The following is a 57,671-nucleotide window of genomic DNA, read 5'->3' as shown; positions in this document are numbered from 1 at the left end:
CTGAGTATAGTCTCCCTGCATCAGATAAAACTTGCTAAGCGCCAATAAGCCCGCGATATTCTTCTGATTGGCAAGCGCCTGTAACTGGATTTCTGTCGCCTGATTTGAGACAACCTGTGTGTACCATTTTAATATGTCAAAATCGAGGTCATAGATTTTAGACTTGACTTGAGGCAACTGATTGGCACGTAACCGCGCCTCACTCATACGTTCTGTAGTAAGTGGATGGGTAAGCCAGAAATCAGGCAAAAAACTGACTCGACTGGTTGCCCGATGCATGGTTTCAAAATAATCAGCCATGCTTTGCGGATTGTAGCCTGCCGCGTACATAAACTGCATGCCGATACGGTCAGCCTCACGTTCCTGATTCCGACTATAGCTGAGTTGCTTGTCCATTAAGGCAGCCTGCGTTCCAAGCATGACAGCAGAGCCTACATCACTATCTGACTGTGAGGCAATCGCGGCCCCGACAATAATACCAGCCAAGGCCAATAGACCCTGTCCCTTAAATGCCTCTTGCGAACGGCTATAATGTCGTTGTGCGACGTGTGCAATCTCGTGCGCCATCACCCCTGCAATCTCATCAAGATTTTTTGCTGAGGTAATGAGTCCCGTATTGAGTGCAAACAAGCCACCTGGTACAGCAAACGCATTGATCTGGGGGTCTTTGATAATGACCAATCCAATCGGTTGCCCTAGTTGGGTTTGACTTAAAATACCTGAGAATACCTGTAGAAACTGATCTTCCAGCCATGCATCCTGAATGGTGGGCATCTGGCGATGCACTTCACGATATACCTTTTCACCAATGAGCTTTTCTTTTTGTTGATCAAGCAAACCAATACCGCTTCCAATGTCAGGCACTTCTGTTTGACCCATATTTTGCGTAGGCAAAAAAATCTGGGTATGGCTGAGTTGGGTGGTGGCAAAAAGGCCACATGCGAGCAATAAAGATCTCAAGTGGTTTCTCTAAGGTATGAATAAAAAAATTACTATAGCATTGAAAATAGGAGAAATTTGCAACGAAGTGTTATAAAAGGCAGGAAAATCCCACCTTAGTTTATATTTTTGAAATCAACCAAATTATTTATTATTCGCATAGCGTTGGTCAACGCTAAATTTTTCAGGATGCTTTGCATTGATTTCAGCATAAAATGCCATGATTTCAGCCATATCCTGTTCATAGTTTCCTGTTGGGTAGATCATTTTTCCAACCCCTGTTTTTTTCTTGGCATAGTCCATATAGGCTAAAGCAATCGGTACGCCTGCCGTCATGGCGACATGATAAAAACCAGTTTTCCACTGCTCCTGTTTTGCCCGTGTTCCTTCTGGCGTCACCAGCATTACCAATTTAGGATGCGTTTTAAACAGGTCACTCATCAGTTGGACCATGCTTGGACGTTCCTGTCCCGCTTGCTTCACACTACGGTCGATCCCAATACCGCCCATTGCACGGACAAAAGGCCCAAATGGCAGTTTCATGTAACTGTCTTTAATGGTCAGACGTACATTGACACCCAATGCTTTCAATGCCAGACGCGCATATAAAGCATCCCAGTTACTGGTATGCGGGGCGGCAATCATGACACACTGATCCACATTCAGGTCCCAGTGATTATCCAGTTCCCACCCCATTAAATTTAAACTTTTCTCAGCCAATTTCTCAAACACAAGCAAACACCCCAAAGACAAATTACAAAGGGCGCAAGTGTAGCAATATTCACCAGTTTAAAAAGATGGCGTAGATGAATAATTCAGCAATCAAGTTGTAAGCATTTATTCGAATTTTGGATTAACCAAATAACGTGGGACACGGTCTTCCAAGGCATCCACCAGATTCTGGTAGGCCAGATTGACCATTTTCTTTCGGGTTTCAATTGTAGCAGAACCAATATGCGGTGCAGTTACCACATTTGGAAGTTCGAATAATGGAGAGCTTTGTAATGGTTCCTTGGCATATACATCCAAACCCGCAGCAAAGATTTTATTTTTCTGCAATGCATCAATAAGCGCACTTTCATCAACCACCGAACCACGCGCAATATTGATGAATACAGCATGTTTCTGCATCAGATCAAACTGCACCTCCCCAATCAGTGCCTTTGATTCATGATTTAAGTCAACCGCAACCACAATAAAGTCAGACTGCTGTAGAAGCTGGTCTAAATTACGATATTGCGCATTGAATGCCTGAGCCACTTCAATTTTTTCACGACGGTTATGGTACAGGATATTCATATTGAAACCATAAAAACCACGTCGGGCAATCGCCGCACCAATATGACCCAGACCAATAATTCCCAGCGTTTTACCGAACACATCCACACCAAATTGTTCAGTCGAAACGGTGCGTTTCCATTGCCCCTGTTTGGTCCATGTATCCAGTTGTGGAATCTTACGTGCTGCACTCAAAAGTAAACTAAAAGCTAAATCGGCGGTGGTTTCAGTGAGCACATGTGGGGTATTTGCCAGCCAGATTTTTCGCTGATTCAGATAATCCACATCATAATTGTCATAGCCAACGGAAACGGTCGAAATAATCTTGAGCTTTTGTGCAGGAGCCAAATTGCTTTCATTGAGTAAACGTCCTGCACCAATCATGGCATCGGCATCAACCACTTCAGTACGGATTTGCTCATTGATCTCACCGAGTTTTGGGTTGAGCACCACCACCTGATAATTTTGCTTTAACTGTGCTAAAACATCTTGGTCTATTTGGCTAAATACGACAACTTTCTTCATTGTTGGAATTCCGCTCTTTTATTGCATCAGTTGCCACAGTCGTCTTTTTAACAAAGGCTGGGCAATCATTTCTTCTAAACTTGCTAAATAGAGGAGATTGGAGTGCTGGATAAAATCGAGATGACCTAGACATAGAATCTTTTTATTCATGGCAGTCGCATCCAGAAAACCCTGAATATAGGAGGGCAAGCCACGGCTTTCCTGAAAATCAGCCAATGGAAAAGGCCATTTTAACTCGGCATACTGCCCCAGTTTCGCTTTCTGGATATTTTGCCAGAGTTGTTGCTGTGCTTCATTGAATTGACTGCTTTCCACCAAGATTGCACAGCTTTCCAGAATATACATTTGCAACTCAAAGCTTTGAACCTGTGTTGTCACAATAACCTGCTCTTTGTCAGGCATCATCTCAACAGCTTTGGGTTTTACAATGATTTCAACATTATCCTGCGGTTCAACCATCGTGATCGGATGAACTGGTTCATGCTTTATTTGCAGCTCAGGCTTGTTTTGTGCTGGCGTTTCGAATTGTATTGGCAAGGACTGAATCTGTTCAGCCTCTTGATCTCGCCATAAGCTCGGCGCGGTATTTTTTTCGCATACGACTTCTCGAGGAATCCAAACATCTATTCCCAAAGTTGCCAATATGTTTCGCTGCCGCCCGATCATCTTCGCTATTTATTCCTTTCATCTATCAGGATGTGTAATGTTAAAAGTATTTATAACATAACGTTCAATTCCTCATAGTCTAGCATAAACCACTCCACCCTAAATGGCTTGCTTTTGTGCAATCACATTAATCCCTCTATTTTACCTCTCCCTAGCCCTCTCCTAATAGGAGAGGGAATATCATAAATATAGTAAGGTCTCTCCCCTTTAGGAGAGAGACCTTATAAGTGAATACGAATCAGCATACATACTTTATAAGACACAACAAGAAACCCTTAAAAAGTTTCTTACTGCTTAGGCTATTTAATGGGGATAAAACGCTAAGGTGCTGGATTCGGATGGGATAAATGAATCTGCTCAATTGCCTGAATAATTTCATCATCCAGTTGCACATCAATACTGTCAATGTTGGTTTTGAGTTGCTCCAGATTGGTTGCACCAATAATATTACTGGTTACAAAGCGTCGGCTATTCACATAGGCCAGCGCCAGTTGTGCAGGGTCTATTCCGTGCTGCCTTGCCAGTTCCACATAACGCTGGATGGCATTTTCAGCCGCCTGACCTTTATAACGGGCAAAACGTTCCCATAAGGTTAAACGTGCGCCAGCAGGCTGTGCACCATTTAAATACTTCCCTGTCAGGGCACCAAATGCCAAAGGAGAATAGGCCAGCAAACCAACCTGCTCCCGAATCGAAACTTCCGCATTACCAATTTCAAAACTACGGTTTAATAAGTTGTATGGGTTTTGGATTGAAACCACACGCGGTAGACCCAGATTTTCAGAATACTTTAAAAACTGGCTAACACCCCACGGCGTTTCATTAGAGAGGCCAATATGACGAATTTTCCCCGCTTTTACCAAATCAGCCAAAACCGTTAAAGTTTCCTGAATGGGAACCGTGTCTTCACTTTCAACATGACTATACCCTAACTCACCAAAATGGTTGGTGCTACGGTCTGGCCAATGCAGTTGATACACATCAACATAGTCGGTCTGGAGTCTTTGCAGACTCTCATGCAATGCCGCCTCAATATTGGCACGGTCCAGCTTGGTTTGTCCCGAACGGAAATGGCTCGCCTGAATTAATTTTCGTGATGGACCAACCACTTTGGTTGCAATCAACACCTGATCGCGTTTTTTCGACTGCTTTAACCAAGATCCTATGTATTTTTCCGTTAAGCCCTGAGTGTCTAGTTTAGGTGGTACTGGATACATTTCTGCGGTATCAATCAGATTCACACCACGCTCTACAGCATAGTCAAGTTGGGCGTGCGCTTCCTGCTCCGAGTTTTGCTCGCCCCATGTCATTGTTCCCAGCGCAATCACACTGACATCTATATCAGTTTGACCTAATTTTCTATATTGCATATTTCACTCAAATCATTATTTTCAGTTCAATGGTGACAAGTTGCCACCATTTTTCAAGGCTAGAAATGTTTTGGTTAATCCTAACTTGCCTTATGTTGTTCAGCAGCCTGTCGAGCCAACACATATTGATTTTCTGGACGTGCCAGTCCTAAATTTTCACGCAAAGTTGTACCCTCATATTGGGTACGGAACAAACCACGACGTTGTAATTCAGGTATAACCAATTCCACAAAATCATTCAAACCTGCTGGCGTACTTGGTGGCAAAATGTTAAAGCCATCCGCTGCCTCATTTTCAAACCATTCCTGTAACTGATCAACAATCTGTTCAGGCGTACCAATCAACTGCCAGTGCCCACGAGCACCTGCCACCCATTCATACAGTTGACGGATACTAAAGTTATTTTTCTTGGCAATATCGGCAATGAGGGCTGGTCGGCTCACCATGCCCTGCCCCTCGCTTAATTCAGGAAATGGGCCATCCAGATCATATCCCGAGAAATCAAAGCCACCACTTAAGCCACTCAATAATGCCAAGCCTGCTTCTGGATGGATTAAATCAGTCAACTGCTGATATTTCGCCCGTGCCTTTTCCTCAGTCCGTCCTACAAATGCGGAAACCCCAGGTAAAATTAGAAGCTCATCAGGTGATCGCCCATATTTCGCCAAACGGCTTTTCACATCACGATAAAATTCCTGTGCATCTTCCAGTTTTTGATTGGCGGTAAAAATCACTTCGGCATAACGGGCTGCCAAATCACGACCTGGCCCAGATTGTCCTGCCTGAACAATCACAGGATAGCCTTGTGGTGTACGAGGTACATTCAAAGCACCCTTGACTGAATAATATTTACCTTTATGGTTCGGGTTATGCACTTTCTCAGCATCATAAAACACACCCGATGCTTTATCGTGAATGAACGCATCATCCTCCCAGCTATCCCACAGCTTTTTAATCAGCTCGACATATTCCTGTGCACGTTCATAACGTTCTGCATGTGGAATTTGTTGCTCATAGCCAAAATTGGCAGCGGCTGCTTCCGAGGCAGAAGTCACCACATTCCAGCCTGCCCGACCATGACTCAAATGATCCAGTGAGGCAAACTTGCGTGCCAGCAAATAAGGCTCTTCATAGGTGGTGGAAGCTGTTGCAATAAACCCAATATGCTTGGTCACGGTAGATAATGCGGCAAATAAAGTTACAGGTTCAAATCCAGCAACCTTGTCGCTCAACCCAGTTTTTTCAGCCTGTCCAAAATTCACTGCCAAACCATCCGCCAGAAAATAGGCATCAAACAGCCCTTTTTCAGCAAGCTGGACTTGTTCTTTAATAAAGTCGAAATCTACCGCTTTTGAGGGTTGGGATTCTGGATGACGCCATGCTGCCACATGCTGTCCAGTTGCGGGAATAAAAGCGCCTAATCGAATTTTTCTACTCATGTCTTGCTCCAAATTTGTTGTTAAAAACGCAATCAAAGATTCACTTTTAACATTACAAATTAGATGCCACATATTTTTATATTTTAAATCAATAATTTATATAAATTAAAAATTCTCTATGCTTTTCACTCAACAGAATCTTGTTGAGTCTATGCTGCAAAATCAGCAGTTTTACAAATTATAGGTAAATTGAAGTTCATCAAGTGCAAAAATACGGTAACAACCTGTATTTTATTGAATAAACCCTTTTATGTTATTTGAATATATTTATATCCAATCAGTTACAAAATAAAAAACCGAGTTAATCGCTTAACTCGGTTGACTACCCATTCTTGAATAGGTGTTATTTCTTCTCGACCTTGAAACTATCCTTTAAGTCAAGAATACGGTTAAACACAGGTTTTGCAGGAACATGATCATACTGGTCTGCCACAAAATAGCCTTCACGTTCAAACTGGAAACGGTCTTCTGGTTTGGCCTGTGCCAAGGCAGGTTCAATCACTGCCTGAACCACCTTTAAAGATTCAGGATTTAAATGTGCCAGAAAATCATCATCGGCATCAGGTGCAGCTTCTGTAAATAAACGCTCATAGACACGTACTTCGGCTGGAATACCTTTTGTTGCCGATACCCAGTGAATCACACCCTTAACCTTACGTCCCTCAGGATTCTTGCCTAAAGTTTCAGGGTCAATTGAGCACTTCAATTCAACCACTTCACCATTGGCATCCTTAATGACCTCATCACATTTAATTACATAGGCATGACGTAAACGCACTTCACCCTCTGGAATTAAACGTTTGAAACCTTTTGGTGGCACTTCTTCAAAGTCTTTACGGTCAATATAGATTTCACGTGTTAATGGAATCACACGCTCGCCCATATCCACATTCGGATGACGTGCATGGGTTAAATCGAGTTCTTCTGGCAAATTGGTGAGCGTCACTTTTAAAGGATTCAACACTGCCATACCACGTGCTGCGGTGTTTTCCAGAGATTGGCGAATACAGAACTCCAGCATAGCCACATCCACAATACCATCGGTTTTCGACACACCAACACGCTTACAGAAATCACGCAAGCCCTCTGGGGTAAAACCACGACGGCGCATCCCCACCACGGTTGGCATACGCGGATCATCCCAACCATGAACATGATTTCCCTCGACCAGCTTACGCAGCTTGCGTTTAGAGGTGATGGTATAGTCAATGTTTAAACGCGATGATTCGTATTGGCGTGGCACAGCCTGAGAGTGGACTTTCTCAACCACCCAGTCATAGAACGGACGATGGTCCTGAAACTCCAGGGTACAGAGTGAATGGGTAATACCCTCAATTGCATCAGACAATGGATGAGCATAGTCATACATTGGATACATTTTCCACTTGTCACCTGTCTGGTGATGTTCTGAGTGCAACACGCGATAAAGGATTGGATCACGCATGTGTACATTCGGGCTTGCCATATCAATTTTGGCACGTAAAACCGCTTTACCCTCGCCCAATTCACCATTACGCATCTGTTCAAAACGAGACAGGTTTTCTTCCACAGTCACATCACGGTATGGCGAGTTTTTACCTGGCTCCACAAAGCTACCACGGTTCAACTTGATTTCTTCAGGTGTCTGCAAATCCACATAGGCATCGCCCTGTTCAATCAATTGAACAGCCCATGCATAAAGCTGGTCAAAATAACCAGAAGCATAGCGAGGTTCGCCATTCCAGTGAAAGCCCAGCCATTTCACATCGTTGGCAATCCCATCGACATATTCCTGCTCTTCAGCATCTGGGTTGGTATCGTCAAAACGCAGGTTACATACGCCGTCAAACTCTTCGGCAATTCCAAAATTCAGGCAAATCGCCTTTACATGGCCGATATGCAGATAACCATTTGGTTCAGGTGGAAAACGTGTCACCACTTTCTGGGTGCGGCCATCTTTTAAATCATCGGTAATCACCTGACGTACAAAGTCCAAGCCTGCCTGTTGTTCTTGCTGCGCAGCATCGACAGAGGCATGAGTATTCGGTGTCGGGGTCTTTGGCAGTTCTGAAACAACATCATTTGGCTTCATAGGGTGTAAATCACTTCTTACGGTTAAAAAAATAGAACATAAAAACGCAATCTTTGCTTTTTATCAAAGATTTTAACGTTTTTTACTTGCCTTGTAGTTTACAGTTTGCTTATGCTTCTCTCAACCAAAAACCCATGGTCACAAGCCCATGTTTAGGAGATTAATGTAATGAGTTTTCCTCAAGTCGAATTAAATACCAATAAAGGTCGTATTGTTCTTGAGCTTAACGCTGAAAAAGCGCCAAAAACGGTTGAAAATTTCTTAGAATATGTACGTGACGGTTTCTATGACGGTGTGATTTTCCACCGTGTAATTGATGGTTTTATGATCCAGGGCGGTGGCATGGACGAGAACTTCAAGGAAAAGGCAACCCGTGACTCAATCGAAAATGAAGCGGACAACGGCTTAAGCAACGATGAAGGCACCATCGCAATGGCACGTACCCAGGCGCCTCACTCTGCATCTGCCCAATTCTTCATCAACGTTAAAAACAACTCTTTCCTGAACCACACAGCGCCAACTGCTCAAGGCTGGGGTTATGCAGTATTTGGTAAGGTTGTTGAAGGTATGGATGTTGTGAGCGCAATTAAAGGCGTGCGTACAGGTAATCGTGGTTATCACGCAGATGTTCCTTTAGAGAACGTTGTGATTGAATCTGCTAAAATTATTTCTGAATAATTTGATCCAACAGGATTCTTTGTGACCCATCTGTTTATATCAGATTTGCATTTGTCACCTGATCACCCTCGACTGGTTCGGGGGTTTTTAGACTTACTAAAACAATATCAATATAAAAACACCCAGCTCTACATTTTAGGTGACTGGTTTAACGCATGGATTGGGGATGACTACACCGCCCCTTGGCTGGATGAAATCGTTCAGGCTTTAAAAGAGTTCAATCATGCAGGCAATCAGGTTTATTTTCAGGTCGGTAATCGTGATTTTGTTTTAGGAAAAAATTTCCTCAAGCAATTTAATGGAATCCTGCTCCCTGATGTCTATACGCTGGAAATTAACCATCAAAAATTCCGTCTGGAGCATGGCGATGCCCTATGTACTGATGACGTTGCCTATCAACGCTTTAGAAGCGTAATCCGCAATCCAGTTCTGCTGGGTGTATTGAAACGGACCCCATTAAGCTTTAGACAGAAACTTGCCAATGGTTTCCGTAAAAAGAGCAGTGAAACCAAACAGCTCAAAAACTATGACATCATGGATGTGAATGCCCAGGCTGTAGATTCAGTGATAGAACAGGTGGATTTTTTAATTCACGGTCATACCCACCGTCCAGAAATTCATTTGTTGGGCAATAAACAGCGTATTGTTTTGGGTGACTGGCGAGCAGATTGTGCATGGATTCTAGAAATTAACGAACAAGAAAATAGCAGCCTGGATTTTAAAAAGTGGACCTATTGATCTTTATTCCATTCGACTTTTATCTATATCCAAATCACATTTAGACACTTTTCCTACCTGATAGATCCAGTAAAATAAACTGATTTTTTTATTTGGTTGATAATAGATGGATTCCCTACACACCGCAAAAACACGTTACACCACCAAGGCATACGATGCGAGTAAAAAGATTCCAAAAGAACAGTTTGAAAAATTATTAGAAATTTTACGTTTCAGCCCCTCTTCCGTAAATATTCAACCCTGGCATTTTCTGATCGCAGAAACAGATGAGGCAAAACAACGCATTGCAGCAGGTTTAACAGGTGGCTATGCCTATAATGCCGCAAAAGTGCTCAATTCTTCACATACCCTGGTTTTCTGTACACGCACCGATATTTCCAATGAATATCTTGAGCAGTTACTTGAACAGGACCATAACAGTGGCCGCTTTAAGGATGAGGCAGCAAAACAGGGACAACGAGATACCCGTTCGGGTTATGTTGAATTTTACCGTAATGAACTCAAGAATCTTGCAGCATGGATGGAAAACCAGACTTATATTGCACTTGGACAACTGTTATTCGCCGCAGGCCTTGAACATATTGATGCCACACCAATGGAAGGCTTTGACAGAAATATTATTAACCATGAATTTGGTTTGGCTGAAAAAGGCTTGAAAGCCTCCGTGATTGTAGCTTTGGGCTATCGTAGTGAAAATGATTTCAATGCGAAGCTACCCAAATCACGCCTTGCGGATGATGTGATTTTTACCCGTTTATAATTATCATAATGATTGTGGTTGTTTGTAAGGGCAGATTAACTATCTGCCCGAATTAAAGTGTGTTCTGATGGAATGAAACCATTAGCCGCTACAACATCATCGCTTTTGCCAAACACAATACAGCCAGTACTCCACAGACCAGGCCAATCCATGTATAGGCTTTAAGCCGTTCCCGAAACAGCAACACCCCACTGATTACCCCAAAAATCACCACAAGAATGTTCATACCCGCAAACACAATTGCTGGTGTGTCTTTCAGCATCATGTGTGCCTTAACATACAGAGCAATATTGGCAAAATTGATTGCACCCAGAATAAGACCTGCAAAAATATTCTTGGGCTGCCAATTCGGCTGGGTGATGGAGAGATAGGCAATTGATAAAACAAATGCCAGAATAAAGGTGAGATTTAATGTGACTGCAAACTGTAGGCCCAGACTACTGCTATATTTAAGTAAGATATCAACCGCAGCATAGCCTGCCCAGACACAAAATAGAAACAGGGCAGATTTTAGATTTAGGCCTTGTGTGGCTTTCTCCGCCGCCTGCCCAAGGATAATTGCCAAAATTGCCGCCACACCCAAAGTAACACCTATCAACTTTAACTGGCTAAACTGCTCACCAAATATAAAATAGGCAGCCAATAAAGAAAGGATCACTGCCAAACGCTGGGCAATCTCAGTTTTCACAATACCCGCAAACTGCAATGACTTGGCTAAACATAGAAAAATACTGGGTAACAACACTGCTAAAATTAAAATCAGCCACCACGGCGTATGCTGCCATGAAACATGAGTAATATCCGTTTTAAACCAATAGGCGCATAACACGCTGGCACTTAAATAGTTCCACGCAATCATTTGCCAAATATCAAAACCTTTTTCTTTCAGATATTTCAGCAAGATTGACACAATGACGCTGCAACAGGCAGCCGCAACAATAATTTCCATGAGATGTATTCTAGCTTTTTAGACACAAAAAAATGCCAGTCTGAAATAAGACTGGCATTTTTTAAAGAACATCAATCAATTAACGATTATTTTCGTCTTCTTGACCATCTTCAAATTTAGTTTCGCCGTCGAAGCCGCCTTGACCACCGAAGCCGCCCTGATGACCGAAGCCACCTTGACCACCGAAGCCACCTTGACCACCGAAGCCACCTTGACCACCGAAGCCGCCCTGACCACCGAAGCCGCCCTGACCACCGAAGCCGCCACCTTGACCACCGAAGCCGCCACCTTGACCACCGAAGCCACCACCTGTAGCCTGACCACCACCAAAGCCGCCAGCAGCACCTTGTGCAGGGAAACCACCAGTGCCTTGAGCACCAGCTGGACGTGGGTTGCGTGCAGGAACAACAGTAGAAATCGCATGCTTATAAACCATTTGGCTTACTGTGTTTTTAAGTAAAACCACATATTGATCAAAAGATTCGATATGCCCCTGCAATTTAATACCGTTCACAAGGAAAATAGAAACTGGAATACGTTCTTTACGGAGAGAATTTAAGAACGGATCTTGTAAAGTTTGACCTTTAGACATTTTTAACTCCAAAAAATTTTAAATCAGCGCAAAAAAACTATCTTTATTTTTTAACTAAAAATTATAAAAAGACAGCCTGCGAATTTTGCTTTATCCAAAGAAGTTTCGCAAGTCTTCTTTCGCCTGCTTTATCGTCACGTAAGTTTTAAAATCGTGTAATTCTTGCAAAGAACGTAACCAAGTGTATTGACGTTTGGCAAGTTGCCGTGTCGCAAATAGCGCTTTGTTCTCCATTTCAACCCTATTTTTGAGACTCAAGTCACTTTTCAATAAAAAATCTAAAGCTTGACGATACCCTACAGACCGCATAGATGGTAAATTATCATTTAAATCGTATTTTTTAATTAATTCCTCTACTTCATTTAAAAAACCAATATTCCACATCTTGCTCAATCTTTGCTCAATGCGTTGATGTAATTCTAACCGATCTGGCATGAGGGCGTAGTTATAAAAAGTGTAACGATATGGTTGATTTTTAGGTTGTTCTGCCTGTAGTTTTGTTATTGGTTCACCCGTAATTCGGTACACTTCCAATGCCCGAATAATGCGTTGCCGATCTGAAACCTTAAACTTTTGACCTGCGATGGGATCAACAGCAACCAGTTCATCATAAACCGCCTGCCAGCTTTCCTGTTCAGCCTTGGCAATAATGGCATCACGAATTGCCTGATCCGCATTGGGCAGGTTATCGGCAAGTCCTTCAAGCAGGGACTTGAAATACAGCATGGTCCCACCCACCAGAATCGGTGTCTTGCCCCGTACATGCATATCATCAATCAAAGGGCAAACATCCTCAACAAACTGGGCTGCCGAGTACACTTCCAGCGGTGTAATAATATCAATCAAATGATGTGGATATTGTTGCTGCTCTTCTTTAGTCGGTTTTGCCGTCCCAATATCCATATCCTTATAAACCAGCGCCGAATCGACAGAAATCAGTTCAAAATTTCCACGCTCATACAGTTCACATGCCAAAGCGGTTTTACCACTTGCGGTAGGTCCCATTAAATTAATCACGGGCAATTGATTTGACATGAAACCCTACTCTCCTCGAGCAAATAATTTATCTAGTTGATGCAGTGGAAATGCCCGCCAAGTGGGGCGACCGTGGTTACATTGGCTGGCAAACTCGGTTTGCTCCATTTGGCGCAACAAAGCATTCATCTCCGACAGACTGAGTTGACGATGGGCACGAACCGCACCATGACAGGCCATTCCAGCCAACAGTTCATCACGTTTTTGCAATAAACCTCTCGCCTCATCATTCGGGTCAAGGTCATTCAATAATTCTGGAATTAAATTACCAAAATCTGCCTTATGCAGAATGGCAGGCACACCACGTACGATCACTTGTTCATCACCATATTGATCAATTTCCAGTCCCAACCGTTGCAGTTGAGGTTGCAGGTCCTCAATACGTGTGGCCTGCATACGGGTAATCGAAACCACCTTTGGAATCAGTAGTTGCTGTGACATCCAGAATTCAGGCTTATCCCACGCCGCTTTCATCTGCTCTAGCAAAATCCGTTCATGCGCAGCATGCATATCAACAATGATTAAACCCTCGGTATTTTGCGCCAGAATATAAATGCCATGAAGTTGTGCAATCGCAATACCCAGTGGAAATTCATCTACCATTGCTAATGTTTGATCCTGCTCAGAATCAACCTCTTCACGCAAAGGTGCCAGATAACTTTTTAAGGCATTGTTGATTGGCGTGGAACCACTGTAACGTGGCTGTGACACATTGTATTGAACCGCTTGTGGACGACTTTGATTAAACTCTGTCAGCAAATCTGTTGATACTTCTGCTTGCTGGTTTCGCTGTGGTTCAGGTTCAACTTCTGCGCGATGTAAATGAAACTGTTCCTGATATTTTGGTTGGGGCTGATAACTTGAACTATTTGTTGCAGCCGCCGCATCCACTTTCATGGCTTGGGCTAAATCAGCAGTTGCTGTCTGGAATTGTGACAAGATGGCTTTCGCATAGTGACGTACAAATTCATGCACTTCACGTTGATTCAGGAAACGGATTTCATGCTTGGTTGGATGGACATTGACATCAATATTTTCAGGATCAACCTCTAAAAACAGCAAATAAGAGGAATGTTGGTGACCATGCAAAATCCCCTCATACGCCATACGCAGCGCATGGGAAATGGTTTTGTCCTTAACGATACGACCATTCACATAGACATACTGCAAATCAGCCTGTGCCCGTGCATCAGATGGATGGCCCAGCCAGCCTGACAACCGCATATTGATACTTTCAGCATCCATCCAGTAGGCATTTTGAATAAACTGTTGGCCCAACAACTGCTGAACACGTTGATAACGCAACTCACCACTATCAGCAATCGGCAGGTTCAAGCGAATATTATCGTTATGCTCAAGCACAAAACGGATGTCAAAATGCGTTAACGCCAAACGGCGTACAATCTCCTCAATATGACCAAATTCTGTACTTGGTTTTTTCAGGAATTTACGGCGCGCAGGAACATTAAAGAATAAATCCTGAACGCGAATATGCGTGCCTTTTTGTGCCGCCACCGCCTGAACCTGTTGATGGTCAAAAGCCGTACCATTGACCTCAACCTGATAACCCACACCCTGTTCATCCTGACAGCTGGTTAAGGTCAAACGGGATACCGCTGCGATTGAGGCCAATGCCTCTCCCCGAAATCCCAGACTCACTATTGCATGTAAGTCTTCTGAGGTTCTAATTTTACTGGTGGCATGACGCATGACTGCCAAAGATAAATCGTCTGGATGAATACCATGACCATTGTCAATGATTTCAATCAGCGTTGAACCACCTTGGGCAACCCGAATGATCAATTCAGTTGCACCCGCATCAATCGAGTTTTCCAAGAGTTCCTTGATCACTGATGATGGACGTTCAATCACCTCACCCGCTGCAATCTGGTTGGCTAAGGCAGCATCAAGGGTATGAATACGACGGGTTACATCATGCGACATTCAATTGTTCCTGCAAAGTATTCGCTAGCTCTTGTGAATTTACGCTTAACGTCACAAAACGCGTCAGTTCATCATCAGATTTCTGAATATCAATTACCACATCCGCTTGAGGAATCTCATCACCACCTTTGGATGGCCATTCAAACAGGAATAAGGCATCAGGTGTTTCCAGATAATCACGGATTCCCATCAGTTCCAGTTCATAGGGATCATCTAAACGGTATAAATCGAAGTGAAAAATTTCCTTTCCTTGAATGCTATACGGTTCAACCAGGGTATAAGTCGGACTTTTAACAGAACCCTGATGCCCTAAACTTTGTAGGAAGTAACGTGTGAATGTGGTTTTCCCTGCCCCCAGATCACCAATTAAATAAATAATGCCTGAATGCACATGCTGGGAAAGCACTTGTGCAAAATATTGGGTGTCCTGTTCATGATTTAGGGTAAATTTCACTGAATACGACATGGCAAATAAAACAAAACTGGAATGATGGCTATGATAACATTGCACAGCTTCAAAGCCTAATCCATAGCAATACGTTGGTTCTTTTTTACAACATTAAAGAGAAGACATGACTCTACAAAATCGGGTTGATCCTTGGGGAAAATTGAACACGCATCCCTCAAAAAGTGCGACTTTAATGGGGAATCGTGGTGGTAAGCTGCATAATTCAGACAAGCAAATCATTAAGCAATTTTCCACTCAATCATGGATCAACTGCTTAACCATATTCGGTAATGTCAAAAGAGAGGTTTTTGGACAGTCTTATTCTGAACTGTTCTTTTTAGATGAAGCCACCGCCTTGGCGGCAGGTCACCGTCCTTGTGGAGAATGTCAGAACCAACGCTATAAACAGTTTAAAAATGCATGGATTCATGCAAACGACACTGGTATTTCACTACCTGTAAAAAAGATGGATAAAAAAATTCATCAAGACCGCCTAACAGCGGATAAAAATAAGAAAACATTTCAAGCTAAAATTTCTGATTTACCAATTGGCACTTTCTTTGAGCATGACTCAAAAGCAATCGTGATCTTTAAAGACAATCATTATTTGGTTTGGTCTTTTGATGGCTATCAACAAGAAATTAAATTACCAAATGACCTGATTGTGACCGTACTCACGCCAGAATCTTTTGTTAAAGCATTTGATGAGGGATTTATACCTCGTTTCCACCATTCAGCCTCACTCAAATAATATGAATATTATTGAAAGTTTTACTCCACCTCTCATCAATGGTGTCAGTGCCAGCAAAGTCTTTTTACCCAATGACCTCACTGTAAACACAGTTTTTGAATATCTTTGCCAGCATTTCCCCCATATTCAGCCGCAAGAATGGCAACAGCGTTTTGCAGACCAACTGATTTACGCTGCTGATGGTTCAGTCCTGACGCTGGAAAGTCCCTATACAATAAATACCCATATTTTTTATTATCGTTTTCTGGCGCATGAAATTCATGTGCCTTTTCAGCATGAAATTTTATTTGAAAATGAAGATTTACTGGTGGTGGATAAACCTCACTTCCTGACCATGACACCAACTGGACAATACGTTCAGGAAACTTTACTGGTTCGCCTGAAAAGACAAACAGGCAATCAAGACCTAACCCCAATTCATCGACTGGATCGGGAAACGGCAGGCGTGGTTTTATTCAGCAAAAAACCTGAATCGCGCGGAATCTACCAACAACTTTTTGCCGAACGGAAAGTTCAGAAAGTCTATCATGCTATTGCAGCCTATCATCCCGAACTCAAATTTCCACAGAGTATTCAACTGCATCTAGAAAAGGGCAATCCTTTTTACACCATGCAAATTAATCCAGAAAAACCGAGCAATACAGAAACACACATAGAGTTGCTGGAACATACACAGCAGAAAGCCAAATATCTGCTTAGGCCCAAAACAGGCAAACAACACCAACTCCGTGTACACCTCAATTATCTGGGTATCCCAATCCTACACGACCCTTTTTATCCAACTGTTCAGCATAAGGCGGATGATGATTTTAGCTGCCCATTACAATTACTGGCCAAGCAGATTCAGTTTGTTGATCCCATTTCCCAGCAGGAAATGCATTTTATTTCTAATTTTGAACTCACACTGTAAACACAACGTAATGACAAAAAATCACTATTTTCACTTCAAAAATATTGAAATTAGCCTGTGATCGTTTAAAATACATGACGATAACTAAAAATATTTGGTCATATCTTTCATGCGAAAAACAGAAGTTTATCAGGTTCGACTTGATTCTCAGGAAAAGAAACAGGCGTTTGCCGTTTTTAAGCAGCTCGGTATCTCCCCTGCTCAGGCTGTACGACTTTTCTTTAAACAGGTGGTACTGACCAAATCCATTCCCTTTGCGATTGAAAACCAGAATATCAATATGGAACAGTTGCTTAAACTGCGTAAGTCAAAAGCCAACCATTCTGCCGAAAATCCTGCTTCCAATCATATTGAAGATGACCACGAAGACCTGTTTGAAGAACTCAACGCACTTTTAGGCGAAAGTGACAAAACTTAACAATGTTGCATTTATACACAAGTTTTTATTTTTTAAGCTGAATTTTTTTCGCTATCCTGTGATTCCAAATAGAACGATAAGCTTAAGGATAGGTCAGGATGATTGTTAAGCGAGCCACAAAAGAAGATCTTCATCAACTTGCTGTCCTATTTGACGAATACCGTCAGTTCTATGGCGCATCATCAAATATTGAACAATCCTATCAATTTCTCAAACATCGTTTCGACAATAAAGACAGTGTCATTTTTATCCATGTTAAGGATGATGTATTTACAGGCTTTGTTATGCTTTATCTCGCCTTTTCCTCTGTTGCCTGTGAAACCTACTATATTTTAGATGATGTTTATGTGACGCCATCTTTCCGCAAACAAGGTTCAGCGAAACAATTGATTGATACCGCCATTCTTTTCGCTCGCCATGAAAATGCCCAGCGTATCAGCCTAGAAACACAAAAGAACAATTACCAGTCCCACCGTCTTTATGAACAGATGGGCTTTATTCGGGACGATGAGTTCAAGACTTTCCACTGTTTTTTAAAATAATCATTAATCCAGCCTAATATTCTTACTCAACTGTTTTTGCGAAGCCGTTAAGTATATCCACTCACCCTCCGTTAAATCAGGTAGTTCAAGCAGCCCAATTTGATGACGATGCAATGCTTCAACCTTGTTGCCTACAGCGGCAAGCATACGCTTAACCTGATGATATACACCCTGATGAACCGTCATGGAAAGCTGGTTCGCAGAAATCAACTGTACATCTGTTGCAGCGAAAATCCCTTTTTCATTACGAAGTTCGACACCCTGCTCCAAAGCCTGAATTTGTTCAGGAGTCACTGGTTCGGCTGTGGTGACGTGATAAATCTTGGGTACATGCTTTCTAGGATGCGTCAGTGACTGTAGATACTGGCCATCATCCGTTAATAATAGCAATCCTGTCGTATTCTGATCTAAGCGCCCCACACATTGCACACCGCGATGAATCAAGATTTCAGGCAATAGGCTAAATACGCTTTGGTGATGTGTCGCCTGATGCGAACATTCATAATCCTGTGGCTTATTCAAGGCAATATAGACATTTTCCCTATATTGGTATGGTTCACCAAAAATAATGAAATTAAGATCATCTGTATTAAAGTTCTGTTTGGGATTATCACAAACCTGATTTTCAATAAGGACAGAACCATTCCTAATCAACTGCTGGCAATATTTACGTGAACCAAAGCCTTGAGATTGCAAAATTTTTTCCAGCAGCATAAAAGCATCCTAAGCGAAATCACTTTATTGTACTCGATTAAGCTGTTCACCGCTGTTCGCTGAACATTCATTCTTTATTTTTATAATTTATTCATATTCCCTCCATCTGCAATACAACATATACAAAACCCTCATTAAAACATCGTACACATGGGGAGCTGCTCCACATTTTCACTCAAATGTCCTGCTAAATTGGTCTCAAGTAAAAAAATGCTGTCCCAAAACAAAGGACAAGGAGTTTCCCTATGAAATCGAATATCTGGTTATGTAGCGTTATCCTGGCAACCACGTCAATGGTGTCTGTTGCGCATGCAGACAACGCAACACGTGTTGCAGCAACCTCTGCCCTTGGTAGTGTGGTGGGTACCGCGATTGGTCAACAGCTTGGCGGACAGACAGGTGCCATGATTGGTTCTGCACTTGGTGGCGCAGGTGGGGCGGCAGCATCCAGCAATAAGCGTGACCGTACTGAAGCCGCAATTGGTGGTGGTCTAGGTGGTGCTGGTGGTTATACCGTAGGCCGTAACATGGGTGGAACCAATGGCGGTTATATCGGTGCTGCACTAGGTGCGGCTGGTGGTGCTGCACTGGGTCAAAAAGTGGGTCAGGATCGTGCCGAAGAGGAACGCTATGACCGTCGTTATGACAACCGCCGTTCGTACAATGACCGCCGCTACTACAACTCACGCTATAACTATCGTCATGACAATGGCAAACACCGTGGCTGGTACAAACATCGTTAATAAATTTTATCCTTACCCCTTTGGCACTTTCGAGTGCCTTTTTTTATTTATACATTTTCATCTACAAATATAGAAACATTAAATCCAATAAAAACGATATACAAAACCAAACCTATATCGTATTATTTCGATATATAGTTTTGAGAATCAGCAATGAAAGTATTAAAAGATATAAAGTTCTCCATTCTAGAGTTGGCGCCTGTTAGAGAGGATAAAAATATTGAGTTTTCTCTACGCCACGCACTTGAATTGGCTCAGCATGCTGAAAAGCTGGGATATGAACGTTTTTGGCTAGCTGAGCATCACAACATGGATGGCATCGCCAGTTCGGCAACTGCCGTTCTATTAGGATTTATTGCCGCCCACACCCAGAAGATCCACCTAGGTTCAGGTGGTGTCATGCTTCCAAACCATGCACCTTTGGTAGTGGCTGAGCAATTTGGAACATTAGCTACACTCTACCCAAACCGTTTTGAGCTTGGCTTAGGCCGTGCCCCTGGAACTGATCCACTGACCATGCGGGCCTTACGTCGTGGCCGTCAGGAAACTGAAGATCAGTTCCCGCAGGATGTGCTGGAAATTCTGCAATATTTTAAAGACCCACAACCCAACCAGAAAATCATTGCCACTCCAGGCCAAGGCACCCATGTACCCGTTTGGTTGTTAGGTTCAAGCCTGTTTAGCGCACAGCTTGCCGCAAAGTTGGGACTTCCCTACTCCTTTGCCTCACATTTTGCGCCAAGAATGTTGGGACAGGCTATCCAGATTTATCGGGATAATTTCCAGCCATCTGAATATTTGGATCAACCTTATATTTCAATGGGCATACCCACCGTTGTTGCCGCTACAGATGAAGAGGCACAATATTTAGCCACCAGTTCTTATCAGCGTATTTTAAACCTGATTCGGGGGCACAGTCTAAAACTCAAACCGCCAATTGAATCAACACAAGGTCTGGCAAGCAGCGCTGAGCAACTCGCCATTCAGAATTTCTATGCAATGGCTCAAATTGGCTCGCAGGAAACTGTCAAAGCGGGGTTGGAAAAAATTGCCGCGCAATATGATGTGGATGAGTTTATTTTCACCTGTGATATTTACGACACACATAAACGCCTGGAAAACTTTAGCTTGCTCATGGAGCTAAAAAACCAGTAGACAAGCTTATTTTAAAATAAGCATTGCCCCGTTCCGCAATGCTTATTTCACCACACCCATGTATTGATAGGAGGTAGTCTTCTTGCTGTAACGTAAATACTTGCCTTGCGGTTTATAGTTTTTATCCAGCAACATAATATCAATATTATTCAAGCTTTTGTCTGTACGGATGTAATCAGGTGCCTCATCCGAGCTTTCATGGTTTTTACAGTCAAAATCAACCTGAATGGCATCAAGCTGCGCCTTTTTGGTTTGGAAAACCTTGAACGTCTGAACTGCACCTGTTTGTGTTGGCTTAAAGGCATTCATTGCATAGGCTCCCATACAACTGCTGGCTTTATAATAATTTTCCACAAAATAAACAGGTTGTTGAGATAACTGGGTTTGTTTAACATCCAGAATAAAACCCGTGTCAATTGGGGTTAAAACCGTTTTGCCTGCCTTTTGAGTCTGCACATAGGAAGAAAATTCTCCCATTGTGCCACCACTGCCAATATCGAATGTATAAAACTTTAAACTTTTGTCAGGGGAAAAATGAATGCGTAAATTATAATGGTCCTGAAAAGCAGGAAAGGAATAATTAAAACTGGATGGATCTTGCTTAATCTTGTTCACCACAGCCGATTCAATCTCCTGATTGACTTCATAAAAAGCTTTCTGGTCGTATTGCTTTACCAGTTGCTTCTCAAATTGGGCCAGTGTCTCAGCATAAGTTTGTGTCACGAAAATAAATGGCAATAACAAAACAAGTTTTTTCATTATGATGTTCCCAATTTTATTTCTTCAAAATAAAAAAGCGTAGCCCATCACCCACGCTTCTCATTTGAATATCATATTTAGCCAATACGACGTTTTAAACCTGTCATTTGTAAAATACGGGTTGAGATTTCCTCAATCGACATTTCAGTGACATTTAAATATTTAATGCCTTCTGAAATATAAATTCCCTCAATTGCCCGCAGTTCCATCTGGCACTGGCTAAAACTTGCATAGCGGCTATTGGCCTTACGTTCATTACGAATCGCAACCAGACGTTCTGCATCAATCATCAGACCAAACAGCTTGTTTTTATGCTCTTTTAGAACTTTTGGTAAACGGTTGTCGTCCAGGTCTTCTTCAGTAAGCGGGTAGTTTGCCACGCGGATACCAAACTGTAATGACAGGTAGATCGAGGTTGGCGTTTTACCCGAACGTGACACGCCAATCAGGATAATATCGGCTTTATCGTAGTGACGTGTTCGGGCACCATCATCATTGTCCAGCGCAAAATGCACCGCATCAATACGTGCCTTATAATATTCAGAGTCAGTCACCGCATGGGTCTGCCCAACCAATGTGGTTGGCGGTGTTCCCAACTCTTCTGAAAGTTTACTGATCAAACCCTCAAACACATCCAAATTAACGGCTTTGGCAGTATTGATAATATCGCGTACCAATGGGTCAACCAAAGTGTCAAAAACCAGTGGCAGGGAACCATCACGGGACTGGCATGCATTGATCTCTGCAACCGCGACCATAGCAGCTTCTTCAGTGGCAATATAAGGCATGATATGAATGTCAAAATCCACGTTTGGAAATTGCGCAAGTAGTGAATGTCCAAGGGTTTCTGCGGTAATTGCCGTACCATCTGATATAAAAAATACGCTCCGTTTAATTTGTTTACTTTCGGGCATCAAAATTCTCCTTAAACATTTGTCTTAGTGCACTATAATCTTTATAGTAAACTCATCTAACATGACTGTCGCTTAGTAAACACTATATCTAGGCACTTTCGTATAATTTCATACCAATGATAGTCATTCATACTGCAAAAAAAGTGGAGTAAATACTTTGGAAGCGCGCGTAATCGGTCTGGAAAAATTAGGGAAACACGATGTCGAACTCGTAGGTGGGAAAAACTCATCTCTGGGTGAAATGATCAGTCATTTATCCAATGCTGGTGTATCGGTACCAGGTGGTTTTGCAACAACTGCGGCTGCCTATCGTGAGTTCCTGGATCAAAGCGGCTTAAATGCTCGAATTCAGGCTGAACTGGTTCAACTGAATGTTGATGATGTGCTTGCACTTGCTGAAACAGGTGCAAAAATCCGTAAATGGATTGTTGATACTCCACTGACTGCCGCATTAGAACAAGAAATTCGTGAAGCATTTGCAGCACTTTCAAACGGTAATCCAGACATTGCCGTGGCGGTACGCTCTTCTGCAACCGCTGAAGATTTACCAGATGCCTCATTTGCAGGCCAACAGGAAACATTCCTCAATATTCGCGGTATTGACAACATCCTGATTGCAATTAAGGAAGTTTTTGCTTCCCTTTATAATGACCGTGCCATTGCTTACCGTGTCCACCAAGGTTTCGAACACAGTGTGGTTGCCCTTTCTGCGGGTGTGCAACGCATGGTTCGCTCTGAAACTGGTGCTGCGGGTGTGATGTTTACCCTTGACACAGAATCGGGTTTCCGTGACGTGGTGTTTATTACCGCATCTTATGGCTTGGGTGAAATGGTGGTGCAAGGTGCCGTCAACCCTGACGAATTCTATCTGTCAAAACCACTTTTAAAGGGTGGTAAACACGCTGTCCTACGCCGCAACCTAGGTTCCAAGCACCAGAAAATGATTTATGGTGAAGAAGGTGCCGCAGGTAAATCTGTTGTTGTGGTTGATGTTGAAAAGCCAGAACGTCAGCAGTTTGCATTGAACGACCATGAACTGCATGAACTTGCAAAACAGGCAATGATCATTGAAGAACATTATGGTTCACCAATGGACATCGAATGGGCGAAAGATGGCGATGATGGTCAAATCTATATCGTTCAGGCACGCCCAGAAACAGTGAAGAGTCGCCAGAATGTCGGCACAATGGAACGCTACCTGCTTAAGCAAAAAGGTACTGTGCTTTGTGAAGGCCGTTCAATTGGTCAGCGCATTGGTTCTGGCAAGGTCCGTGTTGTGACCTCAATTAAAGAGATGGACAAGGTTCAGGATGGAGACGTACTTGTATCCGACATGACCGATCCAGATTGGGAACCAGTCATGAAACGTGCGGCTGCGATTGTCACCAATCGTGGTGGTCGTACCTGTCACGCGGCAATCATTGCGCGTGAGCTGGGTGTTCCTGCAATTGTGGGCTGTGGCAATGCCACTGAACTGTTAACGGATGGTCAGGAAGTGACTGTTTCCTGTGCCGAAGGTGATACGGGCTTCATCTATGAGGGTGCGCTGGACTTTGAGGTTCAACGTAACTCGATCAACTCGATGCCGAAGCTTCCGTTCAAGATCATGATGAACGTGGGTAATCCTGACCGTGCGTTTGACTTTGCCCAGATTCCAAATGAAGGGATTGGCCTTGCACGTCTAGAGTTCATCATCAACCGTATGATCGGTGTGCATCCAAAAGCTTTGTTGAACATTGAGAGCCTGCCACGTGAAACGCGTGCCGCTGTAATGACACGTACTGCGGGTTATTCTTCCCCAATCGAATTCTATGTTGAAAAACTGGTTGAAGGCATTTCAACGCTGGCAGCCGCATTTGCTGAAAAACCTGTGATTGTGCGTATGTCTGACTTCAAGTCAAATGAATACGCAAACCTGATTGGTGGTAAGTTATACGAGCCAGAAGAAGAAAACCCAATGCTGGGCTTCCGTGGTGCCAGCCGTTACGTTTCTGACAACTTCCGTGACTGTTTCGAGCTTGAATGCCGTGCGCTGAAAAAAGTCCGTGATGAAATGGGTCTCACCAATATTCAAATCATGATTCCTTTCGTTCGTACGGTTTCCGAAGCAAAACGTGTGATCGAACTGCTTGCGCAAAATGGCCTGAAACGTGGTGAGAATGGTTTGAAAATCATCATGATGTGTGAATTGCCAACCAATGCATTATTGGCTGAGCAATTCCTTGAGCACTTTGATGGCTTCTCTATCGGTTCAAATGACTTAACACAACTTACACTGGGTCTGGACCGTGACTCTGGTATCGTATCTCACTTGTTTGATGAGCGTGATCCAGCGGTTAAGGCGCTTCTTTCCATGGCAATTCATGCCTGCCGCAAAGCTGGCAAATATGTGGGTATTTGTGGTCAGGGCCCATCTGACCACCCTGATCTGGCTAAATGGCTCATGGAACAGGGTATTGAATCTGTGTCACTGAATCCTGATTCAGTGCTTGATACCTGGTTCTTCCTTGCTGAAGAACAAATCAAGAAAGCCTAGTCTTTTTTTAGAAAAAGACCCTCTTTCGCAGGGTCTTTTTTATCTTTAGTCATTGAGATTTTAAAATTATGCAAATTTACTTGGCTCGTAACAACCAACAAGCTGGACCTTATAGTTTAGAACAAGTGAACCAAATGCTTGCCAGTCAACAAGTTCTACTCACAGATTTGGCCTGGCATGAGGGTATGGCAGAATGGAAAACGCTTGGTGAACTTACACAAGGTAAACTGGTATACGAACCTGTAGGTTACGCTCCCTTTAGTGCCCAGATTAAAACTGAGACTCATCCCAACTCAGCATTTAATATCAAAGTCGAACAAAAGACATCTCAGTTGGCCCCGATCCATTCACGTTTTTTTGCAAAATTGATTGATGTATTTTTGTGGTTTCCCGCAACATTCCTCCTCACTGCTTTTTTTACACCCGAACAGGCACAAAAGTTTACCCAGTTGAATGAACAACTGTTTCGACTGATGGCAGACCGCTCATCAGACATTGCCCTAGCCCAGAAAGTCCAGACTGAAATTCTTGCGATTATTCCCACCCATGCCTGGATGACCATGTGTGTCTATATCATTGCCATGCTTATGGTACAGGCTTTCCTGATTGGAAAATCAGGTCAAAGCATTGGCAAGAAATTGCTAAAAATCAAGATTGTGGATGCTGAAACGTCTGCTCCTGTCAGCTCAGTAAGGGCATTCTGGCTCAGAAGTATGGTTTTTGTTATTTTAAACATGATCATTGTGCCGCTGATTTCCGTGATTGAATCGCTGTTTGCCTTGGGGAAAAATCGTCAGGCATTACATGACAAATTGGCAAAGACCAAGGTGGTTCAGAAATAAGCCTCATCAATTATTTGCATAAAGCTGTATATTAAATACATTTTATACAGCCTTTCAATATAGCATGTTGATATATAAAAAAAAGATAGGGCTTTAATCCAATCCCTACAAAATAAATCGGGTTTTAAAACAAGTATTTCAGGCTACTTTATCAGTAGCTTAGTTTTTCAATATGAGGCATAATGCCCTACAACGTAGCGGTGTCGCATGATTGCTAAGCAATTCACCATTATTTCTTATCAATCATGCGACACTTTAATCGCTATCCCATAATTTATTTAGGGAATGGGACTCTTCACCGAGGTTGTAAAATGAGACAAACGATTTTAGCTGTATTGTCTTTATCAACGATGGCTGCGCTCTTGACAGGGTGTGGCGGTGATATGGTACTTCTAAACAATAAAGGTCCAGTTGGTCAAGGTCAAAGTAGCCTGATGATGACTGCGATCTATTTAATGCTGTTGGTGGTGATTCCGTCAATCGTGATGGCATTATGGTTTAGTTGGAAATATCGCGCATCGAATAAAGATGCAGACTATAAACCTACTTGGGCACACTCTACGACAATTGAGATCGTTGTTTGGGGTGTACCTGTCATTATTATTGGTATTTTAGCTTGGTTAACTTGGTGGGGTTCCCACAAGTACGACCCTTACCGTCCGTTAGATTCAGACAAAGCACCATTAACTATTCAAGCCATCGCTGAACAGTTTAAATGGATCTTTATCTATCCTGAGCAAGAGATTGCAACGGTAAACGAAGTACGCTTCCCAGAAAAAACACCTATTAGCTTCAAGATCACCTCTAACTTCACAATGAACTCATTCTTCATTCCACAGTTAGGCGGCCAAATCTATGCTATGGCGGGTATGCAGACTCACCTTCACTTATTGGCAGATGAACCTGGTGTATTCCGTGGTTTCTCAGCAAACTATTCAGGTTACGGTTTCTCTCAAATGCGCTTCAAGGCACATAGTGTGACTGAGCCAGAATTTGCACAATGGGTGGAAGCAGTTAAAGCTGGCAATGGTACAAGCATTAACCCTGAAGCTGTGCAGAAAGGTACCCTTGACCAGGCTGAGCTAGCAACGCTTAAAGATGGTGATCGCTCTAAACACCAGATCGAACACTTGGTTAACCGTGCCAAGGCTGCTGGTGATGAAGAAGCACTTGCCAAGGCTGAAGCGATGAAACCGTTCCCGACCAAGCCTCACCCTGTGACCTATTACTCTTCAGTTGAGCCAAAATTGTTTGAAACAATCATCAACCACTATATGAGTAACTATCACGGTGCTGACCACTCTGCTGGACATGCGACAGCAGAAACTCATGGCGCGGCAGAACACGCTGCTCAAGGGGAATAAGACATGGATATGATTTTTGGTAAACTTGGTTGGGACTCTATCCCAACAGAGCCAATCGTACTTGTCACCATGGTCTTTATGGCACTTGGTGGAATTGCAGTGCTTGGCGGTATCACCTATTTCAAAAAATGGGGATATTTGTGGAATGAATGGTTTACCTCTGTAGACCATAAAAAAATTGGTATCATGTATATCCTCGTATCTGTGGTCATGCTTTTGCGTGGTTTCGCCGATGCGATCATGATGCGTCTACAGCTTTTCCTCGCCAAAGGCGGCGGTGAAGGCTACCTGCATCCAGACCACTACGACCAGATCTTCACCGCGCACGGTGTGATCATGATCTTCTTTGTGGGGATGGGTCTTGTTGTGGGTATGATGAACATCTCTGTACCGTTGCAGATTGGTGCACGTGACGTTGCATTCCCATTGTTGAACTCTTTAAGCTTCTGGCTATTTGCTGGTGCTGCTGGTTTGATGATGGCATCACTGGTAATTGGTGAGTTTGCCGCGACTGGATGGATGGCTTACCCTCCTCTGTCTGGCATTCAGTACTCTCCTGGTGTTGGTGTTGACTACTATATCTGGGCACTTCAGATTTCTGGTCTTGGTACGCTATTAACGGGTGTTAACTTCTTTGTTACCATCATCAAGATGCGTACCCCTGGCATGAAACTGATGGACATGCCAATCTTTACCTGGACTTCACTTTGTACGGCAGTACTGATCATTGCATCATTCCCTGTATTAACAGGTACACTTGCAATGTTGACACTAGACCGTTACTTCGGCTTCCATTTCTTCACCAATGAGCTTGGCGGTAGCCCAATGCTTTACGTGAACCTGATCTGGACATGGGGTCACCCAGAAGTATACATCCTGGTATTACCAGCATTTGGTCTATACTCTGAAATCGTGGCGACGTTCTCTCGTAAAGCGTTGTTCGGTTACAAGTCTATGGTGTATGCAACAATTGCGATTACTGTTCTTGCATTTGTTGTATGGCTTCACCACTTCTTCACCATGGGTGCTGGTGCGAACGTGAATGCGTTCTTCGGTATCATGACCATGATTATTGCGATTCCTACAGGTGTGAAAATCTTCTCCTGGTTATTCACCATGTATAAAGGTCGCATTAGTTTCACCACACCAATGTTATGGACAATTGGCTTCCTTGTAACATTTGGTATCGGTGGTTTGACTGGTGTACTTATGGCTGTTCCACCTGCGGACTTCCTTGTACACAACTCACTCTTCTTGATCGCTCACTTCCATAACGTGATTATCGGTGGTGTGGTGTTCGGTATGTTTGCTGGCATCATCTTCTACTGGCCAAAAATGTTTGGCTGGAAGCTCAATGAAGCATGGGGTAAAGCTGCGTTCTGGTTCTGGTTCTTCGGTTTCTATTTTGCATTCATGCCACTTTATATCCTTGGTTTCATGGGTATGACGCGTCGTTTGAATACATATGACAACCCAGAATGGGACCCATATTTGGCAATCGCATTGTTCGGTGCAGTTCTTGTTGCAATCGGTATTGCATGTTTCCTTATGCAAATCATCGTTGGCTTCCTACAACGCAAGGATAACATGGACTATACAGGCGATCCTTGGGATAGCCGTACAGTTGAATGGGCAACGTCTTCCCCTGCTCCATTCTATAACTTTGCGCATCTTCCAGCAGGTGACGGTGTTGACCGTTTCTGGACTGACAAAGAAAATGGTGTAGCATACGCTCGCAACACGAAATATGAAGACATCCACATGCCAACAAACCGTGCTGCTGGTGTCATCATTGCAATGTTCATTACTGTTATGGGCTTTGCACTGATCTGGCATATTTGGTGGCTGGTCGTTGTTTCATTCCTTGCTGCTGTCATCAGCCTGATCGTAAGCTCATTCACCAAGAATGTTGACTACTACGTTCCTGCCGCTGAAGTAGAGCGTATTGAGAATGAACGCTATGCGTTACTTGAAAAACACTTGAAGAAGGACTAAGGAAATGGCTGAAGTACTTCATCACGACAACCACGGTCATGACGATCATCATGAACATGATGATACCGACTTAACGGTCTTCGGTTTCTGGACATACCTGATGAGTGACTTGATTCTTTTCGGATCACTCTTCATTGCGTTCGCCGTACTAAGCAGTCATGTTCCACCTGGCACACCAAGTGCGAAAGATCTTTTTGGTGAGTCTTTAGGTTTTGTATTAACCGAGACTTTTGCCCTCTTGATTTCTTCTGTGACTTTTGGTTTTGCAGTGCTTGCATCATATAAAAAGAATGTCAATCAGGTGATTACCTGGTTATTCATTACTTTCCTTTTTGGTGCATCGTTTATCGGTATGGAAATCTATGAGTTCCATCACCTTGTACATGAAGGTCATGGTCCAACGCACAGTGCATTCCTATCTGCATTCTTCACTTTGGTTGGCACACACGGTATCCACGTAACCTCTGGTTTAGTGTGGATGTTGGTATTGATGTACCAGATCAAGAAGAATGGTTTGACTCTGCCGAATACACGTCGTCTGGCTTGTCTAAGCTTGTTCTGGCACTTCCTTGACATCGTTTGGATCTGTGTATTCAGCGTCGTTTACTTACTGGGAGTTCTCTAATGAGTAGTCATGACCATAATGCTGCTGGTGCATCACACGGTAACTTTAAGCAATACACGGTTGGATTTATCCTATCTGTCATCCTTACCATCATCCCATTCGGAATGGTGATGGCAGGTGGTTTCGGTCGTGGCATTTTAGTTACTGTGATTGCAATCACTGCTGTTGCTCAGGTTATTGTACAGCTTGTGTATTTCCTACACATGAATACCTCATCTGAACAACGCTGGAACCTGATTGCATTTATCTATACGATTCTTTGTATTGCGGTACTTTTAGTCGGTTCTGTGTGGGTAATGAACTACCTACACTACAACATGATGATCTAAACTGGTCGTCATGTTTAAAAAGTATTTATTCCTGACTAAGCCAGGAATTCTCTTCGGTAATTTTATTACCACCTTGGGCGGCTTTTTCCTAGCCGCCCAAGGCTCCATAGACTGCCTCTTATTATTACTTACACTGATTGGAACGACTTTTGTGGTTGCGTCTGGTTGTGTTGTAAATAATGTAATTGATCAAGACATCGATCAAAAAATGCAACGCACCATGAACCGTGCACTTGTTAAAAAGACCATCTCCCCGACCATTGCACTGCTTTATGCATTTGTGTTGGGTATGATTGGCTTTGGCATGCTTTGGTTTTATGTCAATGCGTATGCGTTTTTATTCGCTGTGATTGGTTTTGTCGTCTATGTCGGTTTCTATAGCTTGTGGACCAAACGTACCACAATCCATCAAACCGTCATTGGTAGTATTTCTGGAGCGAGTCCACCTGTCATTGGTTATACGGCTGTAAGTCACCATTTCGATATGGCGGCCCTACTGATTTTTGTAGCCTATGCCTTATGGCAAATGCCACATTCATGGGGAATTGCAATCTATCGTTTTGATGATTATAAAAATGCAGGAGTGCCGATCTTACCTGTAGCTCGCTCTATCCATAGAACGAAAATAGAATCACTGATTTATGTGGTTTTATTTACCCTGGCCATGAATGCGCTATATGTTTATGGATACACCAATGTTGTTTTTCTGGTGATCTGTAACCTGCTTTGTGCCTACTGGTTCTACATTGGTATTTTAGGATTCAAGGCTCAGAATGATCAGCTTTGGGCAAAACGCTTTTTCTTATTCTCCGTGATTCTCATCACTGTCATCAGTCTGAGCTTTAGCTTTACCTTTAAAAGCCCTGCACCATTCCTCCCTATTTTTTAAAAAGATAGAGAACGCTCTATCTTTTTATTCTCTTTCCTGCTTGTTATCATTTCCCACCATAAAAATATTTAATTCCTTATCATTCAAATGAAACTGCACAATATTTTATCCATTAAGCCAATTTTTTATTCCAGTTTACTCATCATCTGTGGTTATGGCTCAAACATATATGCAGGTGTTGAGAATATCTGCGAACCCAACCTTGCAATGGATGATCGTAGCCTGAGTAGTTGTAGCAATCTGCCTGTCCTGGTTCCACTCAATGATAGTCAAACCAATATGGTGTTGCTGCTCAGTGATCTGGGACTGGCGACAATCAAGCCCATGACAGCAGATGGCAATTTATGGGATGCAAGCTACGGTACGGTGCCTTTTGATGCAGCAAATATTTCCGCTTTGACTGAAAACAGGATTTTAAATCAGCGAGAAAAATTGTCGCAAAAAGATGAAATCATTTTTGATGAACGTTGCTACAGTTTTAATTCTGGCAATGCTGCTTTTATTAGTCAGGTTAAAATCAATAAGAATATTCCAGCAAATGAAAAACAATTGCTGATCAATGAACGTCAAAAAATGAATCAATGTGGTGATAAAATTGCATTGATTGCCGTTGATCCAAATTGGTCAGTCACAACACGTCAATACGCCTCTTACTTAAACGCCAGTATCCTGTTTTATAATGCGAACTATACTGCCGCAACCAAAATTTATACGGTGTTAAGCGCTGTTGAGGACACATGGGTAAAAGAAACTGCACTGTATATGTTGATTCGTACCAGCCTCAATTCAGCTTATGCAACAGGTGTGGATCAGTATGGTGATGTGTATCTGGACAATATCAACCAAAATCTACTAAAACAATTTTTAGATCATATCACGGTTTATTTAAAAGCCTATCCAAATGGGCAATATATCGCGAGCGCACGCGGCCTTATGCGTCGGGGACTATGGCTTTCAAAACGTCAGGATTTACTGGTCAATGAAATCATTTGGCAAATCCAGAATCCTAAATCAAAATTTTATAATCTGGAGATGAGTCAATTACCTGCCGAAATTGACCGTCGGGTATTTAACAGCCAATATTTCAATGTTAAAAATTTAACAGATCCATTTTTTCTGACGACTTATGACTTGATGTATATGCGAATGCCTGCATCTGACCCTTATCGTCCCATAACATGGGCACAACTGACAGCTCAAAAAGAATTTTTTAAGGCCCAGCCTGAGTTATTCCAATATTTACAGGCAGCTCATTTGGTGTTTGTCCAAAATAAGCCACAGGAAGCCTTGAGCTATTTACCTAAGGACAATATCAAAACCAGCAATTATTTGCAGCTAAGCCAAAGCTTTTTAAAAGGACAAATTTTAGAGAAAACTGGACAGAAACAGGCGGCCGAACAATATTGGAACCAACAGTGTGCCCAAGCAAGAGATAGTTTTCAAAAAGGCCTGTTTGAAACGGCTTTATCCAATCATCTCGCTGCCAAACAGGACTATTCAGCTTTTATCGGTAAAAAAGCCAAAATCAGCCAGTTAAATTTGCAACGAAATTTTATTACCCAAGTGGCAAATGCAGACAGTTTACAAAAAATCATCCAGTCGAATGACAGTACCCTTGATCAAAAACAGGCAGCCACCTATACCCTGTTAAGCAAAAGTTTAGTTCATCAAAATTTTGACTTATTTAAACAAAGCTTTGCTTTTTTACCTAAAAATGCAGATCAATATCAAGGTTATAGTAGTAAAGATGAACAATTAAAAAATAAGCCTGATTTCTCCAATTTTATCTGGAATGGCGCAACTATTACCTCGCAGTTTAAATGTGCAAATTTACAAACTTTAGTCAGCCAATTGTCACAAGCTCCTCAAGACCCTTTATTGAATGTCTGTTTAGGTGAATATTTCCGTAGTGAACAAGGTTATTCACTACAACAGTTGGCTTATGCTGAACAGCAAAAATCCAGTTTTTCGGGAAAAATATTTGCCCGTGGTCAGGTGTATAAAGACATTCTAAAATCATCCAGTAAAGATGATTTACACGCCTATGCCTTATATCGTTCAATTCAGTGTTATGCACCCAGTGGAATCAATGATTGTGGTGATGCAGAAGTGGGTAAGCCAGTTCGTAAACAATGGTATGACCAGATCAAAAGAGACTATCCAAATAGTACTTGGGCAAAATCACTTAAATATTATTGGTAACTTTTAGCCATGAAGTTGCTTAAAACGGTTTTCTGTATTTTTCTGGTTTTTAGCCTGAATGCCTGCCAACCGACACAATCAGCAACTTCAAAAGTTGATGCCAATGATTTTGCTTCTTTCTGGATTTGGGGTGATATTCAGACAGCCCCTTATCTGGTTCATGCACAGGAATTGTATATTTTACAGGGTGAAATCCATTATTCCAAAACAAAACAGACTTTAACTTTCACACCGCAAGGTGTATCCATACTGAAGTTACCCCATCAAAAAATATGGCTGGTTTTCCGAACCCATCATTTGGCGTGGAATGAACAAAATTACCAAACCATTCTCAATCGATTGGAACATTGGAGAAATCAGGGCAATCAGGTTCAAGGCATTCAAATTGATTTTGATAGTAAAACCAACAGTTTGAAAGACTATGCCATTTTTCTGCAAAAACTCAGGCAGAAATTACCCCAACAATATCGGCTCAGTATTACAGGCTTACTGGACTGGACCAATTTTAAAGACCAGAACACCTTAACCCTTTTTAGGCAAAATATTGATGAACTGGTGATCCAGACTTATCAGGGCACGGCCACAATCCCGAATTATCCTGAATATTTAAAACGTATCTCTGCCCTGCGCTTGCCCTATAAAGTTGGGCTGGTACAACATGGAACATGGTTCGGGAATAGTACAAAACAAAAAGATCCCTATTTTAAAGGCTATGTGGTGTTTTTACTTCGATCAAAAGCGTGAATTTGCTTGCGATTTAAGCCAAACATGACTAGAATTGTCGCTTCGCAATTTGCGACATAACTAAATTAGTTATGACTCCTTGCTTCTGGCTTTATACAAGTTAGGGGCTGCTTAAACCGTAAGGAGCTGACAATGCGTCACTACGAAATCGTACTATTGGTACACCCAGACCAAAGCGATCAAGTTGTAGGTATGGTTGAACGCTATATCTCTCAGATCAAAGAAGCTGAAGGTCAAATTCACCGTTTAGAAGATTGGGGCCGTCGCCAATTGGCTTACCCAATTAACAAGATTCATAAAGCACACTACATTCTTATGAATGTTGAATGTGGTCAAACGACTCTTGATGAACTCGAAGAATTGTTCCGTTATAACGACGCGATCATTCGCAACATCATCATCCGTCGTGAACACGCAATCACTGAAGAATCTCTACTTGCGAAAAGTGCTGAAGAAAAACGTGCCCGTAAGGCGCAACGTGAAGAAGCACAACACGCAGTTCAAGAAGCTGAATAAGGAGAACATCAATGGCACGTTTTTACCGTCGTCGCAAGTTCTGCCGCTTTACAGCTGAGAAAGTTGCGTACATCGACTACAAAGATATCGACACTTTAAAACAGTACATCACTGAAAACGGCAAGATTGTTCCTAGCCGTATTACAGGTACTAAAGCTCGTTATCAACGTCAATTAGCGTTAGCGATTAAACAAGCGCGCTATTTAGCGTTGATTCCTTACACTGACAATCATAAGTGAGGTTGAGCCGTGGATATTATCTTATTACAACGCATTAAGAACCTTGGTAAATTAGGCGACAAAGTATCAGTTAAAGCTGGTTATGGTCGTAACTTCCTGATCCCTCAAGGTAAAGCTGTAGCTGCAACTGAAGCAAACACTGCTGCTTTTGAAGCTCGTCGTGCTGAACTTGAAAAACAGGAAGCTGCTATTTTGGCTGCTGCAAATGCACGTGCTGACCAATTGAACGAAGTGAATATCGTGATCACTGCGAAAGCTGGTGATGAAGGTAAACTGTTCGGTTCGATCGGTACTCGTGACATCGCTGATGCCTTGACCAATGCTGGTCTTGCTGTAGACCGTGCAGAAGTTCGTTTACCAAACGGTGCGCTTCGTCACACTGGTGAATTCAACATCGCAATTCAATTGCACCATGATGTTGTTGCTGAAGTTCTCGTTACTATCGTATCTGAGTAATTTTTGCAAAGAAAAGGGCATGTTTTTACATGCCCTTTTTTACGTCTAAAGTTTGCCAAAACCATCAAGCTGTATTTTCACCACTTACACAATTTTCTTCCAATTAAACGCTCCTGTCTGCATCCATTTGGATTAAGATAGTCACTCTTTTACGGTTTCATCTTTTTATTGGGTCTTGTTATGTCACAGGCAAATGCCAGTTTTGCAAAAAATACTCCAAAGACAGAGAGTAACGTGAATGACTCAGGTCAATTAAAAGAATTTAGAACGCCACCGCATAATCTTGCGATTGAACAGGCGGTATTGGCAGCATTAATGACGGTTGCCGAGTCATTTGAACAGGTCGGTGACCTGCTTAAGGAAAATGATTTTTACGCTACACGCCATAAATATATTTACCGTGCCATTGAAAAACTGGCACAGGAAAACTCCCCTTATGATGCCGTCTTGGTCAATGACTGGCTACTCAAACAGAACCTGCTGGATGCGATTGGTGGTGAAGAGTATTTGATGCAATTGATGGCGGATTCTCCATCAAGCTTCTATAACCTTGAAATCTATGCCAGTAAAATTAAGGAATTTTCAACCTTACGCAGTATGATCAAGGTCAGCAGCGACATTTTACAAAATGCCTATGACACCAAAGGTCGCCCTGTCAGTGAAATTCTGGATCTAGCTGAAACCAATATTTTCTCTTTGGCAGAACAGCATAACAACAATAAAAAGGATTCAGGCCCGAAATCAATTAGTTCAGTCACCGCAGATGTAATTAGCAAACTGGATGAGCTGTCTAAAATGGATGGCAATATCACAGGTCTTTCCACAGGTTTCCTTGAGCTGGACAATAAAACCTATGGGATGCAGGCTGGTGATTTAATTATTGTGGCGGCTCGTCCCTCTATGGGTAAAACCACATTCGCCATGAATCTGGTTGAGAGCGTTTTATTTAACAGCAATCTCCCTGCCCTTGTTTACTCAATGGAGATGCCAGCAGATTCCATCGCCATGCGTTTGATTTCCTCTTATGGCAAAGTACATCAGGGCCATCTGCGTTCAGGTAAGCTGGATGGTGATGAATGGTCAAAGGTTACAGGCACGATTTTGCAGTTACAGGAAAAACATCTTTATATTGATGATTCCTCTGCCCTACCACCAACAGAGGTTCGAGCACGTGCCAGACGCATTGCCAAAATGCATGATGGCAAAATTGGCTGCATCATGGTCGATTACTTACAGTTGATGAAAGTGCCAGGTATGGGTGATAACCGTGTTGGCGAGATCTCGGAAATTTCCCGAAGCCTGAAAGCATTGGCAAAAGAAATGCAATGTCCAGTGATTGCCCTGTCACAGCTTAACCGTAGTCTGGAAAACCGCCCAAACAAACGCCCTGTAATGTCTGACTTGCGTGAATCAGGTGCGATTGAACAGGATGCCGACTTGATCATGTTTATTTACCGTGATGAGGTTTATAACAAAGAGTCCAAAGAAGCAGGTACAGCTGAAATTATTATCGGTAAACAGCGTAACGGCCCAATTGGTACAGTCCGCCTTGCGTTTGAAGGGCAATATACCCGTTTTAGTAACCTCTCCCCTGAGTTCTATGCTCAGTATGATGATGAAGAATAATTCTTAACTAATTATCTATTTTATATATTTTCCAAGCCGACCCAAAGGAGACATCAGGGTGCGCCAAGCAACAGTTTATATTGACAGCGAAGCGCTGCAATATAATTTAAACCGTGTCAAACAACTTGCACCACATTCAAAAATTGTAAGTATGGTTAAGGCCAATGCCTACGGACATGGAGTCAAGGACTGTTTAGCCGCCTTAAATGCGACGGATGCCTTTGGAGTCGCCTGTCTGGAAGAAGCCCTGGAAATTCGACAGCTAGGATATACCCAACCCATCACATTAATTGAGGGTGTTTTTTCTGAAAATGAAATGATTCAAGTGATTGGGCAAAAACTGGAATGTGTCGTTCATCAGCCCCAACAAGTTGAATGGTTAATTGCCCATAAAGATCATTATAACACTTTAAACCTAAAGGTCTGGATAAAGCTGAATAGTGGCATGAATCGTTTGGGTTTTAAAGCGACAGAAATTATTGAAGTGATTCAACAATTAAAATCTCATGGTTTTACCTGTGTACTCACCATGCACTTTGCCAACGCTGATTCAGATCATCCATTAAATGAACAACAAAAAAACCAGTTTCTACAAGTAAAACAAGCCTGTGAACCGATTTTGGCATCATGTTGCAATTCTGCCGCGATTTATAAATATCCTGAACTACATTTCGACTTTGTCCGTCCAGGTATCATGCTTTATGGCGCGACGCCTTTTGCAGATCAAAACGTTCACACACTTGACCTCAAACCCGTCATGAGCTTTGAGGCAGAGATTATTGCCTTAAACCAGATTCAGGCAAATGAATGTGTAGGCTATGGATCGACCTTTACTGCCACACAGCCTATGAATATTGCCATTGTCTCAATTGGCTATGGTGATGGTTATCCAAGAGCTTATATCAAACCAAATTTTGTGGCGATTAATCAGCAGTTAGTTCCTATGATCGGACGTGTCAGCATGGATATGATTGCAATTGATGTCACCCATATTCAGGCAGAGATCGGCACTAAAGTTGAGCTTTGGGGCAAATCTCGTTTGGTTGATGATGTCGCTGCCGCAAATGGCACCATTGGCTATGAACTGCTATGTCGCTTGAGTCAGAGACCAAAACGGCAAGTCACCTAATAAGATGACGTTACTACATAGCCAGTTTTGCCGATACTAAACGATTCATGCTTACGCCTCGCTCTGCTGCTTCCAATGCCAGTTTTTGATGAACCATTGATGGAACACGAACAGCAAACCGTCCGCTATACTTTCTTTCAGAGAGTGGTGTAGGCACTTTCTCACTATTGCTGCTCATCTCTGCTACAACCTCGGCAACAAGATCAACAATTCCTGAAAACGCTTTCAGTTGATCGGCATCAAGCCAAGATAATGATGGGAATTCTGCACATAAACCAACATATTCATTATCTTCAACCGACCATATAACACGGTAAGTATATTGTTTACTATCCATTTGACACCTCACAATGCTTTAAGTTTATCCAGTGCAGCCAATACTTGCTTCACCTGATATGGTTTGGCTTTTCCACTATCATCTTGAATATTAATACGAGGGTCGCCTTGCCACGGTGTTTTAAATACAGTGTGACTACCACCTGTTTGCCTTGGTTCACCAAAATATTGCTTACAAACCCTGACTAAATCAGCATAACGAACATTTTTAGGATTATTCCGCATTTGCTCGATGAGTTGATCAAGGTTTGCCATTCGGATACTCAATTATACCAATAAATTTATAGTATCAATATTAATACTACCGATCAAGACGATGCAAGTAGATAAAAATAGCAAAAATAACTTCTAGGCAACCTCATCCATTTGTATATCCGCAAGCAATGGAATCAATGCTGCAATCGAACCCTCATTTAACAAATAGGGATTAAAGTCAGCTTGTTGTAGATGCTGCTGGAAAAACTCTGAAACCTGACTATTTTTCCGCACAAATTTCATTGACCAATCTTTGAAATGACCTTGTGAGATATGTTGAGGATTAAAAACATAAATCTGCTGATGGCGAGGATCTTGCTTGATTTTATCAAGCAGTTCCAAAATAGCCGCTTGTTCCCCTTCTAGACACTGGAAAAAATAACCATCTGCAAAATACAACACACCATGTATATTATTCACATAATTAAAATGGTGCGCCTCATTTAAAACTTCTCTTAAATCAAGTGGCAAATGTGATTTCTCAGAAGTACTGGTACTGGCATAACAAAGTTGAAATATCATTTTTTTCTTACACTTATAAAGCATTTTAGTTCATTATGCCTGTCTTTGCTGACTAGACCCAATAATCTTCTGTTGGTTTTGGTAACTCCTGCAAACCACGGCGCAAGGTATCAGACCACTGCTTACTAATTTGGGTAAAGTAAGGATCTTCCTCACTGATGCGTTTGCCCCCTGGAATCACAAAACTGTCTTTATGGTAGACCACCACATCCAGAGGCAACCCAACTGACACATTTGAACGTAAGGTGGAATCAAAGGAAATGAGCGTGCAACGCAAGGCATCATCAAGCGGCATGGTGTAATGCAGTGCACGGTCTAAAATTGGCTTGCCATATTTACTTTCACCAATCTGGAAATATGGGGTATCTGTTGTCGCACAGATAAAATTGCCTTGAGGATAGACATTATAAAGCTGCATTTCCTCACCCTGAATCTGCCCACACACCAGAATACTACACGAGTAGTTCATCTGTTCCTGCGTATCCGTAGTGATGTCTTCCAATACCTTACGCAAGGTTTTACCCACCAGTTCAGCAACTTCAAACATGGTATTCGCACTATACAAATTCGGTTCTTGATGCAGAGCCAACGCATTTTGCAAATGTCCAATCACTGCCTGTGTGGTGGCTAAATTGCCCGCAGTCTGCAAGGCGATAAAACGCTCGTTTTCAACACCAAATGTATGCAGTTTACGGAATACAGAAATATGATCGACCCCAGCATTGGTTCGTGTATCACTAATCAACACCAAACCCTGCTCCAATCTTAATGCACAACAATAGGTCATCTTTCTCTCTTCACACTCAACAAGCCAAAACTTGAACACTGGATGTCATACTTTCAACACCACCCTGTTCACGCACCCCCCGTACGGGTGCAACATCCAGATAATCACGGCCAATTGCGACATAAATATGACTTTTGGGCGTAAATATCTGGTTACTGATATCGAAACAATACCATTCATTTTCCACAAAAACTTCTGCCCATGCATGACTGGCAAGGTGTGGCTGGTTTTGGTCATACAAATAGCCAGACACATAACGGGCTGGTAATTGTAACGCACGACACATGGCGATGAACACATGCGCATGGTCCTGACACACCCCCTGCCCAGCATAAAATGAATCTATTGCAGAAGTCGTTACAGATGTGCTTTCAGGCTGGTAAGGGATGTGCTGTAAAATCTGCTCTGCTAATAAAATAAGGTGGTGGCGGTCTTTCACTTTTACAATCGTCTGGGCAAAATCCCGCATCATCAAATCACAACAGGTCATTTTTGTGCCCTGTAAAAACAATATTGGTGAAACACCAGTGTCCACATAACCTAGCTCAGTATCATACAAATCAACAACACCCTGCGCCATAATGGTGAGGTAATGGTAATCATGTCGCTGGGTTGCCGTGATCCATAGGTTATTAAAGGCATCACGTTTGCTGGCATGTTGTCCTGGAACACTAATATGCCAGGACTCAACCAACTGGTGCCGTGAACTCTGCGGTATCATTTTAATCGACTGCACACTATTCCGTGCAGCCTGCGTATAATGATAATGCGTTTGGTGATTCACCATCAGTTTCATGCGAACGCCTCAAATTGATTTTCCAGTTTATAGGTAAATGCATAAAACTGGTTCAAGTCAGGTTGAGTTTTCAATATTTTCCAACTTGGTTGCAAGTCCTCCCAACCTAAATGAAATAACCGTTCAATCACTGGATCAATCGTATCCAGCACATCATGAATATTATGCTGAAACCGAAAATAGGTATCGATTTGCTCCATACCCTGTCCAATATGGAAAAATAAGGAAATATCCTCTTGCTCTGTTTTCAGGGTTGCGCAACATTCCTTTACGATGTTCTGGATAGTTGCCACATCAGGTATAACATTTTTTATTAAATGGTTCAGTTCGGCATAAATTTCAGAACTCAATAGCCCCCTAAGTTCCTGAATATTATCCCGAGCAATCTCAAGCTGGCTCATCAAGGAATATGGCTGCTGCCGATCCAGCATAAATTGGTTCAAACTTTCGGCATCATCAATATGCAGGCATAATGCCTGTACAAATCCTGCCGCCTGTTGGTCATCTGTAAAGGGTAAATGACTCACCATATACTCAATACGAAATAAATAACGACCTAACCAATAAATATGTTGAGCACTTGAGCTAAGTAAAAGCATAAATATCCTCCCTTATTAATCATAAATTCCTGTGAAATATCCCACTGCACACAAAGGATATGTGCAGTGTTATCGCTGCTTAGGAAAGATGTTAGGAGTGCAGCGATTCCACCACCCAGGTATCCTTAATGCCGCCACCCTGAGAAGAGTTGACCACCAGCGAACCTGCCTGCATGGCCACACGTGTTAATCCTCCTGGCACAATTTCAGTACGGTAAGGTGAACTCAATACAAATGGGCGTAAATCAATATGTCGCTCAGCAACGCCATCTGTGGTCAATGTCGGTGCAACTGACAGTGCCAAGGTTGGCTGTGCAATATATAAATGCGGGGTCTGCATAATTTTCTGTCTAAATTGCTCAATTTGCTGTTGATCCGCTTGAGGCCCAATCAACATGCCATATCCACCTGAACCCTGCGCCTCCTTAACCACCAGCTTTTCCAGATTGTTGAGCACATAATCCAGTTGTTCACTGTCTCGGCATTGATAGGTTGGCACATTACTTAAGATCGGGGTTTCTCCCAGATAATACTGAATCATTTGGTCAACATAAGGGTAGATCGACTTGTCATCGGCAACTCCAGTCCCTGGTGCATTGGCAATCACCACATTGTTTTGTAGATAGGCCGACATCAAACCCGCCACACCAAGCGTACTGTCAGCACGGAATACCAGTGGGTCTAGAAAGTCATCATCAACACGGCGATAGATCACATCCACCTGCTGACGGCCGCGAATGGTTTTTGCAAAGACCTTGTCATTCTCAACAAAAAGATCACGGCTTGTCACCAGCGGCACATCCATTTCACGCGCCAAAAAGGCATGTTCATAGTAGGCACTGTTAAAACGGCCTGGGGTCAGCACCACAATAAAGGGCTGGTCAACATAGGCATTCTCTTCCAGAATCGCCCTTAATAAAGTTGGGTATTGTTCAATCCCCTGTAAATTATTGCTGCTGCACAAATCAGGCATCAGTTTTTGGCTGATTTTTCGGCTTTCCAGCATATAAGATACCCCTGATGGCGTTCTTAAATTGTCCTCAAGCACAAAGAAATCACCCCGACCATCCCGAATAATGTCGATGCCACTGATTTGTGAATAAACCTTGCCTTTAAGATGATGCCTGAGCATATGCGGCTGAAAGGCTTCATGTGCCATCACCTGATGTGCTGGAATCAATCCATCCTTAAGAATGTTTTGTTCATGGTAAATGTCATCCAGAAATAGATTCAGCGCCTTAACACGTTGTGCACAGCCTGATGATATTTTCTCCCATTGTTTTTTCTCAATGACACGCGGGATTAAGTCATAAGGAATGGTTCGCTCTGTTCCCTCCTGATCCCCATACACATTAAAGGTGATGCCCTGATACAAAAAATGCTGCTTTGCCTGAACGCCCAGAACTTTTAACTCATCAAGGCTACGGATACTTAACCATTGTTCAATCTTTTTTGATGCCTCTCCGTTAAAGCTTTTATCATCGAGCATTTCATTAAAAAACTGTGATTTGAGTTGTTCAAACAGGTTGGTGGTAATACTGCTCAGCTCGGGAATATCTGGAATAAATGTGGACGAATGTACCGAAACCGCTGCCGTTTGGTCTGGAGAATAATAATCTGTACTGATATTTAGATTGTGTTCTTGTTCTGACATAGAAACCTCATCTCATCATTTATCTATAAATCAAATAAGCAATTTCAATGCCACTTATATAAAATGATCATTTTTGAAGCAGTTTTAAAAGTTTTAAGCAAATCTGCATTGGTTTCAGTCGTAAATACGTAATCTAAATGTGATGTACTTGCTAAATAACGGGAGTTTTTTTATTGTGTCAGCTCTAGCTCATTGAATTGCATATTACGCCTATGTCATCCATACAAGAAAAAGAAACGTCAAATAGCCTTTATCGTCAATGGCAAATCTTGTCCCGCCTTTCTACGGGTAAATGGATGGGCACGCGTGAATTGCAGGAAATTCTGGAACGTGAGGGTATTGAGATTAGTCTGCGTACCATTCAGCGTGATTTAAACCAGATTGCACAACGCTTTCCCATTGAAAGCAATAAAACGGTTCCGCAAGGCTGGCGCTGGCGTTCAGACGCGCCCATCCAGAGTTTGCCGCACATGACCAGCTCACAGGCGGTCACCTTTATGATGGTGGAAGAACATTTACGCCATTTGCTTCCACCCAGCTTGCTTGAAGAAATGATGCCGTGGTTCGACTTGGCAAAACGCAGTCTTTCCACACAAAACAATGTCAGACAATGGATCAACCGTGTGCGCATTGTTCCAGCGACACAGCCGCTCATTCCGCCAATTGTGGATAAACATGCACAACAGGCAATTTATGAGGGACTGTTACAGGACAAGCAAATTGAGTGTATCTATCGTGCCAGAACCCATCAGGGGGAAGATAAAACCTATATCCTCAATCCTCTGGCACTGGTACAAAAAGGTGCAGTGATTTATTTAATCTGTACCAGAAATGATAAAACTGAAGTACAAACTTTTGCCCTGCACCGTTTTAAGGCAGCCACGGTTCTGGATAGTCGGGCACTGCATCCTGTCAATTTTGATATTGATCATTACATTGACTCAGGCGCACTGGGTTTCCGTGTGGATTACAGCAAACCAACTGAACAAATTCAATTAAAGCTAACCATGACGGAAAATACAGCCAAAAGCTTTTATGAAAGCCAGTTGAGCAAAGACCAGACCATTACGGCACTAGAGGAAAATATTGTTGAAGTGAGCGCAACTGTTCCCTTTACGTCTCAACTGGTGTGGTGGTTACGCAGCTTTGGTAAAAAGCTGCTCAATATTGAACCAAGCGTTGTATATAATGCTGTGAAAGAGATAGAAGATTAATAAGGCAAAAGATTTAACGTAATTGGCTATCCTTACTTCCCCGCCGATTAAATAGTTCCAGTGCCTTACTCTTTTCCTCAAGTTGTTGCTGGCAACGAATACAATATTTCACGCCTTTCATCGCTTCACGGCGGGCTTGAGGAATGGGCTCGCCACATTCTTCACAATATAACGCGGCCTCTCCATCTTCATTATGAGAAAGACCTTGTCTTGCTTTTGCAATCGCATCATGAATTGTTGCATCAATCTGCTCCTGCTCTGCACCATCACGCGCCCAACCACCTGCCATTGCTGATCCCGTTTCATTTTTATATCTTGTCAATTTAAAATTCTAAGACCATTTTATTTAGCTCACAATACGATTATTTATACTGATCACAACTGCTGTGCTATCCACTCCAAAGCATAAGAGTTTTTATTTTTAGGAAAAAATAAGGGAATCAATAGATTCCCCTAGATTTCTTATTAAAATTTTATTTAATATTTGGGATTATTCTTATTGTATTAAAATGTTCAAACCAATTCCTTTCCCCGCCTGATCAGAACTGGTTTGTACCCTTTTAATCGCCTTGATATAATCTAACATTGGCATGCCAGTTCATATCCATTATAGCGAATCGTTTTTTTCGTCATGGTTAAAACCCTCTTTGTTTGAACGTATAGTTAATATAACGGGGATTTTCCATGCTGTGAAATAACAATGACTGGAATAAAAAGCTGATTTTTTGCTAGAGATTTTTGATATATAAATCGATAAAACAAAAAAGCCCCCATGTGGGAGCTTTAAATCATCCAGTTAGCTTAAGCTGAAAATGGATGACGTAAAATAATGGTTTCTGCACGGTCTGGGCCCGTTGAAATAATGTCAATTGGACACTCAATGAGCTGCTCAAGACGTTTCACATAAGCCAAGGCATTTGCAGGAAGCTGGTCAACCTGAGTCAGGCCAACAGTCGATTCACTCCAGCCAGGCATAGTTTCATAAATCGGCTTTAAACTTTCAAATGAAACTGCATCAGAAGAACCTGCACAGCCCGAATCCACATCTTCATAGCCTACACAGATCTTGATCTCTTCCAAACCATCCAGAACATCAAGTTTGGTTAAGCAGATACCAGACAAAGAATTCACTTCAACCGAACGGCGTAGAATTTCCGCATCAAACCAACCACAACGACGTTGACGACCCGTAGACGCACCAAACTCATGACCCACTGTACCTAAATGACGACCAATCGCATCACCTGTATCTGTCGCAGCATCATAATGCAATTCAGTTGGGAATGGGCCAGCACCTACACGTGTTGTGTAGGCTTTCGTAATACCCAATACATAGTCTAAATGTAAAGGACCCATACCTGAACCAGAGCTTACGCCACCCGCAGTTGTATTCGAACTGGTTACATATGGATAGGTACCATGATCAATGTCAAGCAATGAACCTTGTGCACCTTCAAACATGATTGCCTTACCCTCTTTACGGTAATCATGCAACACTTTGGTTACGTCAATCACCAACGGGGCAAGAACTTCACGCCATTCGTTGCAAAGTGCCAACACATCTTCAAACTTAACTTCTTCAACGCCATAGAATTGAGAAAGTTGGAAGTTATGAAGCTCAAGCATTTCCTTGAGTTTTTCTTCCAGCACAGCACCGCCACGAATCAGATCTGCAACGCGTACAGCACGACGGGCAACTTTATCTTCGTATGCTGGGCCAATACCACGACCAGTCGTACCAATCTTGGCATTACCACGTTTTTTCTCACGAGCCTGATCAAGCGCAATATGGTTTGGCAGAATCAACGGACAGTTTGGAGAAATACGTAGGCGTTCTTTTACAGGTACACCTTCCTCCTCCAAAATCGCCATTTCCTTGATCAATGCTTCAGGAGAAAGAACGACACCATTGCCAATTAAGCACAATACGTTGTCACGTAAAATACCTGATGGAATGAGGTGTAATACAGTCTTCTTACCACCGACCACAAGAGTATGTCCTGCATTGTGCCCGCCCTGGTAGCGTACGACCGCAGCCGCTTGATCTGTGAGCAGGTCGACGATCTTACCTTTACCTTCGTCGCCCCATTGGGTACCAAGTACCACAACATTTTTGCCCATAATAGCCTCATTACATCATGCTGTTAGAATTGGAAACCAAGTTGTTTTTACAACTCGGCAATTAAATTTTTTCAATGGTCCATTGCCCATTTTGCAACATCATTTGGTGGGTTGCATAAGGCACTGAACCTAAATCATCATTACCCAGCAACTGCACCACACGCGAACCATTCGCCCGTGCATCTGCAATCGCGGTTAATAAATCCTGATTATTTCCTTTAGGCGCAACGACAGTTTCAATTTCAGCGCACTGTGTAGCACCCAAGGCATATAAGTCACAACTAAAGCCTGTGGCTGGGCGCGCACGGCCAAAGTGCTCACCAATGCCATCATAACGTCCACCCTGCGCAAGCGGCGCAGCACGATTCGGCGCATAAATGGCATACATCAAACCTGTGTGGTAGTGATAACTACGCAACTCAATCACATCGATTCCAATATTCAGATTCGACCAACGTGACTGAATTTGAGTGAATGTTGTTTTCAATGCATCAAACGCATTTTTAAAATCAGCATCACTTAAAATGTCATGGCTTAAATGTGCCTGTAATGCACCAAGGTCACTTGCATAGCGACCAAGCGCATAGAAATCCGCACCCATTGCCAAGTCTTTGGTAAACGCTTCCAGCTCTGGCAATGCCTTGCGTTGATATAAATCAGAAAGCTGGCTTTCAGTGTTTTTATTTAAACCAGCACGTTTCACCAAACTACGGAATAAACCGACATGACCTAAATCCAGATGAACACCTTGCAAACTGTCAGTTTTCTCCAACAGGCCCAGCATGACATCAATCATTTCCACATCGGCTTCGATGCTGTCATGGCCATAAAGCTCAGCACCCAACTGCAAAGGTGCACGTGTTGCATTAAAATTCTGTGGTTTGGTATGCAGCACTGTACCTGCATAGCAGTAACGGGCAACGCCTTCAATTGGGCGAACATGCGCATCGATACGGGCGACCTGTGGAGTCATATCCGCACGCACACCAAGCAAGCGACCTGAAAGCTGGTCAATCACCTTGAATGTGACCAAGTCTAAATCTTGATTGGATTCTGAAAGTGAAGACAACGATTCGATGTATTCAATAAATGGAGTGTATACCAGTTGATACCCTCGAACAGCGAGGAAATCTAAAGCTTCCCGACGCAGGGTTTCAACCATTTGCGCTTGTTCGGGTAATACATCTGCTACCCCGTCAGGGAGCAACCATGTCTCTGAAATGGTCATGTTTCAAACCTAAAATCTGTTCAATGTGGAGGCATCCACATAAAAAGCAACCACATAAAAAAATCGGGTGAATGCCCGATTCAGCGTAGTGTAACATGAAGATTTCTATGATGCACCTGAGAATTTTAGTAAATCCCGCATAAAAATAGGCAACCAAAATGATTGCCCATGTTCCACCCTGAGTTTTTAAATGTTGTTATGCTGGGCTATATTCATATTTCGCAGTATACGAGAAACCACCAACTGGAGAAGCAATCGTTGCATTAATATTGCCCACTGTCCCATTAAAACTACAAGAATTAATGGTAAATTGACCCTGTTCTTTTAATGCTTTCTGTACATCCTCAGAAGCACAGAATTGATCCTTATTCTCTGGCTTTGGAATATTTTTGATTGTAGCAACTGGTACAGTCGCACCAGCAATAGCCACTGTCATATTTAAATTATAATTTCCAGTTGGAATACCTGAATTTCCATTGCCATCCTTAAGATCAATCACAATACCTGTGGTATCGATCGTATATTTCCACTCATAAGGTTGACCATTAACCTTATATTGAAAATTACAGCTAAATACTGAACCTGTACCTGAACATGCAGTATTACCATTTAAACCTGTAATTTGGACATTATCTAGAACTTTATCCAACCCTGTTGAATTTGCCTCAAAAGCGGTTTTAAAAATGTCAGGATAACCTGTTGTCGCAGTAAAACCATTTGTCTCAAATACTGTTTTTAAGTTGGCAACAACTTCTTTGGCACTTGCATTAATCGCACTACTGATTTTATCAGCAGAAGTTTTGCTTACAATATTTGCCCAATTGCTATAAATCTCTGCTAGTGTCTTTGAATCACCATAGATTGCTTCCTGACTTGCTGCCAGTAATGCCTGTGTTGTCAGTTGAGTAACATTGACAGTACCTTTACCTGCGGCATAAGAGTACAGTGATACATCGCCCTTAGTGGCTTTAACGATATAGGGTGCACCTGCGTCTATGCTAATTTCAAATTTACCATTCACATCGGTTTTGGTGGTTTTGGATTGACCATTCTTATTAGTTACAGTGATATCTGCATCTTTAAATGGAGCTCCTGTCGCTGCCGTGCCACTCAATGTTTCAGTTGCTGCCTGTTGCTGTCCAGAATTCTTGTTTGATGAATTGTCATCATCATTACACCCCGCAACCATGAATACAGCACTTAATAAAGCTGAGCAGATTGCAGTACGTTTTAAAGTTATTTTATGCATTATCAGACATCCCTATGTGTTTTTCGATCAATGCTTTATGAAGCACAAATTCATCATAATGAGCGTTCTAAATACACATCAAGTGGGATTGCAATCAAAACGGATAGTTAAAAAATATTTAACCATCCAACAAAAATTAATAATTGTTTTTTATAGATTTTATGTATTGAAATATATTGCTTAATTTCTTCAAATTTGTATCAAAATATTTAACAAAAACAAATAGTTATACATATTAATTTGTCAACCCCCTATTCAGGGGGGACAAATTTAGGGCATATTTTTCCCATTTTTAACAACCACTTCCAAAACATTGACTAACTCAACATTTTGCTTTTCCAACGCGGCAATGTTTGCAACGGTCCGATCCAACACTTCTTGCTGGACGTGCATTTTCTTTGCCAAATCCTGCATAATCTCCAGACTCTTTTTAAGGTGGGATTCCAGATGCAGGACTTTTTCTTCCAGATACAATACTTGCGGATCAACAGCAGGTTGCTGTTTATTTTTAAACTGAAACCAAAACAAGAAAGTAACTGCAATCAATAACAGACCAATAAAACCCCAAATCAACATTAATATCATTCCGTTCTCCAAATCCGTTGTTATTTATTTAATATTTTTTGAATCAAATGATTCACATAAATCAAGTAAGCGATTGGCATAACCCCATTCATTATCATACCATGCAAAGACCTTGACCTGATGTCCGACGACCATGGTCTGGGTTAAATCTACAATTAAGGAATATGGCGAGTGGTTAAAGTCGCTTGAAACAAGGTCTTCATCCGTAACCTGCATAATCTGGGCATAATCCAATTGTGCAGCCTTAGTCAGGACTTCATTGACTTTATGTACAGTAATAGGTGACTGGGAAATAAAAGTCAGGTCAATCGCTGCAACATTAATTGTAGGGACACGAATGGAATAACCATCAATACGGTTTTCCATTTTCGGCATCACCTGTTTTAATGCACCTAATGCACTGGATGTGGTTGGAATAATATTTTGTCCCGACGCACGCGCACGACGCAAATCACGATGGGCATGATCAAGCACGGATTGATCCGCAGTGACCGCATGGATTTCGGTCATCAATGCTGTTTCAATACCAAAGGCATCATCAATAATTTTCACCAATGGCACCAAAGCCTGTGTGGTACAGGACACACTGGAAATAATCTGGTCTGTAGCTTTGACTTCGGCATGATTAACACCATACACAATTGCGGCATCAACAGAGTCAAAAGGTGCTGCCCCAATAATCACCCGCTTTGCCCCTGCCTGTATATGACGGGTTGCATCGGCTCTGGAACGAAACAATCCTGTACATTCCAGTACCACATCTATCTTTAAAGTCCCCCAAGGTAATAACTCAGGTTGTATCTGTTTAAAAACCTGTAGTTTTAATTGACGCTGATTGGACTGAATATTCAAGAAAATCTGTTCATCTTCTATCTGGATTTCAACCTGACCTGCAAAACGCCCATGTGTAGTGTCATACTTAAATAAATGTGCCAGTGTCTGAACATCAGCAATATCGTTAATTGCGACAATTTCAAACTGGAATTGTTTGGGATTTTCAAACCATGCCCGTAGCACATTGCGGCCAATTCGGCCAAATCCATTAATCGCGATACGTTGCATGTGGTGCCCTTAATTCATCAAAACATCATCTTTTCTATGCTATATGGTAAAACATGCAAGCCAGCATTGAATATAGATTTTTAGCCTAAACACAGTTTTATCTAAGATTGCTTGTAAAATCGTTGGTCGGGCACACATTTTCCGCTATAATTTAGCACTTTCAAAATTATGGACGCTTGGTTGTGAGTACTCGTTTTATGACATCCGCTGAAATCCGTGAAGCATTTTTGCGTTACTTTGAATCGCAAGGGCATACACGTGTCGCTTCGAGTTCTCTTGTCCCTGCCAACGATCCAACCTTACTGTTTACCAATGCTGGTATGAACCAGTTTAAAGATTGTTTCCTGGGTTTAGAAAAACGCGATTATGTGCGTGCCGTTTCATCACAGAAATGTGTGCGTGCAGGTGGCAAGCATAATGACCTAGATAATGTCGGTTATACCGCACGTCACCACACATTCTTTGAAATGTTGGGCAACTTCTCTTTTGGTGATTATTTTAAGCGTGATGCGCTCAAGTTTGCATGGGATTTCCTCACTAGCGAACAATGGCTGGCGCTGCCTAAAGAACGTCTATATGTCACGGTTTACCATACCGATGATGAAGCATTTGATATCTGGAATAAAGAAATTGGGGTTGATGCTGCGCGCATTATCCGTATCGGCGACAACAAAGGCGGTCAATACGCTTCAGATAACTTCTGGGCGATGGGCGATACAGGTCCATGCGGTCCTTGTTCTGAAATTTTCTATGATCACGGCGACCACATCTGGGGTGGCTTACCAGGGACACCTGAAGAAGATGGCGACCGTTTCATTGAAATCTGGAACAACGTTTTCATGCAGTTCAACCGTACTGCGGATGGTGTGATGCACCCTCTTCCAGCGCCTTCTGTTGATACAGGTATGGGCTTGGAGCGTATTTCTGCGGTATTGCAACACGTCAATTCAAACTACGAAATTGACCTGTTCCAACACTTGTTAAAAGCTGCGGCTGACATCATTGGTATTGAAGATCAAGGCCAGCCATCTTTACGTGTAGTTGCCGACCATGCTCGTTCTTGCTGCTTCCTGATTGCAGATGGCGTCAATCCATCTAACGAAGGTCGTGGTTATGTATTGCGCCGTATTATTCGTCGTGCAGTCCGTCACGGTAACAAGTTAGGTGCAACAGGCACATTCTTCTACAAGATGTTACAACCGCTGATTGAAGTCATGGGTGAAGCCTATCCTGAACTTGCTGCGCGTAAAGATGCAATCGAAGCAACCTTAATTCGTGAAGAAGAACAGTTTGCCAAAACACTTGAGCAAGGTTTGAAATTGCTTGAGGGTGAACTCGCTCAACTCAAAGGTAACGTCATTGCAGGTGAAACAGTATTTAAACTGTATGATACCTATGGCTTCCCGACTGACCTGACTGCCGATATTGCACGTGAACGTGACCTGACCATTGATGAAGCTGGTTTTGAAGTGGAAATGGCGGCACAACGTCAACGTGCCCGTGATGCAGGCAAATTTGCGGTTGACTACAACAGCATTGTCAAGGTTGAAGGCGAAACCCAGTTTGATGGCTATGAAGCAACTCAAGGCCAGGGCCAAATTGTTGCGATCTATAAAGATGGCGTACAGGTTGATGAAATCAACGAAGGCGATGAAGCGCTTATCGTATTGAACCAAACCCCTTTCTATGCTGAAAGCGGTGGTCAAATCGGTGATACAGGACTATTCAAGAACGATACAGGTATTTTCGAAGTTCAGGATACCAAGAAATCTGGTGGTGCATTTGTCCATCAGGGTATCGTGACGATGGGCAGCCTCAAAGCGACACAAAACGTTGAAGCCACTGTGAAAGCAGACATTCGTGCGGCAACCGCACGTAACCACTCTGCAACCCACCTTTTACATGCCGCTTTACGTCAGATTCTAGGTTCACACGTTCAGCAAAAAGGTTCACTGGTTGCCAGCGACATTCTACGTTTTGACTTTGCCAATGACCAACCTGTTTCATTTGAACAATTGCAGCAGATCGAACGTTTGGTGAATGCTGAAGTCATCGCCAACACACCAGTTAGCACTGAATTGCTTGATATTGAGTCAGCAAAAGCCAAAGGCGCAATGATGCTGTTTGGTGAAAAGTATGGCGAAGAAGTTCGTGTACTGTCTATGGGTTCTGTAATTGAAGAGAAAAACTTCTCCATCGAGCTGTGTGGTGGTATTCACGTTAAACGTACAGGTGATATTGGCCTATTCAAGATCACTTCCGAAGGCGGTGTGGCTGCGGGTGTCCGTCGTATTGAAGCGGTTACTGGAACTAAGGCGCTTGAAGTGGTTCAAAAGGTTGATACTGACATTCACAGCATCAACGCCTTGTTAAAGGCGCAGAAAGATCAAACTGTAGAGAAAGTTGAAGCGATTGTTGAAACAGCTTCAAGCCTACAGAAGCAAATTGAACAGTTGAACCAGAAACTGGCGAGCTTTCAGGCGGCTGACCTGCTTGATCAGGTGAAAGAAATTGCAGGTCGTCAAACCCTGATTACCACTGTACAAGGTTTAGATGCAAAATCATTACGCAACCTACATGACAGCGTAAAATCAAAATTAGATGATGCAGTCATTATTTTAGCTGGCGTTGAGGGCGATAAAGTGAGTTTAATCGCCTCCGTTGCAAAACAATATACTGCACATCTAAAAGCGGGTGACATCATCAAACACCTAGCTCAGGAGCTGGGTGGCAAAGGTGGTGGTAAACCTGACTTGGCACAAGGTGGCGCGCCACTCAACGAGAAGTTTGATCAAGTGATTGCAGCCCTGCCTGCTTGGCTTGAACAATTATAAACACTTCACTTTTTGTGTAACTGACCCTGATGCCTCTCAGGGTCATGGCTTATATGGAACAACTATGGCATTAATCGTTCAAAAATATGGCGGCACCTCTATGGGTACTCCTGAGCGCATTTTAAATGTTGCTCGTCGTGTCAAGCGCTGGCATGATCACGGTCACAAGGTGGTCGTGGTTGTGTCTGCAATGAGTGGTGAAACCAACCGCCTGCTTGCGCTTGCAAAAGCCATTACCAGCACACCTGATCCACGTGAACTTGATCAAATGGTATCAACGGGTGAACAGGTTACGATTTCCATGTTAGCGATGGCGCTGAACTCGATTGGTGTGGAAGCTAAATCCTATACAGGTCGTCAGGTTGGTATCAAGACTGACAGCGCATTTACCAAAGCCCGTATTGAATCCATTGATACTGACGTTATGTCTACTGATCTTGATGCAGGCCGTGTTCTGGTTGTTGCAGGCTTTCAGGGTTTTGATGCTGATGGCAATATCACAACCTTAGGCCGTGGTGGTTCTGATACCTCTGGCGTTGCACTTGCTGCGGCATTAAAGGCAGATGAATGCCAGATCTATACCGATGTGGATGGTGTTTATACCACTGACCCTCGTGTTGCACCCAAAGCTAAAAAAGTAGATCGTATTTCGTTTGAAGAAATGCTGGAAATGGCATCTTTGGGTTCAAAGGTCTTACAAATTCGCTCTGTTGAATTCGCAGGTAAATATCAGGTTCCATTACGCGTATTATCCAGCTTTGATAATGATGACGATGGCGCATTCGATGAAGAATTTAAACAAAACGTAGGCACACTTATTACCACTGAGGCAGAAGACGACATGGAACAACCAATTATCTCAGGTATTGCATTTAACCGTGACGAAGCAAAATTAACAATTTTGGGTGTTCCTGATGTTCCAGGTGTTGCATCTAAAATTTTGTCGCCAATCGGTGCCGCAAACATTGAAGTGGATATGATTATCCAGAATGTGGAAGAAGATGGCACCACTGATTTTACTTTCACAGTGAACCGAGGCGAGCTTGCGAAAGCGAAAAAGATTCTGGAAGAAACGGCCACAGCCATTGGCGCACGTGAAGTTGCAACACGCGACGATATCGTAAAAGTGTCCATTGTGGGTGTAGGTATGCGCTCCCATGCAGGCGTGGCAAGCAAAATGTTTACTGCACTGGCTGAAGAAGGCATCAATATCCTGATGATCTCCACTTCTGAAATCAAGATTTCAGTGATTATTGAAGAAAACTATTTAGAGCTTGCGGTACGTTGTTTACATACTGCTTTTGGTTTAGACCGTGAACATGGCGAAAGTAGTGCACGTGCTTAATTAATAGCTGCTTAAACATATTTACTTTCAAGTAAATAGTAAAAAAATAAGAGCCACTATAGTTTTTACTACAGTGGCTCTGTTATATTAACCCATGAGGTTTTTCAGAGCATCTCAACAGAACTTACGAAAAAAATATTGTTTTTACTTATTTCTGTTTAGATTTTTCTGTATATTAAGGCTGTGCTTTCAAACAATTCCCTGTTGCAAGTTTAAGCGTTTAGCAAGGAGATAAACATGCTGATTCTGACCCGTCGTGTCGGAGAAACATTAATGATTGGGGATCAAGTCAGTGTCACTGTGCTTGGCGTAAAAGGCAATCAGGTGCGTATTGGTGTAAATGCTCCTAAAGAGGTTTCTGTGCATCGTGAGGAAATTTACCAACGTATCCAACATGAACGTGCCATGCATGAGCATTTACAACATCTTGATCAAGATTATCAAGTTTCCTATGAAGAAGATAATAACGATTTTCCTCGACATAATAACTTTAATCGTTAATACGCAGAATTCTTCTCCAATAATTAAAGCGACTAATATGAGTCGCTTTAATTATGTTTGGGATGCGTATTTTATACCTATTATAAACCCAGTGCTTTTTTCACGGGTGCATAACTACGTCGATGCTCATGAATAACGCCATGTGCAGCAATTGCCTCAAAATGAGCCTTGGTTGGATAGCCTTTATGTTTGGCAAACCCAAAATCAGGGTAGATTAAATCCAGAGCCTGCATTTGTCGGTCACGTGTCACTTTCGCTAAAATACTGGCGGCACTGATTTCAGCATGACTGGCATCTCCCCCAACAATAGCCTCACATGCAATGCTAATGCCCTTTGGAATTTGATTACCATCCACAATGACTTTTTCTGGCTGGATGTTCAAGCTTTCGACCGCACGGCGCATGGCAAGAAATGTTGCCTGTAAGATATTCAACTCATCAATTTCAGCATGTGTTGCCTCAGCAATTGACCAGGCCAACGCTTTTTCCTGAATCTCGATAAAGAGTTTTTCACGCTTCTTTTCAGTCAGTTTCTTGGAGTCATTCAAGCCCACAATCGGATTGTCTGGATCTAAAATGACCGCGGCGGCCACAACAGAACCAACCAGTGGCCCTCTTCCAGCTTCATCTACACCTGCTATTTTCATCTTCATCTCACAAAAGGCCGATCTCTCAGCCTGGTCTTTGTTATTGCACTTGTTTCAAGGTTTCAGCAACACATGCATTCACAGTTTGTGAAACCACCTGATTGACAATTGTTGCGCGTGCGGATGGGTCAATGGCAGCGGTTGCAAGTTCAACAGCAGTTACACTGTTCGGTGCCTTGTCACTGACACAGCCACAGACATTGGTTTGGATGTTGTCACGCTGGTCAGCCGTCATATAACGTGTCGCTGTTTTCCATGCAGGCAATGTATTGATCTCATTCAGGCATTTCGCATTTACAGCGATTTTAAGCGCAGCCATACCTAACTGCTGTGAAGTTGTGGTTGCTGGACTCGTTCCATTCGGGGCAACACATCCAGATAGCGCTAAAACAAGGGGAGCAGCAATCAATAATAACTTTTTCACGATTCTTACCTGTATCTCAATTTTGTCAGGCGTATTGTGCCTAAATGGCTTATTTTATGAAATAACCCACAGTCATCTTTACATAATATAACAATTACAAATTGAGGCTTTATCGGGACTGTTGCACACATAAAACGCTCCGTTACAGCGATGCTGTATCAGTCAGAAAAAGCCCTATTTAAAATCAGTTCATTTCTAACAGCCAGGATGTTGCAATGTCAACCTCAGCACAGTATTACACCCGCACAGCACAAGTGTTGCATTGGCTCATGGCCGCTATTTTCATTATTGCCTGGCTGATTGGTTTCTATAGCGGTAATTTTCTCAGTTATGATGTGGATGGTAGTTTCAAAGGCAATGTGATTACCCTGCACAAGAATATTGCCACCACAATCATTTTTCTGGTAGTAATTCGTATTTTCTGGCGTTACACCCACCCTGCACCCAAACTGCCAGATAGCATGTCACCCATGATGAAAACACTGGCACACATTGGACATTTTCTACTTTATTTAATGTTGCTGGCCTTGCCCATCACAGGCTGTTTATTTAGCTGGAGTGCTGGCCACCCTGCACCTGTGCTGTACTTATTTGAAATTCCACGTCTGGTACAGGACAATCCCGAACTGCTTGCCATCGTCAAACCCTTGCATATTTACCTGTCATGGTTTGCTGGTTTATTGATTGCTGGACATATTCTGGCAGCCATTAAACATCATGTGATTGATAAGGATAATGTCTTGCTCAGCATGTTGAGACAACCTAAATAAAATAACAGCTATAAAAAAACCGCTTCACGCGGTTTTTTTTAAACTTAAAGCTTTTTAATCTCTGCAATCCACTTCTGCTTTTCCTGATCAGGAATAAATGATGCCTCAAAAGAGTTGATCGCAAGTTGCTTTAATTCATCATTGCTCAAGTCTAAAGCTTGCTGAATCGCAATAAAATTGTCATTCATATAACCCCCAAAATAAGATGGATCATCTGAATTGACCGTGACATGCACACCTTGCTGCAACAAACGGCGAATATTATGCTCTTTCATGTCATTCACAACACACAGCTTTAAGTTGCTGAGTGGGCAAACTGTCAAAGGCATTTTCTCTGCGATCAGGCGGGCCATGAGTTGCTTATCCTCCTCTGAGCGCACGCCATGATCAATACGGTTCACTTTCAATAAATCCAGCGCTTCCCAGATATATTCGGGTGGCCCCTCTTCACCTGCATGTGCCACGATCAGGAATCCCGCTTCACGGGCTTTGGCAAAGACACGTTCAAACTTCGCAGGTGGATGTCCAACTTCACTTGAGTCCAGACCAACCGCAATAATCTCATCCTTAAATGGCAATGCCTGCTCAAGAGTTTCAAACGCCTTTTCTTCACTTAAATGACGCAGGAAACACATGATCAGTTGAGAACTAATCCCCAGCTTTTGCTGTGCATCCTGACAGGCACGTTTTAAGCCCGCAATCACCGTTGCAAATTCCACCCCACGCTCAGTATGCGTTTGAGGGTCGAAGAACATCTCTGTATGCACTACACGATCTTCTGCACATTTCTCAAAATATGCCCAGGCAAGATCATAAAAATCCTGCTCATATACCAGCACATTGGCGCCTGCGTAGTAGATATCCAAAAAAGACTGAAGATTATGGAAGTTATAGGCCTGCTTCACTTCTTCA

General features: G+C 42.5%; 59 protein-coding genes (2 of these 59 cut by a window edge). 28 read left to right on the top strand and 31 right to left on the bottom strand.

The window, feature by feature from the left end:
• The 7 genes from QTA56_RS00840 to QTA56_RS00810 all read right to left on the bottom strand — a co-directional run.
• On the bottom strand, nucleotides 1-900 hold the 5' portion of the coding sequence (locus QTA56_RS00840) for a M48 family metalloprotease (protein WP_267980006.1). 483 nt of this gene lie to the left of the window's left edge; 900 of the gene's 1,383 nt are visible here — the first part of the coding sequence; it begins with the start codon at nucleotides 898-900; its stop codon lies off the left edge, out of view.
• Nucleotides 901-1,083: 183 nt separating this feature from the next.
• Nucleotides 1,084-1,671 (bottom strand): 1-acyl-sn-glycerol-3-phosphate acyltransferase, encoded by a 588-nt coding sequence (locus tag QTA56_RS00835; protein ID WP_267979069.1) that lies wholly within the window; start codon nucleotides 1,669-1,671, stop codon nucleotides 1,084-1,086.
• 105 nt (nucleotides 1,672-1,776) lie between these two features.
• Nucleotides 1,777-2,742, bottom strand: a complete 966-nt coding sequence (locus tag QTA56_RS00830; protein WP_267979068.1) for a 2-hydroxyacid dehydrogenase — start codon at nucleotides 2,740-2,742, stop codon at nucleotides 1,777-1,779.
• 18 nt (nucleotides 2,743-2,760) lie between these two features.
• Nucleotides 2,761-3,408, bottom strand: coding sequence for a hypothetical protein (locus QTA56_RS00825; protein WP_267979067.1), 648 nt, complete (start codon nucleotides 3,406-3,408; stop codon nucleotides 2,761-2,763).
• A 320-nt stretch (nucleotides 3,409-3,728) separates the two neighbouring features.
• Nucleotides 3,729-4,778 (bottom strand): NADP(H)-dependent aldo-keto reductase, encoded by a 1,050-nt coding sequence (locus QTA56_RS00820; protein WP_267979066.1) that lies wholly within the window; start codon nucleotides 4,776-4,778, stop codon nucleotides 3,729-3,731.
• Between the two features lie 80 nt (nucleotides 4,779-4,858).
• Entirely contained in the window at nucleotides 4,859-6,217 is a 1,359-nt protein-coding gene (locus QTA56_RS00815; protein ID WP_267979065.1) for an LLM class flavin-dependent oxidoreductase, read from the bottom strand.
• Between the two features lie 343 nt (nucleotides 6,218-6,560).
• Nucleotides 6,561-8,288 (bottom strand): glutamine--tRNA ligase/YqeY domain fusion protein, encoded by a 1,728-nt coding sequence (locus tag QTA56_RS00810; RefSeq protein ID WP_267979064.1) that lies wholly within the window; start codon nucleotides 8,286-8,288, stop codon nucleotides 6,561-6,563.
• A gap of 168 nt (nucleotides 8,289-8,456) precedes the next feature.
• On the opposite strand from QTA56_RS00810, the gene QTA56_RS00805 reads away from it, so the two are divergent.
• From QTA56_RS00805 to nfsB, 3 genes are all read left to right on the top strand, one after another.
• Complete coding sequence (locus QTA56_RS00805) at nucleotides 8,457-8,966, top strand: peptidylprolyl isomerase (RefSeq protein ID WP_267979063.1); 510 nt, start codon at nucleotides 8,457-8,459, stop codon at nucleotides 8,964-8,966.
• Between the two features lie 21 nt (nucleotides 8,967-8,987).
• Entirely contained in the window at nucleotides 8,988-9,704 is a 717-nt protein-coding gene (locus tag QTA56_RS00800) for a UDP-2,3-diacylglucosamine diphosphatase (RefSeq protein WP_267979062.1), read from the top strand.
• Nucleotides 9,705-9,810: 106 nt separating this feature from the next.
• On the top strand, nucleotides 9,811-10,464 hold the full coding sequence (nfsB, locus tag QTA56_RS00795; protein ID WP_267979061.1) for an oxygen-insensitive NAD(P)H nitroreductase: 654 nt from the start codon (nucleotides 9,811-9,813) through the stop codon (nucleotides 10,462-10,464).
• Between the two features lie 88 nt (nucleotides 10,465-10,552).
• On the opposite strand, the gene QTA56_RS00790 is transcribed toward nfsB, so the two are convergent.
• The 5 genes from QTA56_RS00790 to tsaE all read right to left on the bottom strand — a co-directional run bounded on the left by QTA56_RS00790 (nucleotide 10,553) and on the right by tsaE (nucleotide 15,450).
• The gene (locus tag QTA56_RS00790) at nucleotides 10,553-11,413 is read right to left on the bottom strand and encodes an EamA family transporter (protein ID WP_267979060.1); all 861 of its coding nucleotides are present in this window, start codon (nucleotides 11,411-11,413) and stop codon (nucleotides 10,553-10,555) included.
• Nucleotides 11,414-11,492: 79 nt separating this feature from the next.
• Nucleotides 11,493-12,005, bottom strand: a complete 513-nt coding sequence (gene hfq / locus QTA56_RS00785; protein ID WP_267979059.1) for an RNA chaperone Hfq — start codon at nucleotides 12,003-12,005, stop codon at nucleotides 11,493-11,495.
• A 90-nt stretch (nucleotides 12,006-12,095) separates the two neighbouring features.
• Nucleotides 12,096-13,040, bottom strand: a complete 945-nt coding sequence (gene miaA / locus QTA56_RS00780; protein ID WP_267979058.1) for a tRNA (adenosine(37)-N6)-dimethylallyltransferase MiaA — start codon at nucleotides 13,038-13,040, stop codon at nucleotides 12,096-12,098.
• Between the two features lie 6 nt (nucleotides 13,041-13,046).
• Nucleotides 13,047-14,984, bottom strand: coding sequence for a DNA mismatch repair endonuclease MutL (gene mutL, locus QTA56_RS00775; RefSeq protein WP_267979057.1), 1,938 nt, complete (start codon nucleotides 14,982-14,984; stop codon nucleotides 13,047-13,049).
• On the bottom strand, nucleotides 14,974-15,450 hold the full coding sequence (gene tsaE, locus QTA56_RS00770) for a tRNA (adenosine(37)-N6)-threonylcarbamoyltransferase complex ATPase subunit type 1 TsaE (RefSeq protein WP_267980005.1): 477 nt from the start codon (nucleotides 15,448-15,450) through the stop codon (nucleotides 14,974-14,976). The genes mutL and tsaE overlap by 11 nt, the downstream gene beginning before the upstream one ends.
• Before the next feature lie 106 nt (nucleotides 15,451-15,556).
• On the opposite strand from tsaE, the gene QTA56_RS00765 reads away from it, so the two are divergent.
• The 4 genes from QTA56_RS00765 to QTA56_RS00750 all read left to right on the top strand — a co-directional run bounded on the left by QTA56_RS00765 (nucleotide 15,557) and on the right by QTA56_RS00750 (nucleotide 18,053).
• Nucleotides 15,557-16,183, top strand: coding sequence for a hypothetical protein (locus tag QTA56_RS00765; RefSeq protein WP_267979056.1), 627 nt, complete (start codon nucleotides 15,557-15,559; stop codon nucleotides 16,181-16,183).
• A gap of 1 nt (nucleotide 16,184) precedes the next feature.
• On the top strand, nucleotides 16,185-17,093 hold the full coding sequence (locus QTA56_RS00760; protein WP_267979055.1) for a pseudouridine synthase: 909 nt from the start codon (nucleotides 16,185-16,187) through the stop codon (nucleotides 17,091-17,093).
• A gap of 109 nt (nucleotides 17,094-17,202) precedes the next feature.
• Complete coding sequence (locus tag QTA56_RS00755) at nucleotides 17,203-17,511, top strand: type II toxin-antitoxin system RelB/DinJ family antitoxin (protein ID WP_267979054.1); 309 nt, start codon at nucleotides 17,203-17,205, stop codon at nucleotides 17,509-17,511.
• 98 nt (nucleotides 17,512-17,609) lie between these two features.
• Entirely contained in the window at nucleotides 17,610-18,053 is a 444-nt protein-coding gene (locus QTA56_RS00750; RefSeq protein WP_267979053.1) for a GNAT family N-acetyltransferase, read from the top strand.
• A 3-nt stretch (nucleotides 18,054-18,056) separates the two neighbouring features.
• Here QTA56_RS00750 and QTA56_RS00745 read toward each other — a convergent pair whose 3' ends face one another.
• Nucleotides 18,057-18,767: a pseudouridine synthase gene (locus tag QTA56_RS00745; RefSeq protein ID WP_267979052.1), complete on the bottom strand. Its 711-nt coding sequence runs from the start codon at nucleotides 18,765-18,767 to the stop codon at nucleotides 18,057-18,059.
• Between the two features lie 245 nt (nucleotides 18,768-19,012).
• Here QTA56_RS00745 and QTA56_RS00740 point away from each other — a divergent pair, with 245 nt between their 5' ends.
• Complete coding sequence (locus tag QTA56_RS00740) at nucleotides 19,013-19,510, top strand: glycine zipper domain-containing protein (RefSeq protein ID WP_267979051.1); 498 nt, start codon at nucleotides 19,013-19,015, stop codon at nucleotides 19,508-19,510.
• Between the two features lie 153 nt (nucleotides 19,511-19,663).
• The gene (locus QTA56_RS00735) at nucleotides 19,664-20,665 is read left to right on the top strand and encodes an LLM class flavin-dependent oxidoreductase (RefSeq protein ID WP_267979050.1); all 1,002 of its coding nucleotides are present in this window, start codon (nucleotides 19,664-19,666) and stop codon (nucleotides 20,663-20,665) included.
• A gap of 42 nt (nucleotides 20,666-20,707) precedes the next feature.
• Here the strand turns inward: QTA56_RS00735 and QTA56_RS00730 are convergent, their stop codons facing one another.
• Nucleotides 20,708-21,424, bottom strand: a complete 717-nt coding sequence (locus QTA56_RS00730; RefSeq protein WP_267979049.1) for a hypothetical protein — start codon at nucleotides 21,422-21,424, stop codon at nucleotides 20,708-20,710.
• Nucleotides 21,425-21,501: 77 nt separating this feature from the next.
• Nucleotides 21,502-22,338: a posphoenolpyruvate synthetase regulatory kinase/phosphorylase PpsR gene (gene ppsR, locus QTA56_RS00725; protein ID WP_267979048.1), complete on the bottom strand. Its 837-nt coding sequence runs from the start codon at nucleotides 22,336-22,338 to the stop codon at nucleotides 21,502-21,504.
• Between the two features lie 157 nt (nucleotides 22,339-22,495).
• Here ppsR and ppsA point away from each other — a divergent pair, with 157 nt between their 5' ends.
• From ppsA to alr, 14 genes are all read left to right on the top strand, one after another.
• Entirely contained in the window at nucleotides 22,496-24,874 is a 2,379-nt protein-coding gene (gene ppsA, locus QTA56_RS00720) for a phosphoenolpyruvate synthase (RefSeq protein ID WP_267979047.1), read from the top strand.
• 68 nt (nucleotides 24,875-24,942) lie between these two features.
• Complete coding sequence (locus tag QTA56_RS00715) at nucleotides 24,943-25,716, top strand: RDD family protein (protein ID WP_267979046.1); 774 nt, start codon at nucleotides 24,943-24,945, stop codon at nucleotides 25,714-25,716.
• Between the two features lie 311 nt (nucleotides 25,717-26,027).
• Complete coding sequence (gene cyoA, locus QTA56_RS00710) at nucleotides 26,028-27,080, top strand: ubiquinol oxidase subunit II (protein WP_267979045.1); 1,053 nt, start codon at nucleotides 26,028-26,030, stop codon at nucleotides 27,078-27,080.
• A gap of 3 nt (nucleotides 27,081-27,083) precedes the next feature.
• Nucleotides 27,084-29,075, top strand: coding sequence for a cytochrome o ubiquinol oxidase subunit I (cyoB, locus tag QTA56_RS00705; protein ID WP_267979044.1), 1,992 nt, complete (start codon nucleotides 27,084-27,086; stop codon nucleotides 29,073-29,075).
• A 4-nt stretch (nucleotides 29,076-29,079) separates the two neighbouring features.
• Complete coding sequence (cyoC, locus tag QTA56_RS00700; protein WP_267979043.1) at nucleotides 29,080-29,700, top strand: cytochrome o ubiquinol oxidase subunit III; 621 nt, start codon at nucleotides 29,080-29,082, stop codon at nucleotides 29,698-29,700.
• Complete coding sequence (locus QTA56_RS00695) at nucleotides 29,700-30,029, top strand: cytochrome o ubiquinol oxidase subunit IV (RefSeq protein ID WP_267979042.1); 330 nt, start codon at nucleotides 29,700-29,702, stop codon at nucleotides 30,027-30,029. The genes cyoC and QTA56_RS00695 overlap by 1 nt, the downstream gene beginning before the upstream one ends.
• A 10-nt stretch (nucleotides 30,030-30,039) precedes the next feature.
• Nucleotides 30,040-30,918 (top strand): heme o synthase, encoded by an 879-nt coding sequence (gene cyoE, locus QTA56_RS00690; RefSeq protein ID WP_267979041.1) that lies wholly within the window; start codon nucleotides 30,040-30,042, stop codon nucleotides 30,916-30,918.
• 87 nt (nucleotides 30,919-31,005) lie between these two features.
• A complete protein-coding gene (locus tag QTA56_RS00685) occupies nucleotides 31,006-33,120 on the top strand; it encodes a PA5441 family protein (protein ID WP_267979040.1) in 2,115 nt (704 codons plus the stop codon).
• Nucleotides 33,121-33,129: 9 nt separating this feature from the next.
• A complete protein-coding gene (locus QTA56_RS00680) occupies nucleotides 33,130-33,864 on the top strand; it encodes a DUF3142 domain-containing protein (protein WP_267979039.1) in 735 nt (244 codons plus the stop codon).
• Nucleotides 33,865-33,996: 132 nt separating this feature from the next.
• Complete coding sequence (gene rpsF, locus QTA56_RS00675; protein WP_004676984.1) at nucleotides 33,997-34,380, top strand: 30S ribosomal protein S6; 384 nt, start codon at nucleotides 33,997-33,999, stop codon at nucleotides 34,378-34,380.
• Nucleotides 34,381-34,391: 11 nt separating this feature from the next.
• Nucleotides 34,392-34,619 carry a 30S ribosomal protein S18 gene (gene rpsR, locus QTA56_RS00670; RefSeq protein ID WP_004676982.1) on the top strand — a complete coding sequence of 76 codons (228 nt, stop codon included), beginning with the start codon at nucleotides 34,392-34,394 and terminating at the stop codon, nucleotides 34,617-34,619.
• 9 nt (nucleotides 34,620-34,628) lie between these two features.
• Nucleotides 34,629-35,075 (top strand): 50S ribosomal protein L9, encoded by a 447-nt coding sequence (rplI, locus tag QTA56_RS00665; protein ID WP_004757753.1) that lies wholly within the window; start codon nucleotides 34,629-34,631, stop codon nucleotides 35,073-35,075.
• Between the two features lie 180 nt (nucleotides 35,076-35,255).
• The gene (gene dnaB / locus QTA56_RS00660; protein WP_267979038.1) at nucleotides 35,256-36,701 is read left to right on the top strand and encodes a replicative DNA helicase; all 1,446 of its coding nucleotides are present in this window, start codon (nucleotides 35,256-35,258) and stop codon (nucleotides 36,699-36,701) included.
• A 58-nt stretch (nucleotides 36,702-36,759) separates the two neighbouring features.
• Nucleotides 36,760-37,830, top strand: a complete 1,071-nt coding sequence (gene alr / locus QTA56_RS00655; RefSeq protein ID WP_267979037.1) for an alanine racemase — start codon at nucleotides 36,760-36,762, stop codon at nucleotides 37,828-37,830.
• 13 nt (nucleotides 37,831-37,843) lie between these two features.
• On the opposite strand, the gene QTA56_RS00650 is transcribed toward alr, so the two are convergent.
• The 7 genes from QTA56_RS00650 to QTA56_RS00620 all read right to left on the bottom strand — a co-directional run bounded on the left by QTA56_RS00650 (nucleotide 37,844) and on the right by QTA56_RS00620 (nucleotide 42,779).
• On the bottom strand, nucleotides 37,844-38,167 hold the full coding sequence (locus QTA56_RS00650; protein ID WP_267979036.1) for a type II toxin-antitoxin system HicB family antitoxin: 324 nt from the start codon (nucleotides 38,165-38,167) through the stop codon (nucleotides 37,844-37,846).
• 8 nt (nucleotides 38,168-38,175) lie between these two features.
• A complete protein-coding gene (locus QTA56_RS00645; RefSeq protein WP_267979035.1) occupies nucleotides 38,176-38,421 on the bottom strand; it encodes a toxin HicA in 246 nt (81 codons plus the stop codon).
• Between the two features lie 93 nt (nucleotides 38,422-38,514).
• Nucleotides 38,515-38,943 carry a BLUF domain-containing protein gene (locus QTA56_RS00640; RefSeq protein ID WP_267979034.1) on the bottom strand — a complete coding sequence of 143 codons (429 nt, stop codon included), beginning with the start codon at nucleotides 38,941-38,943 and terminating at the stop codon, nucleotides 38,515-38,517.
• Nucleotides 38,944-38,995: 52 nt separating this feature from the next.
• Nucleotides 38,996-39,730, bottom strand: coding sequence for a proteasome-type protease (locus QTA56_RS00635; protein WP_267979033.1), 735 nt, complete (start codon nucleotides 39,728-39,730; stop codon nucleotides 38,996-38,998).
• Nucleotides 39,731-39,746: 16 nt separating this feature from the next.
• A complete protein-coding gene (locus QTA56_RS00630; protein WP_267979032.1) occupies nucleotides 39,747-40,526 on the bottom strand; it encodes a transglutaminase family protein in 780 nt (259 codons plus the stop codon).
• Complete coding sequence (locus tag QTA56_RS00625) at nucleotides 40,523-41,125, bottom strand: alpha-E domain-containing protein (protein WP_267979031.1); 603 nt, start codon at nucleotides 41,123-41,125, stop codon at nucleotides 40,523-40,525. The genes QTA56_RS00630 and QTA56_RS00625 overlap by 4 nt, the downstream gene beginning before the upstream one ends.
• Nucleotides 41,126-41,216: 91 nt before the next feature.
• The gene (locus QTA56_RS00620; protein ID WP_267979030.1) at nucleotides 41,217-42,779 is read right to left on the bottom strand and encodes a circularly permuted type 2 ATP-grasp protein; all 1,563 of its coding nucleotides are present in this window, start codon (nucleotides 42,777-42,779) and stop codon (nucleotides 41,217-41,219) included.
• Nucleotides 42,780-42,991: 212 nt separating this feature from the next.
• Between QTA56_RS00620 and QTA56_RS00615 the strand changes: the two genes are divergently transcribed.
• Nucleotides 42,992-43,993, top strand: a complete 1,002-nt coding sequence (locus tag QTA56_RS00615) for a helix-turn-helix transcriptional regulator (protein WP_267979029.1) — start codon at nucleotides 42,992-42,994, stop codon at nucleotides 43,991-43,993.
• A gap of 13 nt (nucleotides 43,994-44,006) precedes the next feature.
• Here QTA56_RS00615 and QTA56_RS00610 read toward each other — a convergent pair whose 3' ends face one another.
• The 6 genes from QTA56_RS00610 to QTA56_RS00585 form a co-directional block, all read right to left on the bottom strand.
• On the bottom strand, nucleotides 44,007-44,282 hold the full coding sequence (locus tag QTA56_RS00610) for a DksA/TraR family C4-type zinc finger protein (RefSeq protein WP_004676973.1): 276 nt from the start codon (nucleotides 44,280-44,282) through the stop codon (nucleotides 44,007-44,009).
• A 512-nt stretch (nucleotides 44,283-44,794) separates the two neighbouring features.
• On the bottom strand, nucleotides 44,795-46,114 hold the full coding sequence (locus tag QTA56_RS00605) for an adenylosuccinate synthase (RefSeq protein ID WP_267979028.1): 1,320 nt from the start codon (nucleotides 46,112-46,114) through the stop codon (nucleotides 44,795-44,797).
• 61 nt (nucleotides 46,115-46,175) lie between these two features.
• Nucleotides 46,176-47,342: an ATP phosphoribosyltransferase regulatory subunit gene (locus QTA56_RS00600; protein WP_267979027.1), complete on the bottom strand. Its 1,167-nt coding sequence runs from the start codon at nucleotides 47,340-47,342 to the stop codon at nucleotides 46,176-46,178.
• Between the two features lie 196 nt (nucleotides 47,343-47,538).
• Entirely contained in the window at nucleotides 47,539-48,591 is a 1,053-nt protein-coding gene (locus QTA56_RS00595; RefSeq protein WP_267979026.1) for a carboxypeptidase-like regulatory domain-containing protein, read from the bottom strand.
• 270 nt (nucleotides 48,592-48,861) lie between these two features.
• Nucleotides 48,862-49,176 (bottom strand): hypothetical protein, encoded by a 315-nt coding sequence (locus QTA56_RS00590; RefSeq protein WP_267979025.1) that lies wholly within the window; start codon nucleotides 49,174-49,176, stop codon nucleotides 48,862-48,864.
• Between the two features lie 24 nt (nucleotides 49,177-49,200).
• Entirely contained in the window at nucleotides 49,201-50,238 is a 1,038-nt protein-coding gene (locus tag QTA56_RS00585) for a type I glyceraldehyde-3-phosphate dehydrogenase (protein ID WP_267979024.1), read from the bottom strand.
• A gap of 182 nt (nucleotides 50,239-50,420) precedes the next feature.
• Between QTA56_RS00585 and alaS the strand changes: the two genes are divergently transcribed.
• The 3 genes from alaS (at nucleotide 50,421) to csrA (ending at nucleotide 54,918) form a co-directional block, all read left to right on the top strand.
• Complete coding sequence (gene alaS, locus QTA56_RS00580) at nucleotides 50,421-53,072, top strand: alanine--tRNA ligase (RefSeq protein WP_267979023.1); 2,652 nt, start codon at nucleotides 50,421-50,423, stop codon at nucleotides 53,070-53,072.
• A 64-nt stretch (nucleotides 53,073-53,136) separates the two neighbouring features.
• Nucleotides 53,137-54,417 (top strand): aspartate kinase, encoded by a 1,281-nt coding sequence (locus tag QTA56_RS00575; RefSeq protein WP_267979022.1) that lies wholly within the window; start codon nucleotides 53,137-53,139, stop codon nucleotides 54,415-54,417.
• A 237-nt stretch (nucleotides 54,418-54,654) separates the two neighbouring features.
• Entirely contained in the window at nucleotides 54,655-54,918 is a 264-nt protein-coding gene (csrA, locus tag QTA56_RS00570) for a carbon storage regulator CsrA (RefSeq protein WP_004799412.1), read from the top strand.
• A gap of 80 nt (nucleotides 54,919-54,998) precedes the next feature.
• Here csrA and rnhB read toward each other — a convergent pair whose 3' ends face one another.
• On the bottom strand, nucleotides 54,999-55,565 hold the full coding sequence (gene rnhB / locus QTA56_RS00565) for a ribonuclease HII (protein ID WP_289821545.1): 567 nt from the start codon (nucleotides 55,563-55,565) through the stop codon (nucleotides 54,999-55,001).
• A 40-nt stretch (nucleotides 55,566-55,605) separates the two neighbouring features.
• Nucleotides 55,606-55,989, bottom strand: a complete 384-nt coding sequence (locus tag QTA56_RS00560) for a hypothetical protein (RefSeq protein WP_267979021.1) — start codon at nucleotides 55,987-55,989, stop codon at nucleotides 55,606-55,608.
• 215 nt (nucleotides 55,990-56,204) lie between these two features.
• On the opposite strand from QTA56_RS00560, the gene QTA56_RS00555 reads away from it, so the two are divergent.
• Nucleotides 56,205-56,759, top strand: a complete 555-nt coding sequence (locus tag QTA56_RS00555; RefSeq protein WP_267979020.1) for a cytochrome b — start codon at nucleotides 56,205-56,207, stop codon at nucleotides 56,757-56,759.
• 44 nt (nucleotides 56,760-56,803) lie between these two features.
• Here QTA56_RS00555 and QTA56_RS00550 read toward each other — a convergent pair whose 3' ends face one another.
• Nucleotides 56,804-57,671, bottom strand: the 3' portion of a protein-coding gene (locus QTA56_RS00550) for an adenosine deaminase (RefSeq protein WP_267979019.1). The gene runs 131 nt beyond the window's last position; the window shows 868 of its 999 coding nt (coding positions 132-999); its start codon lies off the right edge, out of view; it ends in the stop codon at nucleotides 56,804-56,806.

Origin of the sequence: Acinetobacter thutiue (assembly GCF_030385805.1) — a bacterium.
Taxonomy (GTDB): domain Bacteria; phylum Pseudomonadota; class Gammaproteobacteria; order Pseudomonadales; family Moraxellaceae; genus Acinetobacter; species Acinetobacter corruptisaponis.
Note: the sequence above shows the minus strand (reverse complement) of the source record. Positions and strands in the feature narration are given on the sequence as shown.

Bases quoted from the DNA above. Each gene is read 5' to 3' on its own strand.
- QTA56_RS00830 (WP_267979068.1), bottom strand. From the start codon at position 2,742: ATGAAGAAAGTTGTCGTATTTAGCCAAATAGACCAAGATGTTTTAGCA.
- QTA56_RS00825 (WP_267979067.1), bottom strand. From the start codon at position 3,408: ATGATCGGGCGGCAGCGAAACATATTGGCAACTTTGGGAATAGATGTT.
- QTA56_RS00820 (WP_267979066.1), bottom strand. From the start codon at position 4,778: ATGCAATATAGAAAATTAGGTCAAACTGATATAGATGTCAGTGTGATT.
- QTA56_RS00815 (WP_267979065.1), bottom strand. From the start codon at position 6,217: ATGAGTAGAAAAATTCGATTAGGCGCTTTTATTCCCGCAACTGGACAG.
- QTA56_RS00810 (WP_267979064.1), bottom strand. From the start codon at position 8,288: ATGAAGCCAAATGATGTTGTTTCAGAACTGCCAAAGACCCCGACACCG.
- QTA56_RS00805 (WP_267979063.1), top strand. From the start codon at position 8,457: ATGAGTTTTCCTCAAGTCGAATTAAATACCAATAAAGGTCGTATTGTT.
- nfsB (WP_267979061.1), top strand. From the start codon at position 9,811: ATGGATTCCCTACACACCGCAAAAACACGTTACACCACCAAGGCATAC.
- QTA56_RS00790 (WP_267979060.1), bottom strand. From the start codon at position 11,413: ATGGAAATTATTGTTGCGGCTGCCTGTTGCAGCGTCATTGTGTCAATC.
- hfq (WP_267979059.1), bottom strand. From the start codon at position 12,005: ATGTCTAAAGGTCAAACTTTACAAGATCCGTTCTTAAATTCTCTCCGT.
- miaA (WP_267979058.1), bottom strand. From the start codon at position 13,040: ATGTCAAATCAATTGCCCGTGATTAATTTAATGGGACCTACCGCAAGT.
- mutL (WP_267979057.1), bottom strand. From the start codon at position 14,984: ATGTCGCATGATGTAACCCGTCGTATTCATACCCTTGATGCTGCCTTA.
- tsaE (WP_267980005.1), bottom strand. From the start codon at position 15,450: ATGTCGTATTCAGTGAAATTTACCCTAAATCATGAACAGGACACCCAA.
- QTA56_RS00765 (WP_267979056.1), top strand. From the start codon at position 15,557: ATGACTCTACAAAATCGGGTTGATCCTTGGGGAAAATTGAACACGCAT.
- QTA56_RS00760 (WP_267979055.1), top strand. From the start codon at position 16,185: ATGAATATTATTGAAAGTTTTACTCCACCTCTCATCAATGGTGTCAGT.
- QTA56_RS00755 (WP_267979054.1), top strand. From the start codon at position 17,203: ATGCGAAAAACAGAAGTTTATCAGGTTCGACTTGATTCTCAGGAAAAG.
- QTA56_RS00750 (WP_267979053.1), top strand. From the start codon at position 17,610: ATGATTGTTAAGCGAGCCACAAAAGAAGATCTTCATCAACTTGCTGTC.
- QTA56_RS00745 (WP_267979052.1), bottom strand. From the start codon at position 18,767: ATGCTGCTGGAAAAAATTTTGCAATCTCAAGGCTTTGGTTCACGTAAA.
- QTA56_RS00740 (WP_267979051.1), top strand. From the start codon at position 19,013: ATGAAATCGAATATCTGGTTATGTAGCGTTATCCTGGCAACCACGTCA.
- QTA56_RS00735 (WP_267979050.1), top strand. From the start codon at position 19,664: ATGAAAGTATTAAAAGATATAAAGTTCTCCATTCTAGAGTTGGCGCCT.
- QTA56_RS00730 (WP_267979049.1), bottom strand. From the start codon at position 21,424: ATGAAAAAACTTGTTTTGTTATTGCCATTTATTTTCGTGACACAAACT.
- ppsR (WP_267979048.1), bottom strand. From the start codon at position 22,338: ATGCCCGAAAGTAAACAAATTAAACGGAGCGTATTTTTTATATCAGAT.
- QTA56_RS00715 (WP_267979046.1), top strand. From the start codon at position 24,943: ATGCAAATTTACTTGGCTCGTAACAACCAACAAGCTGGACCTTATAGT.
- cyoA (WP_267979045.1), top strand. From the start codon at position 26,028: ATGAGACAAACGATTTTAGCTGTATTGTCTTTATCAACGATGGCTGCG.
- cyoB (WP_267979044.1), top strand. From the start codon at position 27,084: ATGGATATGATTTTTGGTAAACTTGGTTGGGACTCTATCCCAACAGAG.
- cyoC (WP_267979043.1), top strand. From the start codon at position 29,080: ATGGCTGAAGTACTTCATCACGACAACCACGGTCATGACGATCATCAT.
- QTA56_RS00695 (WP_267979042.1), top strand. From the start codon at position 29,700: ATGAGTAGTCATGACCATAATGCTGCTGGTGCATCACACGGTAACTTT.
- cyoE (WP_267979041.1), top strand. From the start codon at position 30,040: ATGTTTAAAAAGTATTTATTCCTGACTAAGCCAGGAATTCTCTTCGGT.
- QTA56_RS00685 (WP_267979040.1), top strand. From the start codon at position 31,006: ATGAAACTGCACAATATTTTATCCATTAAGCCAATTTTTTATTCCAGT.
- QTA56_RS00680 (WP_267979039.1), top strand. From the start codon at position 33,130: ATGAAGTTGCTTAAAACGGTTTTCTGTATTTTTCTGGTTTTTAGCCTG.
- rpsF (WP_004676984.1), top strand. From the start codon at position 33,997: ATGCGTCACTACGAAATCGTACTATTGGTACACCCAGACCAAAGCGAT.
- rpsR (WP_004676982.1), top strand. From the start codon at position 34,392: ATGGCACGTTTTTACCGTCGTCGCAAGTTCTGCCGCTTTACAGCTGAG.
- dnaB (WP_267979038.1), top strand. From the start codon at position 35,256: ATGTCACAGGCAAATGCCAGTTTTGCAAAAAATACTCCAAAGACAGAG.
- QTA56_RS00650 (WP_267979036.1), bottom strand. From the start codon at position 38,167: ATGGATAGTAAACAATATACTTACCGTGTTATATGGTCGGTTGAAGAT.
- QTA56_RS00645 (WP_267979035.1), bottom strand. From the start codon at position 38,421: ATGGCAAACCTTGATCAACTCATCGAGCAAATGCGGAATAATCCTAAA.
- QTA56_RS00640 (WP_267979034.1), bottom strand. From the start codon at position 38,943: ATGATATTTCAACTTTGTTATGCCAGTACCAGTACTTCTGAGAAATCA.
- QTA56_RS00635 (WP_267979033.1), bottom strand. From the start codon at position 39,730: ATGACCTATTGTTGTGCATTAAGATTGGAGCAGGGTTTGGTGTTGATT.
- QTA56_RS00630 (WP_267979032.1), bottom strand. From the start codon at position 40,526: ATGAAACTGATGGTGAATCACCAAACGCATTATCATTATACGCAGGCT.
- QTA56_RS00625 (WP_267979031.1), bottom strand. From the start codon at position 41,125: ATGCTTTTACTTAGCTCAAGTGCTCAACATATTTATTGGTTAGGTCGT.
- QTA56_RS00620 (WP_267979030.1), bottom strand. From the start codon at position 42,779: ATGTCAGAACAAGAACACAATCTAAATATCAGTACAGATTATTATTCT.
- QTA56_RS00615 (WP_267979029.1), top strand. From the start codon at position 42,992: ATGTCATCCATACAAGAAAAAGAAACGTCAAATAGCCTTTATCGTCAA.
- QTA56_RS00610 (WP_004676973.1), bottom strand. From the start codon at position 44,282: ATGGCAGGTGGTTGGGCGCGTGATGGTGCAGAGCAGGAGCAGATTGAT.
- QTA56_RS00605 (WP_267979028.1), bottom strand. From the start codon at position 46,114: ATGGGCAAAAATGTTGTGGTACTTGGTACCCAATGGGGCGACGAAGGT.
- QTA56_RS00600 (WP_267979027.1), bottom strand. From the start codon at position 47,342: ATGACCATTTCAGAGACATGGTTGCTCCCTGACGGGGTAGCAGATGTA.
- QTA56_RS00595 (WP_267979026.1), bottom strand. From the start codon at position 48,591: ATGCATAAAATAACTTTAAAACGTACTGCAATCTGCTCAGCTTTATTA.
- QTA56_RS00590 (WP_267979025.1), bottom strand. From the start codon at position 49,176: ATGATATTAATGTTGATTTGGGGTTTTATTGGTCTGTTATTGATTGCA.
- QTA56_RS00585 (WP_267979024.1), bottom strand. From the start codon at position 50,238: ATGCAACGTATCGCGATTAATGGATTTGGCCGAATTGGCCGCAATGTG.
- QTA56_RS00575 (WP_267979022.1), top strand. From the start codon at position 53,137: ATGGCATTAATCGTTCAAAAATATGGCGGCACCTCTATGGGTACTCCT.
- csrA (WP_004799412.1), top strand. From the start codon at position 54,655: ATGCTGATTCTGACCCGTCGTGTCGGAGAAACATTAATGATTGGGGAT.
- rnhB (WP_289821545.1), bottom strand. From the start codon at position 55,565: ATGAAAATAGCAGGTGTAGATGAAGCTGGAAGAGGGCCACTGGTTGGT.
- QTA56_RS00555 (WP_267979020.1), top strand. From the start codon at position 56,205: ATGTCAACCTCAGCACAGTATTACACCCGCACAGCACAAGTGTTGCAT.